40 protein-coding genes and 2 pseudogenes (1 of these 42 running past the window's edge) are annotated in these 57,671 nt (G+C 55.7%); 14 read left to right on the top strand and 28 right to left on the bottom strand.

The features are described 5' to 3' along the window. Positions 1-67: 67 nt before the first annotated feature. Positions 68-316 (top strand): annotated as a pseudogene (locus CYQ09_RS18585) (helix-turn-helix domain-containing protein); the annotation flags it as partial. 168 nt (positions 317-484) lie between these two features. Here CYQ09_RS18585 and CYQ09_RS00140 read toward each other — a convergent pair. After that, positions 485-2,566 (bottom strand): TonB-dependent receptor, encoded by a 2,082-nt coding sequence (locus CYQ09_RS00140; protein ID WP_106743392.1) that lies wholly within the window; start codon positions 2,564-2,566, stop codon positions 485-487. 439 nt (positions 2,567-3,005) lie between these two features. Here CYQ09_RS00140 and CYQ09_RS00145 point away from each other — a divergent pair, with 439 nt between their 5' ends. The 3 genes from CYQ09_RS00145 to CYQ09_RS00155 are packed head-to-tail and all read left to right on the top strand — an operon-like array spanning position 3,006 to position 5,646. Next, entirely contained in the window at positions 3,006-4,217 is a 1,212-nt protein-coding gene (locus CYQ09_RS00145) for an isochorismate synthase (protein ID WP_106743393.1), read from the top strand. Between the two features lie 8 nt (positions 4,218-4,225). Further along, positions 4,226-4,879, top strand: coding sequence for an isochorismatase family protein (locus tag CYQ09_RS00150; protein WP_106743394.1), 654 nt, complete (start codon positions 4,226-4,228; stop codon positions 4,877-4,879). Next, positions 4,870-5,646, top strand: coding sequence for an SDR family oxidoreductase (locus CYQ09_RS00155; RefSeq protein ID WP_106743395.1), 777 nt, complete (start codon positions 4,870-4,872; stop codon positions 5,644-5,646). Before CYQ09_RS00150 ends, CYQ09_RS00155 begins: the two co-directional genes overlap by 10 nt. On the opposite strand, the gene CYQ09_RS00160 is transcribed toward CYQ09_RS00155, so the two are convergent. The 3 genes and pseudogenes from CYQ09_RS00160 to CYQ09_RS00170 all read right to left on the bottom strand — a co-directional run bounded on the left by CYQ09_RS00160 (position 5,643) and on the right by CYQ09_RS00170 (position 8,171). Continuing rightward, positions 5,643-6,305, bottom strand: a complete 663-nt coding sequence (locus tag CYQ09_RS00160; protein WP_106743396.1) for a 4'-phosphopantetheinyl transferase family protein — start codon at positions 6,303-6,305, stop codon at positions 5,643-5,645. The genes CYQ09_RS00155 and CYQ09_RS00160 overlap by 4 nt on opposite strands. Next, positions 6,298-6,522 (bottom strand): annotated as a pseudogene (locus tag CYQ09_RS00165) (phosphopantetheine-binding protein); the annotation flags it as partial. The pseudogene CYQ09_RS00165 and the gene CYQ09_RS00160, both read right to left, overlap by 8 nt. 38 nt (positions 6,523-6,560) lie before the next feature. Next, positions 6,561-8,171 carry a (2,3-dihydroxybenzoyl)adenylate synthase gene (locus tag CYQ09_RS00170; RefSeq protein ID WP_204353887.1) on the bottom strand — a complete coding sequence of 537 codons (1,611 nt, stop codon included), beginning with the start codon at positions 8,169-8,171 and terminating at the stop codon, positions 6,561-6,563. Between the two features lie 200 nt (positions 8,172-8,371). Here CYQ09_RS00170 and CYQ09_RS00175 point away from each other — a divergent pair, with 200 nt between their 5' ends. The 7 genes from CYQ09_RS00175 to CYQ09_RS00205 all read left to right on the top strand — a co-directional run bounded on the left by CYQ09_RS00175 (position 8,372) and on the right by CYQ09_RS00205 (position 20,232). After that, complete coding sequence (locus CYQ09_RS00175; RefSeq protein WP_106743399.1) at positions 8,372-12,691, top strand: amino acid adenylation domain-containing protein; 4,320 nt, start codon at positions 8,372-8,374, stop codon at positions 12,689-12,691. Positions 12,692-12,706: 15 nt separating this feature from the next. Further along, positions 12,707-14,101, top strand: coding sequence for a condensation domain-containing protein (locus CYQ09_RS00180; RefSeq protein ID WP_106743400.1), 1,395 nt, complete (start codon positions 12,707-12,709; stop codon positions 14,099-14,101). Continuing rightward, a complete protein-coding gene (gene fepB, locus CYQ09_RS00185; protein WP_106743401.1) occupies positions 14,098-15,042 on the top strand; it encodes a Fe2+-enterobactin ABC transporter substrate-binding protein in 945 nt (314 codons plus the stop codon). The genes CYQ09_RS00180 and fepB overlap by 4 nt, the downstream gene beginning before the upstream one ends. 4 nt (positions 15,043-15,046) lie before the next feature. Further along, positions 15,047-16,057 carry a FecCD family ABC transporter permease gene (locus CYQ09_RS00190; protein WP_239495814.1) on the top strand — a complete coding sequence of 337 codons (1,011 nt, stop codon included), beginning with the start codon at positions 15,047-15,049 and terminating at the stop codon, positions 16,055-16,057. After that, on the top strand, positions 16,054-17,103 hold the full coding sequence (locus tag CYQ09_RS00195; protein ID WP_106743403.1) for a FecCD family ABC transporter permease: 1,050 nt from the start codon (positions 16,054-16,056) through the stop codon (positions 17,101-17,103). Before CYQ09_RS00190 ends, CYQ09_RS00195 begins: the two co-directional genes overlap by 4 nt. Positions 17,104-17,222: 119 nt before the next feature. Next, positions 17,223-19,370 carry a condensation domain-containing protein gene (locus CYQ09_RS00200; protein ID WP_106743404.1) on the top strand — a complete coding sequence of 716 codons (2,148 nt, stop codon included), beginning with the start codon at positions 17,223-17,225 and terminating at the stop codon, positions 19,368-19,370. Between the two features lie 34 nt (positions 19,371-19,404). Further along, positions 19,405-20,232, top strand: coding sequence for an ABC transporter ATP-binding protein (locus tag CYQ09_RS00205; protein ID WP_239495815.1), 828 nt, complete (start codon positions 19,405-19,407; stop codon positions 20,230-20,232). On the opposite strand, the gene CYQ09_RS00210 is transcribed toward CYQ09_RS00205, so the two are convergent. From CYQ09_RS00210 to CYQ09_RS00265, 12 genes are all read right to left on the bottom strand, one after another. Next, the gene (locus CYQ09_RS00210) at positions 20,233-22,026 is read right to left on the bottom strand and encodes an ABC transporter ATP-binding protein (RefSeq protein WP_106743551.1); all 1,794 of its coding nucleotides are present in this window, start codon (positions 22,024-22,026) and stop codon (positions 20,233-20,235) included. After that, on the bottom strand, positions 22,026-23,861 hold the full coding sequence (locus CYQ09_RS00215) for an ABC transporter ATP-binding protein (protein ID WP_106743406.1): 1,836 nt from the start codon (positions 23,859-23,861) through the stop codon (positions 22,026-22,028). The genes CYQ09_RS00210 and CYQ09_RS00215 overlap by 1 nt, the downstream gene beginning before the upstream one ends. A 167-nt stretch (positions 23,862-24,028) precedes the next feature. Beyond that, positions 24,029-24,883: an agmatinase gene (gene speB, locus CYQ09_RS00220; protein ID WP_106743407.1), complete on the bottom strand. Its 855-nt coding sequence runs from the start codon at positions 24,881-24,883 to the stop codon at positions 24,029-24,031. Further along, positions 24,880-26,052: a carboxynorspermidine decarboxylase gene (nspC, locus tag CYQ09_RS00225; RefSeq protein WP_106743408.1), complete on the bottom strand. Its 1,173-nt coding sequence runs from the start codon at positions 26,050-26,052 to the stop codon at positions 24,880-24,882. The genes speB and nspC overlap by 4 nt, the downstream gene beginning before the upstream one ends. A gap of 7 nt (positions 26,053-26,059) precedes the next feature. Beyond that, complete coding sequence (locus CYQ09_RS00230; protein ID WP_106743552.1) at positions 26,060-27,265, bottom strand: saccharopine dehydrogenase family protein; 1,206 nt, start codon at positions 27,263-27,265, stop codon at positions 26,060-26,062. A 21-nt stretch (positions 27,266-27,286) separates the two neighbouring features. Further along, positions 27,287-29,182, bottom strand: a complete 1,896-nt coding sequence (speA, locus tag CYQ09_RS00235; protein ID WP_106743409.1) for a biosynthetic arginine decarboxylase — start codon at positions 29,180-29,182, stop codon at positions 27,287-27,289. Between the two features lie 288 nt (positions 29,183-29,470). After that, complete coding sequence (locus CYQ09_RS00240) at positions 29,471-30,544, bottom strand: ABC transporter ATP-binding protein (protein ID WP_106743410.1); 1,074 nt, start codon at positions 30,542-30,544, stop codon at positions 29,471-29,473. Next, entirely contained in the window at positions 30,541-31,365 is an 825-nt protein-coding gene (locus CYQ09_RS00245; RefSeq protein WP_430383316.1) for a carbohydrate ABC transporter permease, read from the bottom strand. The genes CYQ09_RS00240 and CYQ09_RS00245 overlap by 4 nt, the downstream gene beginning before the upstream one ends. Then, positions 31,365-32,267, bottom strand: a complete 903-nt coding sequence (locus tag CYQ09_RS00250) for a carbohydrate ABC transporter permease (protein WP_106743412.1) — start codon at positions 32,265-32,267, stop codon at positions 31,365-31,367. The genes CYQ09_RS00245 and CYQ09_RS00250 overlap by 1 nt, the downstream gene beginning before the upstream one ends. 69 nt (positions 32,268-32,336) lie before the next feature. Further along, positions 32,337-33,557, bottom strand: coding sequence for an ABC transporter substrate-binding protein (locus CYQ09_RS00255; RefSeq protein ID WP_106743413.1), 1,221 nt, complete (start codon positions 33,555-33,557; stop codon positions 32,337-32,339). Positions 33,558-33,584: 27 nt separating this feature from the next. Then, complete coding sequence (locus CYQ09_RS00260; RefSeq protein ID WP_106743414.1) at positions 33,585-34,523, bottom strand: sugar phosphate isomerase/epimerase family protein; 939 nt, start codon at positions 34,521-34,523, stop codon at positions 33,585-33,587. A 5-nt stretch (positions 34,524-34,528) separates the two neighbouring features. After that, complete coding sequence (locus CYQ09_RS00265) at positions 34,529-35,563, bottom strand: Gfo/Idh/MocA family protein (protein WP_106743415.1); 1,035 nt, start codon at positions 35,561-35,563, stop codon at positions 34,529-34,531. 172 nt (positions 35,564-35,735) lie between these two features. Here CYQ09_RS00265 and CYQ09_RS00270 point away from each other — a divergent pair, with 172 nt between their 5' ends. After that, positions 35,736-36,764 (top strand): LacI family DNA-binding transcriptional regulator, encoded by a 1,029-nt coding sequence (locus CYQ09_RS00270; RefSeq protein ID WP_106743553.1) that lies wholly within the window; start codon positions 35,736-35,738, stop codon positions 36,762-36,764. 228 nt (positions 36,765-36,992) lie between these two features. On the opposite strand, the gene CYQ09_RS00275 is transcribed toward CYQ09_RS00270, so the two are convergent. From CYQ09_RS00275 to CYQ09_RS00290, 4 genes are all read right to left on the bottom strand, one after another. After that, complete coding sequence (locus tag CYQ09_RS00275) at positions 36,993-38,270, bottom strand: lanthionine synthetase LanC family protein (protein WP_106743416.1); 1,278 nt, start codon at positions 38,268-38,270, stop codon at positions 36,993-36,995. After that, positions 38,267-39,256 carry a T3SS effector HopA1 family protein gene (locus CYQ09_RS00280; RefSeq protein WP_106743417.1) on the bottom strand — a complete coding sequence of 330 codons (990 nt, stop codon included), beginning with the start codon at positions 39,254-39,256 and terminating at the stop codon, positions 38,267-38,269. Before CYQ09_RS00280 ends, CYQ09_RS00275 begins: the two co-directional genes overlap by 4 nt. Continuing rightward, positions 39,253-40,347 (bottom strand): phosphotransferase, encoded by a 1,095-nt coding sequence (locus CYQ09_RS00285; protein ID WP_106743418.1) that lies wholly within the window; start codon positions 40,345-40,347, stop codon positions 39,253-39,255. Before CYQ09_RS00285 ends, CYQ09_RS00280 begins: the two co-directional genes overlap by 4 nt. A 64-nt stretch (positions 40,348-40,411) precedes the next feature. Continuing rightward, on the bottom strand, positions 40,412-40,654 hold the full coding sequence (locus CYQ09_RS00290; protein WP_106358258.1) for a hypothetical protein: 243 nt from the start codon (positions 40,652-40,654) through the stop codon (positions 40,412-40,414). Positions 40,655-41,073: 419 nt separating this feature from the next. On the opposite strand from CYQ09_RS00290, the gene CYQ09_RS00295 reads away from it, so the two are divergent. Then, positions 41,074-42,090: a nucleotidyltransferase family protein gene (locus tag CYQ09_RS00295; protein ID WP_106743419.1), complete on the top strand. Its 1,017-nt coding sequence runs from the start codon at positions 41,074-41,076 to the stop codon at positions 42,088-42,090. A gap of 18 nt (positions 42,091-42,108) precedes the next feature. On the opposite strand, the gene CYQ09_RS00300 is transcribed toward CYQ09_RS00295, so the two are convergent. Continuing rightward, positions 42,109-43,182, bottom strand: a complete 1,074-nt coding sequence (locus tag CYQ09_RS00300; RefSeq protein WP_106743420.1) for a ParB/RepB/Spo0J family partition protein — start codon at positions 43,180-43,182, stop codon at positions 42,109-42,111. 3 nt (positions 43,183-43,185) lie between these two features. After that, positions 43,186-44,574: an AAA family ATPase gene (locus CYQ09_RS00305; RefSeq protein ID WP_106743421.1), complete on the bottom strand. Its 1,389-nt coding sequence runs from the start codon at positions 44,572-44,574 to the stop codon at positions 43,186-43,188. A gap of 516 nt (positions 44,575-45,090) precedes the next feature. On the opposite strand from CYQ09_RS00305, the gene CYQ09_RS00310 reads away from it, so the two are divergent. Beyond that, the gene (locus CYQ09_RS00310; RefSeq protein ID WP_106743422.1) at positions 45,091-46,260 is read left to right on the top strand and encodes a replication initiation protein; all 1,170 of its coding nucleotides are present in this window, start codon (positions 45,091-45,093) and stop codon (positions 46,258-46,260) included. Positions 46,261-46,264: 4 nt separating this feature from the next. On the opposite strand, the gene CYQ09_RS00315 is transcribed toward CYQ09_RS00310, so the two are convergent. The 6 genes from CYQ09_RS00315 to CYQ09_RS00340 form a co-directional block, all read right to left on the bottom strand. Continuing rightward, a complete protein-coding gene (locus tag CYQ09_RS00315; RefSeq protein WP_106743423.1) occupies positions 46,265-48,175 on the bottom strand; it encodes a hypothetical protein in 1,911 nt (636 codons plus the stop codon). After that, positions 48,172-49,284, bottom strand: a complete 1,113-nt coding sequence (locus tag CYQ09_RS00320; RefSeq protein ID WP_106743424.1) for a VWA domain-containing protein — start codon at positions 49,282-49,284, stop codon at positions 48,172-48,174. Before CYQ09_RS00320 ends, CYQ09_RS00315 begins: the two co-directional genes overlap by 4 nt. Further along, entirely contained in the window at positions 49,281-51,668 is a 2,388-nt protein-coding gene (locus tag CYQ09_RS00325) for a DUF5682 family protein (protein WP_106743425.1), read from the bottom strand. The genes CYQ09_RS00320 and CYQ09_RS00325 overlap by 4 nt, the downstream gene beginning before the upstream one ends. Then, positions 51,661-52,752, bottom strand: a complete 1,092-nt coding sequence (locus CYQ09_RS00330) for an ATP-binding protein (RefSeq protein WP_106743426.1) — start codon at positions 52,750-52,752, stop codon at positions 51,661-51,663. The genes CYQ09_RS00325 and CYQ09_RS00330 overlap by 8 nt, the downstream gene beginning before the upstream one ends. Continuing rightward, on the bottom strand, positions 52,746-56,465 hold the full coding sequence (locus tag CYQ09_RS00335) for a DUF4132 domain-containing protein (RefSeq protein WP_106743427.1): 3,720 nt from the start codon (positions 56,463-56,465) through the stop codon (positions 52,746-52,748). Before CYQ09_RS00335 ends, CYQ09_RS00330 begins: the two co-directional genes overlap by 7 nt. Before the next feature lie 80 nt (positions 56,466-56,545). Next, positions 56,546-57,671 carry the 3' portion of a DUF4132 domain-containing protein gene (locus CYQ09_RS00340; RefSeq protein ID WP_106743428.1) on the bottom strand. The gene runs 2,567 nt beyond the window's last position, so the window shows 1,126 of its 3,693 coding nt (coding positions 2,568-3,693); the start codon falls outside the window, past its right edge; the stop codon is at positions 56,546-56,548.

The raw sequence follows: 57,671 nt of genomic DNA on the forward strand, positions 1-57,671 counted from the left end.
GGTGCGCGCTACCTTCAACTGCGACTCTTGTTAGAAAACAGTACGTTATCTGACGAGAGGAATCGATATGGGAACGACTTATACGCAGTTGAGTATCACAGAACGTCGCAGAATAGAACGCTGGAGACACGCAAAGGTCCCTGTTGATGAAATGGCGCGTGTGTTGAGGCGTTGTCGGTCAACGATTTTCCGTGAGTTGAAGCGCAATCATTTCAGCGATGAAACTATGCCGAAGCATGACGGCTACTACGGCGCGGCCGCCCAGTTGATGACGGCCGATCGGCGCGCGCGGGATCGCAAACGTCTGCTTTCGCCACCTGTTATCGTCGGCGGGGAGAGTCACATTCCTGAATTACACATGGGTGACATTTTAGCTTTGCTGCTACACTCACTCACAGGGTCACGTTGTTTAACCTTGCGCATACCAGTGCAGCTTTTCCGCGCCCGCGGGACTGACCGGGGCGCGGAAGGGTGTTTATTTCGATTAGAACGTTACCTGAACGCCCAACCCGATTTCGCGGGGCTGTACCATCGTTGCTTCATAGGCAGCGAGCGCACGGCCGTAGCGCATGCTAGTAACCGCATCTTCGTCGAAGACGTTGTTCACGTAACCATAGAGTTCGACGTTGTCGCGCGGAGTGTAGACGATCCGCGTATCCGCGACTGTGTAGGCCTCAATCTCGCTCGCTTCGGTGTTTTCGTCATCGGAATAGTATGAACCGGTGTAACGCAGGTTGCCGCTCAGCGTGATGTCTTCATGGACCTGCCAATCGGCACTCAGAGCAAATGTGTGGCTCGGTGCGCTTCCGAAGTTGTTACCGCTATAATCGCCTTGTGCGCTGGTAAACTCGTCCGTTTCCGTTTCCAGAAGACCAAGGCTACCCTTGATCGCCAGAACATCGCTTGGTTCAAAGTCAAAGCCAAGTTCAAGCCCGTATGAATGGGCTTCTTCGGCGTTCACGGTCACCGCTTCAAAGAACCCGTCAACCGCCTCTGATGTAACATAACGCTGCATATCATCGAATTGCGTGTAGAACAGGTTCGCCGTCAGACCGAGCCGATTATCGAGAACTTTTGTGCGGGCGAAAATCTCGTAGTCGACAGAGGTCTCTGCGTCGAATTCGACCCATTCTTGCGAAGAAAAGCCTAGTGTGACGCCGCCTGGGTTATACCCTTTTGAAACCATCGCACCGATCGTTGTGCTGTCATTCACGTCATATGCGACCGTGAGCTTAGGCAACCACGCGTCGAATGTTTCGTCATAGTCTACATCGTTCGGTGTAAATGTGCTGGACCCTGTGCGCTGAACCCGGTCGTTTTGATAGCGAAGTGAACCGCCCAGATACAACCGATCAGTCAGACGATAGTTGGCCTCGGCAAAGACACCAACACTGTCTTTTTCGTCTTCAAACTCAGAAATACCGCGCAGGTTCAGCATTTCATCACTTGTGGTATGCGACCCAAATAGCCCGACGACCCCGCTTAGCGTTTGTGTCTCATCGCCAAAGACAAGACGTATTTCGTTTGAAACGTTGTCTTGATCAATTTCAGCGCTGCCCGCAGTTTCAGGTGCAGTCGTACGGGTCGTTTGCATGGCTGAATACTGCAATTGGTTTGTCAAAGTGACGCCATTGTCGAATTCATAGCTTAAGTCGTGAACCGCAGTATCGGTGATCTGACCCCAGCTTGGGTTGCCGGTGACGATGCTTTCATAGTCGGAATAATCTTCGGTCGCGGCTTCCCACGTCGGACGGTTGCTGTCGGAATGGGCATAGGTGAATTGCGTGCTAAACTGCTGCAATTGGGAAGGTTCCCACAAAAGCTTAACCCGCGCAGTTGTAGAGCTGTGATCCTGATCCGTATCGCCCATAACGAAAGCAGGATTGGTGTAGTCGATAAAGTTTTCGCGCTGCGTGTGGTCCAATGTGAACCGTGCTGCGACATCAGGCGCAATCTGGCCAGACGCCATAAGCGCGGCACTACGCCGTCCACCGCTACCGGCCTCAAGCTTTACCGCGCCTTCGGGCGTGAATGATGGATCAGCGGTTTCAATGACCAATGCACCCGCGATGCTGTTCGCACCTTGGCTGACGGTTTGTGGACCACGGAAAAGCTCCACGCGTTCCACATCCCAAAGCGAGGTCGTCGCATAAACCAGTTCGTTATAGCTCAGGTAATGGCCGTCAACGTTCACAGCCAGACGTGGTGCGGTGCCACCAAAGAATGCAGTCGCACCCGAGTTCGGGCCTTCGCCGTTTTGGCCGCGCACGGTAGGTGTCCCGCCCTGTCCACCTTCGGCAGGAAGCGTCACGTTAGCCAAATCCCTGACGACATCGCTAACCGAGTCGGCCCCCTTGAGAGCGTCGATTTCGTCTTCTTCAACCGCCGTGACCGAAGACGCTGTACGCTGCTGACTGCGCGTCATCGTATCGCCGGTGATGTAAATGGTCCCTAGTGAATAGGCTTCTTCTGCACTGTCTTGTGCCAGCGCTGATAAAGGTGAGATTGCGCAAATCGCTACAATACTTACACCGCCGAGCAATCGCGCGGTTCGCTTCTGTTCCATTCGTTATCCCTTGCAATGGTCTGGCTGGCTTTGAATGGCTGGCAATGTTTTGTGAAATACCTGCGTGCATGCACGCTAGTCGTTGTTTGGCTAGGGTATCTTTAGAGTTCAAGAGGCAACATAATAATTGATAAAAATAGTCGGAATGTGACCATTTTCACACCACACTCTCAAGTTGCGATTGGGAATTGTTAATTACCTGACTGTTATAGTAAATTATATCTTGAAGCCCCCTAACCAGTCTGGCATTGTTCAACTAGGCAGCGATGCCCCTAAGGGGGCCATTCTGATTGCGTCGCTATGGCGCGGATCGAATGAAGTAGCAAACCCACACATAAATTCGCAGCCGAGCACGCATCGCGCGATCGGCATTTCCGTGAACAGGGCGCGCAATGCATGCACTCACCTACGAACTTGCGCGCAATACTGAGGCAGTTACATGACTTTGCCATTCCAAAATGCGCGTTCAACCAAAGGGACGCCCGCCATTCCAGATCAGCCATTCGCGTTTCGCAATAGTGACGGTGTGATTTGTGCCGCCGGTCCTGCACAGCCGATCGCCCGCGGCGATGATCAAACCCTTAGCGACCGCGTCGGATCTTTCTTTAATGGGGCAGATGACGGTGCCTTGTTGGGTGGCGCGCTACCCTTTCATAAGTCCGAATTCGACTATCTATGGCAGGTGGATCACGCCGATAAACGTTGGCCAGGTGATCAACCGAAAGCAAATATTCAATCACTGCCCGCGACAGTATCCCGCCCCCGTTCCCAGCCCTCACCCCAGACCTATATGCAAAGCGTCTCGCAAGCGCTTGATATTATGCGCGCTGAAGAACAGCTACCGCAGGGATTGAACAAGGTCGTCTTAGCCCGCACGCTTATGCTTGAGCACGCGCAAGATATCGGGATCGCTGATGTCTTGGCCAAACTATCCGAAGATCCGTCTGTCACCGCGTTTCAAGTCGCCTTGCCGAACGCCGCAAATGATACAGCGCCGCGTCACCTTGTTGGGGCCACGCCAGAGCTGCTGATCCGTAAAAACGGCACCGCCATTCTTTCGCATCCCTTGGCTGGTTCGGCGCGTCGCCAAGATGATGCCGCCGCAGATGCCGCTGCTGCGGAAGGTCTGAAAAATTCGGTCAAAGACCAACATGAACATGCATTGGTCGTTGAATATATCCTTGATACGCTGGCGCCTTATTGTGTTGAATTGGGTGCGCCCGACGGAACGACGCTAACGACGACACGTTCGATGTGGCACCTTGGCACAATGATCAAAGGCGTCTTGAAAGACCCCGATACACCGGCGGTCGTCTTGACATCAAAGCTGCACCCGACACCTGCCGTTTGCGGGATGCCTTGCCAACGTGCGGCCAATCTTATTCGCGAACTTGAACCTGTGCCCCGTGATTTTTATGCGGGCGCTGTGGGCTGGTGTGATCGATATGGTGATGGCGCATGGTATCTGGCGATCCGTTGCGCTGAATTATGCGGTACACAAGCGCGGCTATACGCGGGCGCAGGAATTGTACTGGGTTCAGAACCGCAGCTAGAGGCGGCTGAAACAGGCGCCAAATTCGGTGCGCTTCTTGCTGCACTGGGATTACCACGCGACGCTGCACTACAAGAACTTAATCGACCCCAAGGATAAACGACCCAATGGCCATTCCCGGAATTCCTTCTTACCCGTTGCCCACGACAGACACGTTACCAACTGCACGCGCACCGTGGGTATTCGCACCCGACCGCGCGGCGTTGTTGATCCACGACATGCAACGGTATTTTTGTGCGCCCTTTGTACAGGATGCAGCACCGCTTCCGATCATAATCCGTAACATCTCTGCGCTGGCCCAAGCAGCCCGCGCTTGCAACATCCCCGTGTTTTACACCGCGCAAGAGGGCAACCAACTGCGCGCTGATCGCGGCTTGCAGGCGGACCTTTGGGGCCCGGGCATGTCGACACGCGACGAACATCAGCAGATCGTGCCGGAACTGACCCCGGGCGACGAAGACATCGTTCTTGTCAAACATCGCTACAGTGCGTTTCAGCGGTCGAACCTTGAAACCTTGATGCGTGCACGCGGTCGTGACCAACTGCTGATCACTGGGATTTACGCCCACATCGGCTGCCTCGCGACCGCAGCCGAGGCATTTCAACGCGATATCCAACCGATTGCGATTGCTGATGCGCAGGCAGATTTTGACGCCCCACGTCATGAAATGGCGATGAACTGGGTGGCGGGTTGCTGTGGCGGCGTGGTTTCAACCCAAGATGTGCTGGCCAACATGCCAAAGGTCGCCGCATGCGCCTAACCGGATTTGAAGGACGCAGCGCTTTGGTCACAGGCGCTGCGGGTGGCATTGGGCTTAAGGCGGTTGCGCTACTCCAAGCCGCAGGCGCAAAGGTCGTCGCCACCGATACCGAAGCCGCAATCAACGCAGTACCCACAGATCAACGCGCGCAAGCGGTCGATTGGCTGCCCTGCGATCTGCGCGACCCACAGGCCGTTGCCCAAATGGTCGCCCAAGCCGAAGCGGCCGTGGGTCCGATCAGCCTTGGCCTGCATACCGCAGGTGTCTTGGGTATGGGGCCTTTGCTGGAAACCAGCCGCGAGGAATGGCAACGCGTCCAAGACATCAACCTAAATGGCAGTTTTCATGTCATGCAGAATTTGGGCAAGCGTCTGATCACGCAATCCAATGCCGCCTTGGTGGTGGTTAGTTCCAACGCCGCAGGCATTCCCCGCATGAACATGGGGGCCTATTGCGCGTCAAAGGCGGCGCTGACCATGCTAACACGGTGCCTTGGGCTTGAACTGGCGGAACACGGCGTGCGCTGTAACGTAATTGCGCCCGGATCAACGCTGACCCCAATGCAAACGGGCATGTGGGAAGACGACGAAGGCCCCAAGCGGGTGTTGGCAGGTGATCTGGAGAACTATCGCACTGGCATTCCGCTGGGCAAACTCGCCACCCCTGACGATATCGCCAAGGCCGCGATGTTCCTGCTGTCCGAAGAAGCAGGCCATATCACAATGGCTGATCTGTATATCGACGGCGGGGCAACATTGCGTGCTTAGGCGGGCAATGCGACTGCCGTTAACACCCCTGCCCTGCATGGGATGAGCAATGGTTTGATCATGCGGCCCGCTGGCCAATCTGGCGTAAGGTCGCATGTCAACCGCAGGTGCGGCGCGCCTTTCGGATCCGCGCACATCTCTGCCGCGTCGAAATCAAAACGGCGGTTGATCAAGGGGCTAAGCGCCTTGAACAGGCTTTCCTTGGCCGAAAATATCAGCGTGACCCACAAAGGATCAGCGCCAAACGTGACGCGTTCGCGCTGGGTCAATGCGACCGGGGCGATCTCTTGGGCGATTTGGATGTTTAAATGTTGTTCGATATCAACGCCAAGACCACACCAATTGGCGGCATTCCCAACCATTGCGACCGAACGGTCCGCGCAATGGCTGATGGAACCGCGCAACCCTTGGGGCCAATCCGGCGCACCATCCGGCCCACGCCCAGCAAAGCACGGCAATCCTGTCAGACCTTTGCCCGCCGCCGCCGCTGCCAAACGCCCGGCATCATGTTGCGCGGCGCGGCGGTGGCGCCCACCCCCCGATTGTGGGGCGGACGTATAGTCGGCTGATCGCATCTCGATCCGGCACGCGGGCAAAGCCACACGCAACTGCTCAAGACCGACCTGCCAATCATTCTGCGCTGACTGCGCCTTAGCCATTCTTCCGCGCGTCGATCAACGCGGACCACGCATTCAGCGTTGGGTCTTTGGCAAGGTCTTCAAAGCTCACGGTAATTCCCCGCTCTTTCAGCTCTGCCGCCAATTTCATAACGCGCAAGGAATCCAGCCCATAGTAAATCAGGCTTTCCGCCGGATCGATGGGGCCTTCGTCTTCGATCAGCTTTGATACGCGCGTTTCCAACCAATCGAAATCGGTCGCCTCAGTCGTTGTTACAGTCACGTTCGTGTCCTTCGTCATTGAGTTTCTAGAATTGTGTCGCGCAAAACGCGTTTGTTGATCTTGCCAACAGCCGTCAAAGGCATGGTTTCAAAAAAGATAAAGCGGTCGGGCAGTTTGTATTCCGCAACGCCCAACCCCATCAGATGGCGGCGTAATTCAACCGGGCGCACAGGATTTCTGGTCACCAAAACGGCGCACCCTCGTTCGCCAAGCCGCGCGTCAGGCTGGGCAATCAATGCGGCCTCAAGCACCTCTGGATGGCGCAGCAGCAGACCTTCGACCTCTTCTGCGGCGATCTTTTCGCCACCACGATTGATCTGGTCCTTCACCCGGCCAACCACACGCAAATACCCGTCCGCATCACGCTGCACGAGGTCACCACTGAAATAGAAACCTTCGGCATCAAAAGCGGATTTGTTATGTTCGGGGCTGCGGAAATAACCACGGAACGTATATGGCCCGCGCACCCACAACTGGCCGGGTTCACCAACCGCGCAATCATAGCCGTCAGCGTTACGCACGCGCACTTCGTCATCTTCCGAAATCGGGCAGCCCTGCGTGGTAAAGATGCGTTCTTCGGGGTCATCAAAGCGGGTGTAGTTCACCAGCCCCTCGGCCATGCCAAAGACCTGCTGCAACTGACATCCCAACAATTCCGGCACCTGACGCGCCAGCGCTTCGGCAAAGCTCGCTCCGCCAACCTGAAGCAACTCTAGGCTTGCTGGGGCTGACTTGCCTTCGCGCACGGCCTCTAGCCACAGACCAACCGCAGATGGCACCAATGCCGCCACCGTGACGCCATGCTGTTCCATGATATCAAAACACAGGCTTGGGTCTGGATTGTCAGCCATCACAACCGTACCGCCCGCAAAAAACACACCAAGCGCACCCGGCGAGCTCATCACATAGTTATGCGGCGCGGGCAGCGCACATAGGAACCGGGTTTGCGGGGTCAGCGCGCATATTTCGGCACTGGCACGCACAGAATAATCATAGTCGTTATGCGTGCGCGGGATCAGCTTTGGCGTGCCGGTACTGCCCCCCGAAAGCTGGTAAAACGCAACGCTACCGGGATCGAGTTCGGGCAATTCGGCGGCTTCAGCGACGTCTGGCGCCATCCATTGCTGTAAATCAGCCCTCGGATCGGCATCATCAAGATAAAGACAAAGCGTCAGCCCCTTTGAAATCTCGCGCAGTTCCGCATCAAAGGCGTCATCCTTGAACAAGGCATGTCCCTGCGACCCGATGAACAATGTCGGCTGCAGTTGTTCCACATAGGACCGCAACTCAAGCGCCCGGTGATTAAACAGCGCGTTCACAGGCATGATGCCCGCCTTCAAAAGCGCAAAGAACGTGATGTAGAATTCCGCGCAGTTCGGCAATTGAACCACTGCGCGTTCACCGGGCTTCAGACCATGGGCCAATAGCCGAACGGCAAGCGCTGACGACATTTGATCAAGATCGGCATAGCTGATCGCCCGCGCACCGCACTGAATCGCGCAGCCATTCGGCTGCGTCTTTGACTGGGAAACCAGCCCATGTGTTATTGGCTTATCAATCCAATACCCTTTTTTCCGGTAAAGTTGCGCGAGGCTTTCTGGCCAAGGGGTGAAATCAGTCATCACATATCCGGTTTTTTCGAAGCGGCCCGTGCCCGCCCCAAGTTTTCTTTTCGCCCAAATTCAACGCCTTGACCCGCAAAAGTCAAAAAACAGCAACAATTTCATGGATATATGAAGTGATGTGTAAGGCGTGCGAATTCCACAGGTTGACGTACCCTAATACTTGAGTATTTATGTCTGGAATTGTCAACGGGTGATTGCAGATGTATGAACTAACAGCCATGCAGGCCGCCTGCTGGGTCAATGGACACGCCAAAGGCGAGCACACGGTTGGACCTTCGGCGCATCTTTATGTCGAACTGGACAGTGCTGATAATCAGCCCGCTTTGGACCACGAACGGCTGTGTACCGCTGTCTCTGCGCTGATTGCGCGGCATCCGCAATTACGGCTTGCAGTCGATGCACAGGGACATCCCAGCATCGCCGCACCATCTGCACTGCATCGCCTACATTACAACAGTCTACGTGGGCTTGATCCTTTGGGATGTGAAACGGTCCTAGCCCGCATTCGCGATGAAAAAACGCACCAGCGGCTTGCCTTGGCAAACGGCGAAGCCTGCGAATTCACGCTCACCCAACTGCCCGAAGGGCGTCATCGACTGCATATTGATATCGATATGGTCGCCGCCGATCCGTCGTGTTTTCCCTATCTCATGTCCGAACTTGCGCAACTGTACGAGGCCGGGCCAGACGCCCTGCCCGATGATGCTGGGGATTTCGCGGCGTACCTGCAGGCCCGGCGCAATGACCCTGCACGCGTTGAAAAAGACGCCGCCGCGCGTGATTATTGGACGGTCAAGATTCCGACGCTACCGCAAGAACCCAATCTCCCTACCCCCCGTATTTCGCCGCGTGATCGTGGCACCAACACAACCCGGCTGGCAGCCACGCTTAGCCCCGAACAATCCGCCGATTTCATGACTTTGGCCCGCGCGTTGCGGGTGACACCATCGGCGCTGGCGCTTGCTGTATTCAGCCAAGAACTTGCCAAAGCCTGCGCGCAACCTGCGCTGCGATTGACCGTTCCGATGTTCCACCGCGCCGACTGTGCCACGACAGTTGGTGATTTCGCCGATTTCACCTTGCTGGGGGTCAAAAACACAGGCGCAGATCTGGGGGTTCTGGCGCATAATGTGCAAACTGACCTGATCCAAGCCGTGACACACGCCGCCCGCCCCGGCCCGCAGCTGATGCGCGATCTCGCGCGTCACTTGGGCAATGTGCCGAATGCACCCGTTGTGTTTACCGCTGGCTTTGACCACGAACTTGGGTCGATCCTGCCCGAAAACGCGTCCAAGACGCTTGGCGACCTTGTCTGGAGCGTTTCACAAGGCCCCGGCGTGGCGCTGGACGCACAGATTGCAAAGCTGGGCGATCAGATCCTAATCAACTGGGATATCCGGCTGGATCTTGTTGACCAAGAATGGATCGAACAGCTGTTCAACGGCTTTGTTGCCCGGCTTCGCACGCTGCTGGCAGAAAACGAAACGGCAGCAAACAGTCAGCCACTGTCGCAATTGCAGCGCGCCTATATCATGGGCCGCGATATGGCGCTGCCGCTGGGTGGTGTCGCCATGCAAGAGGTCCGTTTGTTCCGCGGCACGCTTGATGTGCCACAGCTACGGACCCGGCTTGATGCGCTTTGCGCGGCCTATCCAGCACTACGCGCACGCGTGAACGCAACCGATCTGCGGCTAACCTATCTGACGCAAGTACAGTCACCCATTGAGGTGCGCGATCTTAGCGCCGATCAAACCGCAGCAGCACAGCTTGACGCGTTTTGGGATGAATTCGCACAAACCCCCTGCCCGCTTGATGGCGCGTTGTGGCAGGTTTGTACGATACAAATGCCCGAAGGCGAACAAGATGCCGTCGCCGTCAAGTTCGACGCCATCGCACTAGACGGCCCCGCAATCGCGCAAATCTGCACAGAGATGTTCGGGCACGAACCACTCGTACCACAGAACCCATCAAAGACATCTGCCGCGCCCGCGCCCCAACAACGCGCCGACGCCGCATATTGGGCCAAGGCGCTGCAATCCGTCGAAACCGCGCCGCGCCTGCCTTGGCGCACGCCGCTGCATCAGATTGAAACCTCGCGCTATCGCCGTAGCACCCGCCAAATCGACGCCACCCAAAAACGCCAACTGCGCCGCGCTGGGGCAAAGGATAAGCTGTTTTTGAATAGCTTGCTTAGCTTTGTGGTGCTGGACGTTTTGGCCCGTTTCACCCCAGACATGCGGCTTTGCGTCGGCTTGCCAACCGCGCCCGCGCTTGAACAAACGGGGCTAGGCAATCGGTCATCCTTTATTGCCGTGGACCATGACGCGCGTATTGGCACGCCACTGGAACGGGCCGCTGCGCTTCAAACCCAAACGATGGAAGGGCTGTCGCATATGGGGTTCGCTGGCGTCGATATCGCGCGCCACCTACTGTCGCAAACCCAAGAACCGCTTGCCTTGCCGGTTGTGTTAACCAACGGGCTGAACTGGACAATGCCAAGTGGCCAGATGCAAGAGGTCGCCGGCCAAACGCAAACGCCGCAAGTCGCACTAGATATCAGATTGATGAACGCGCCGGATGGTGGGATCGAAATCGCCGCCGACTATGCGCAAAGCGCGCTAAACGCCGATACGATCAACACCATGCTTGATGCGATCACAGCCACACTTGTCGAAATTTGTGACCAAGACACACTCTGCCTGCCTTTGGTACCAGCCAATCAGCCGGATCAACAGCCGGATATTCCCGACCCTGTCGCACACCTACCCAAAATCGCCGCGCATCTGCGTACCGGACAAGGCACTGCACTGATCCAAGGCGAAACACAGCTGAGCTATGCAGACCTGCATACGCGCGTCAAAGCAATCCTTGGCGGATTTGCCGAACGCGGGGTTCATGCGGGTTCTGTACTCGCCATCCATTTGCCACGCGGCATTGACCATATTGCGCTCCAACTCGCAGCATCGCTTGCCGGGGTGATCTGGGTGCCGCTTGATGCATCGGCCCCCACCGAACGCCGGGATTATCAGCTTGCCCGCTGTGCGCCGACGCTTGTTGTTTCAAACCACGATATCGCAGATTGGCCCTGCGTCCGGCCCGCCGATCTGGCGGCACCGGGCGGCGCTTTGCCATCAGACACTGTGCTTGCTGAACGCAGCTTGACCCGCGAACCCAGCTATTACCTGTTCACATCGGGCACCACCGGAGCACCGAAATGCGTCGTGCTAAACAACCGCGCGACGGCCAATGTGTTGGAACAGTCGCTGAATGAATGGAAAATCGGGGCAAGTGACGTTCTGATGTCGGCCACCCCGCTGCATCACGACATGTCACTATTTGATATCTTTGGCGCGCTTAGCGCGGGCGCCACACTTGCCATGCCAGACATCGGCCAAGACAAAGACGCGATGGAATGGGCGCAGATCGTGGCCCGTCATAAGGTAACGATCTGGGTGTCAGTCCCGGCCATCCTTGAGATGCTGTTGGATAGCGCACGCCCCAAACAGCTGCGTTCCTTGCGGCTGATCGCGCAGGGCGGTGATTATATTAAGCCCGCACAAATTGCCCGCCTGCGTGAACTGCGCCCGGATGCACGGCTGTTTTCGTTGGGTGGCCCGACAGAAACGACGATCTGGAGCATCTGGTACGAAATCGGGTCTGAAACCGGGGCCGTGCCATATGGCCGGGGCCTAAAGGGCGCTGAATACCTGATCTGCAACCCCGAGGGCGAGCTTTGTCCAACTGGCGTTGTCGGGCGCATCCACACAGCGGGTGATTGCCTGTCGCTTGGGTATCTTGATGACGGCAAGCTAGTATCGACAGATTTCGTGACCCTGCCCGACGAAAATGGCATCCAACGACGGGCCTTCCGTACAGGTGATTTGGGCCAATGGACGCCCGAAGGGACCATCCTGTTTGCTGGACGTGTCGGCGGCTATGTCAAAGTCCGCGGCGTCCGTGTGTCGCTTGGTGAAATCGAAACGGTGCTGGGCGATCACCCTGCCCTGCGCCAAGCGATGGTCGTTGATATCGCCTCCGCCGATGGCCGCGAAACAACGATCGCGGCACTTTGTGTCGGACACGATGACGCCCAGACGAACCCCGCCGAATTACGGACCTACATGCGTGACAGGCTTCCGCAATCGCATCTGCCTGATCGATTTATGTTGGTTCCAGCTTTGCCGCTTTCCGCGAATGGAAAAATTGATAGGGCGGCCGCGCGGCGTTTGGCGAACGAACGCCCGACAGCCCCGGCCGCACCAAAAGTGGCCGATCCGGATCAGGACCTCGTGAACCAAGTGCTCGGGATCTATCTTGAACACTTAGGGCCGCATGAAAACGCGACCGCAGACAGTACCTTGCTTAGCCTTGGCCTGCTGCCGTACCACCTCGCGGGTATCGCGACCGCAATGAATAAACGTTTTGGAAGCAAGCTTAGCCCAGCACAATTGCTTGGGGCACGCACAGCACGGCAAGCCGCCGCGCTGATCGTTCGTCAGCCAGCAATCTCTGCGACTTAAGGCGAAGGAAACCAAATGTCTGCCCACCCCCCCGCCGCGCCCTGGCTTGATTTGACGCTTGCCCAGTTTGATTTCTGGGAAGAATTCCGGCTGCACCCAGATCGCCCGCTTTCAACGGTGGCCCACTGCACCATCATCGAAGGCCCAGTAGACGAGGCCGCGTTGATCGGCGCATTGAAACAGCTTGCGCAGGAAACCGACGTTCTCGCGCTACGTTTTCGCGATGGACCAGACGGGCCGCGCCAACAAATTGATCCCGCACGCATACCAACGGTGCATTATCACGACCTGACATCTGAAACCGACCCCGAAGCAGCCGGGCGTGAAATGATGGAAGCCGACATCGCCAAACCGATTGATCTGGAACGTGATCAGATTTCCGCGCTTTGGTTGTTGAAACTTAGCGGCACACGCTGGCTTTGGTACCTTCGTGGTCATCACATCATGCTTGATGGCTACGGCGTTTCGCTGATCGAACGGCGCGCTGCTGCGCTTTATGCGCAGGCGCTTGGGCATCCGGCCGATTTAGGTGCCTTTCAGCCGTTCCCGCGTTACCTCGAAGAAGAAACCGCCTATCGCGCAAGCGCCCACCATACCCGCGACCAAGACCGCTGGACGCAGACGCTTGCCGATGGTCCTGACCTGACTGTATTGGAAAAGGACGAAGAAGACTACGGCTGCTCGCCACTTAGTGCGGCCCCCGAACTGCCGCCAACATTGCCCGCCCTGCTAAGGCAGACCGCCGAAAACAACGATATGGGTTGGCCTGATCTGCTTACGCTTCTTAGCGCGGCATGGGTGACACGCGACCTATCCGCCGAAGGTCCGGGCCTGCCCGTTTGGCTACCGTATATGAGCAGGTTCGGCAGCGTCAGCGCAGAAATCCCAGCCCTCGTTGTGAATATTTTGCCGCTGATCGTCACAAACGTCGCTGATGAAACGCTGGGTGACTACCTTGGCCGGATGGGCAAAGTGCTGCGCAAACTGCGCCGCCATGGGCGGTATCGGGTGGAACAGCTTGCCGCTGACCGTGGCCTGAAAGAAGGGCAGCGGTTCTTCTTTTCGCCGTTAATCAACGTCATTCCATTTGATCCGCCCCAATTCATCGGCTGCACGGCAGAACGCGAAGTGCTGGCCGCTGGTCCGGGTGACGGGTTTAACCTCACGTGGGGCGGTGCATCGAATGCGGATGGTCTGGGATTGTGGATTGATGCCGATCCCGCATCACAGGCGCAATTCACCGCCAGCACCATTGATCTTGTGCCGTTTATTATCCGGGCCTGTGCGGATGGCGCATTTGATATGCCGCTTGCAGAACTACTCCAACACGCGGCACCGGCCCTGCCCATCGCCGCGCAAAACAAATCAACACCAATCAGGCCCATCGCTGGCCGTTTAGAGGGCGCATGAAACGTCGTTCATTCATAATCAACAGCGCATGTGCCGCAGGCGCATTTATATTGCCGACCACTGTTCAGGCAAACTCCGGTTGGCCGCGCACAGTTACAAATGCCGACGGCAGCGAAACGACCCTTCAGGCGCAGCCGAAACGGATACTTTCAACCTCGGTCACGCTATCAGGCAGTTTACTGGCCATCGACGCGCCGCTTGTCGCCAGCGCCACAACGGTGCGCGGAGACTATTTTGGGCAATGGCAAGATATCGCAAAAGAACGCGGCGTTGAAAAACTGTGGCGTGCAGGTGCCGTCGACCTCGAAGCCGTCTGGGCCTTTGCACCTGACCTTATCGTTGTGTCCGCCAGCGGCGCGGATTCCGCCCTAGCACAACGTGCAGCGCTTGAAGAAGTCGCACCCGTTCTGGTGCTAGATTACGGCGCAATCGGCTGGGAAGATTTGGCAGGGCAGCTTGGCCAAGCCATCGGTCACGAGGCAGAGGCCGACGCGCTTCTCAGTCTATTCGCCACCGAACTGCAAACCACCCGCGCGCAGCTTCAGCTCCCCCAAGGGCTGACAAATATCATCAGCTATAACGGCCCCGGTGCACCCAACCCGATTGCCACAGCAGGCGGCGTACACGGGCGGTTGCTGAACGCGCTTGGGTTCCAGCTCGAAGATCCGCCGCGCAGCTGGCAAAGCGCCAATACTCCGCCCGCCGCCGATTTCATCCGCGCAGCCTATGAACATCTGACAGAACTGACCGCGCAGACCACATTTGTTTTGGCAGGCACGGATGAGGACGCGCAGCGGTTGCTGGATGATCCAATCCTAAACAACCTGCCGTCGGTGCAGCTGGGCCAAGTTTACGGGCTTGGTCGCCATTCCTTCAGGGTCGACTATTACAGCGCCACGGAAATCGTCGCCGGTATCGCACAACGCTTTGGCCGGGCCTAAACGCATGATACCGCCCCTTTCGTCCATGCCGCGCCTGCTGCTTTGGGGTGCAATTCTATTCGTTGTGTTGACGGCAATCGCCAGCCTTTTTGTCGGGCCACGGGCGATCACACCCGCGACAACATTGACCGCGCTACTGGACTTTGATGCCGGGAACGGCGCGCATCTGTTGGTGCGCGACCAGCGTCTGCCGCGTGTGTTTCTTGCGCTTTGCGTCGGCGCAGCGCTTGGGGCCGCAGGCGGAGTGATGCAAACGCTGACGCGCAATCCGCTGGCTGATCCGGGGCTCTTGGGCATTTCAGCGGGTGCGACGCTCGCCATTGTTTGCCTGATCGCTGCGACTGGCCAAATCAATATCGCTGCTTCGCTTTGGGCGGGCATATTTGGGGCCGGGGTTGGTGGCGCAGCCGTATTTTTGCTGGGTGGGATGACCAAAACACATGACCCGGTGCGGCTGGTACTGGCAGGTGCGGCCTTGTCTATCGTGCTGATGACGCTGACACGCGTGATCACCGTAAACGCCGAAGCCCATGTTTTCGATCAGTTCCGCCATTGGGCTGTCGGGTCATTGCAAGGGCGCGGTTGGGATGTTCTGTGGCCCAGCATCTGGCTGACGCTCATTGGGGGCCTTGCTGCGGTCGCTTTGGCGCGGCCCCTTGATGCACTGGCACTAGGTCAGGATTTCGGCCAAAGCCTTGGTGCTGATCCGCGCCGTGTCTGGTTTGCGGCAGCCGCCGTGATCGTCGTGCTTTGCGGGACAGCGACAGCGGCAGCCGGGCCAATCAGTTTTGTCGGGCTAGCCGCGCCACATCTGGCACGCCATATCACTGGCCCTTCGCATCGCGCGCTGCTGCTTCTTTCCATGCTAATCGGCGCGGCGCTTGTCAGTGTCGCTGATCTGGCTGGGCGGCTGATCGACCCGGCCGCACAAATCGACGTTGGTATCATGTCCGCACTTATCGGCGGGCCGATCTTTGTTGCTTTGGCACGGCGCCTAAAGATGAGCGGGCTATGACGACTGCACCAAACATAATCCTACGTTGGCGGGGTTGGTCGTTGCTTTTGGCACGCCGCGCACTTTGGCTGAATATCATCCTGTTTGGGCTGCTCGTGATTGGCTCCACGACAGCGCTCATGCTCGGGCGGCTTCCAATTGGTCCGCAAGAGATTTGGCAGGTCATCACGGGCAACGCCCCATCCCGTGCCGTCGAACATGTGCTAACTGACATCCGCCTACCACGGCTTTTGGTTACAATCGGCGCAGGTGCGGCACTTGGCGCATCGGGTGCGGTGTTTCAAACCATATCGCGCAATCCGCTTGGGTCGCCTGATGTCATCGGTTTTACCGCAGGCGCTGCCACCGGTGCGCTGATTTGGATCATCGGCTTTGGCGGTACAGGCGCAAATGTCGTGCTTGCGGCAATGGCTGGCGCGCTTCTGACTGGCGTCGGCGTTTACCTGCTGGCACGCAAAGACGGCAGGGTCAGCGCCTATCGGCTTGTCCTGACAGGGATCGGGGTTGGTGCAGTGCTGCACGCGGTCAACGCACTGCTGCTGGTAAAAGGCGATCTAGACGTCGCGATTTCGGCGAACCTTTGGCTGGCGGGATCCGTCGACGGGCGCGATTGGGGGCATGTTTGGCCCTTATGGCTCGGGTTGATCGCGCTGATGGGGCCGATGCTTTTGGGAATGCGGCCGCTAGGAATGATGGAGATGGGCGACGATTTGGCAGGACCACTTGGCGTGCCCGTCGAACGGGTACGGCGCTGGATGCTACTGGGCGCGCTGATACTCGCCGCCCTCGCGACAAGCGCCACCGGACCGATCGCCTTTGTCGCGCTAGCAGCCCCGCAGCTTGCACGTCGGCTGGGGCGTGCACCCACACAACCGCTTATTGGGGCGACGTTGTTTGGCGCTTGCCTCATGCTTGGCGCGGACCTTTTGACACGGATTGCGCCCTTCGATCTGACCATGCCAATCGGCCAAGTCACCGGGATCATTGGCGGGGTCTACCTGATCTGGTTACTGGCCGGAAATCGGCTGCGGAATGGCCCCACATAATCCCGACAAAAAAACTTGACATTACGCTAGCCCTGCCCTTGTTTACACACGCCAGATCCGGCCCCGCGTGCAAGGGTCCCCAGCCCAAAACGACGCCCCCGGAACCAGCAGGACACATCATGACCAAGCATAACCCGCATACCGACAACCAATTCGGTTCTCGCCCTGCGACACCTGATGAAGCACGGATATGGCTTGAACACATGCAGGCCGAAGATGGTCTTGTGCCTTCTGTTCAGCTTGTCCAACTGCCTGCGGAAACCGAGCCGGGCACAATCGCAGCAGCTTTTGTTCAACTGGTGATCGATACGCCGGAATTGGGGCGGAGCTATCATTTCGATGATACGGGCGAATTACTGGTACATCCGTCACAAACCACCGTTGGCCTGCAAATCCGCTGGGCGCAAAACGCATCGCAGGTGACGCAAGTTGTAACGGATTTAGCTGCCGAACATTGGGACCTTGCGACGCGCGGACCATTGGGGCTCGTGCTGATTATGGCGCAAAACACGACACATCTTGCGTTGATCCGGCACCCGATTGCAGCTGACCTGCCAGATAGCGACACGCTGTTGGCGACCCTCGCGCCGCAAGCGGAAAATCAGGCGACTGACCTTGCCATTCAGGGTACGGCTACAGATCAAACCACACAAACCATCCTTGATGAATTCCGGCTTGCGCTTGATGCACCCGAGATGACAGCCGACAGCGACTTTTTCGATTTCGGTGGGCATTCGCTGGTCGCCACCCGTGTCATCGGACGGCTGGCGTCGCAATACGGGATCGAACTGCGGTTCAACGACCTGTTTTCACATGCCACCGCTGCGTCACTTGCCAAAGTCGCCAAGATCGAAACGCCTGCCGCCGACCAGCAAGCCGACGATTGGGCTGCGGTGAAACCGGGGCCGCTTCCGACGCTTTATGAAACCACAGAACGCACCCCCCTGTCCCATGCGCAGGCGTCATTGTGGAAAATCTACGCAGCCCTTGGGTTTGGCCCGATGTTCAACATCCCCTTTGTGCTGCGCTTTCTTGATCCGGTTGATGAAACCATATTCGCCGCCGCCTTCCGCGATATTCTTGAACGTCATCCTGCCCTGCGCAGCCGGTTTATCGCCGAAGGCGACACCGTCGAACAAGAATGCATTCCAATGTCAGAGGTAGACCAACAGCAATGGTTCTGGCCGTCCGAAGGTGTGCAAGACCCCGCGCCGATCCTTGGCGCAGAGGCCGGTTACGACTTTGACCTCGCGCGTGAACTACCGATCCGGCTGCGTTTTGTGCGCGACGCCGAAGGGCAAACACTGTCATTCCTGTTCCACCACATTGTCGTGGACGAATGGTCCGTCAACCTGATGATGGATGACCTTGCCAAAGCCTATGCCGCAAGGGTCGCTGGCAATGCACCCGACTGGGGACAACCCATCGCGCCATTCCACGCCTTTGCCCACAAACAAGCGGCGTCTGGATTTGACCAAGACGCGTTGGACTACTGGGTTGATGCGCTTAAGGACGCGTCACCGCCCCAGCCAATCCGCACCGCGACAGCCGCAACTTGGCAGCCACCGACAGATGGTCATGCCGCCGACGGTGGCTGGACCGAGATCATGCTTGATCGGCCCGTTTCAGACGCGCTTTACGCGCTGTCCAAAGACTGCTCTGCCTCGCTGTTTAACACCGTTTACGCGGCGATTTCATGTGCGCTGCAACGGCTTGCGGGGCTCGATGACCTGACAATCGGCACATCGGCGTCAGGGCGCACCGACCCCGAATATTTCGACACCATCGGGTATTTCACCACTGTGACCGCCCATTCGCTGCGCGCGCCCGGTCACCTGACGCCACGGGCGCTGATCGGCAACGTACGCGACATGATCAATGGATCGCTGCCTTACTGCGAAATCCCAATCGACCTTGTCGAAGATGCGCTGACGGGTGGCAAAGCCCCCTTGGGCGAACACATGTTCGAAGTCTTCATTCAAATCCACGCGCAAAACAAACTGAACGGCACGCTAGAAGGCCCCCAAGGCCCGATCCGGTTCCGTCAAGTCGACCCCGAGAAAAGCGACTCTGTGCTTGGCCTACAATTCGAGGTCGTCGAAGACGTGATCGAGGGCGCAAAACGCCTGCGCGTAATGATGAGCTATCGCACCGCGCATTACGGTCCCGATGATGTCAAAGCACTGATTTCAGCAGTCGAAAATAGCTGTGCAGCCTTCGCCAGCGACAATGCCGCTGATCGTCCGCTCGCCGAACTATTACCCTAATCCCTTGCCCGTAATTCGCCAGTCAGAGGCCACCTTGAACGCAATTTCACGCTCTCATAACGCCCCAAACCAGCAGCCCATCACAAAAACCCCGCGCCTTCAGGCGCAGGGGCTTTCGCTTAGCTATGCTGGCAAAACTGTCAGCGCAGATATTTCGATGGGCGTCGAAGAGGGCAAGTTTTCCGTCATTATCGGCCCGAATGGCTGTGGGAAGTCCACGCTATTGCGGGGGCTTTGTAATTTGCTGCCGCCAAGTGCGGGTCAGGTGCTTCTTGATGGCCATGACATCGAGCGGCTCCCCCCGCGCAAGCTCGCCCAAGAAATCGGGTTGTTACCGCAAAGCGCACAGGCCCCTCCAGGGATCACTGTCGTCGATCTTGTCGCGCGCGGGCGCTACCCGCATCAGGGCCCGTTCCGGCAGCAAAGCGCGGAAGATGAACGTATCGTCTCCATGGCAATGGACGCCGCCGGTGTCGCCGATTTGGCGCATCACGACGTCGAAGCGCTCTCTGGTGGCCAACGCCAACGCGTCTGGATCGCGCTTGTGCTTGCCCAAGAAACACCGATCTTGTTACTGGATGAGCCGACGACATATCTTGATATCGCGCATCAGCTTGAACTGCTTTCGCTGCTGCGCCAGTTGAACCGTGAACGGGGGCGCACGATTGTGGCTGTGTTGCACGACCTTAATCAGGCCTGCCGCTACGCCGATCATCTGGTGGTGATGATCGCTGGCAAAATCGTGGCCGAAGGCACGCCAAAGGCGCTTATGACACCAGATTTGTTGCAGCAGGTATTTGGGCTGGATGGGATCATCATCGACGATCCCATCAGCCATACACCGATGATCGTGCCGCGCTGATTAGCTCGCGACTGACCACTTTTTGACCGCACCTTGCGCCGCCCACATCCGGGCATAGCGGCCGCCTTTGGCCAGCAAATCGGCATGCTTTCCTGCTTGCATAAGGGTGCCGTCTTCGATCACCAAAATTTGGTCTGCACCAACAATGGTGGACAGGCGGTGCGCAATCACAATCACCGTCTTCTGCGATACCAACGCATCCAGCGCACGCTGCACGGCCAGTTCGCTTTCGGTATCTAACGCCGCAGTCGGTTCATCCAAAACAATAATCGGGGCATCTTTCAACAGCGCACGCGCGATTGAAATCCGCTGACGTTCACCACCAGACAAACGGCCACCAATTTCGCCCAATGGGGTCTGCCACCCCTGCGGCAAGCGTTCGATGAAATCCAAACATTGCGCGGCTTTGGCAGCGGCGCGGACGTCTTCGTCGGTTGCCTCGGGGCGACCCATGCGGATGTTGGCAAGGACTGTATCATTGAACAGGTACACATCCTGAAACACGACAGAAATCAGACCATTGATACGATCCGCAGGGATTTGCCGCAGATCAACGCCGCCAATTGTCACCGCCCCCTGCTGCGGATCGAAATGCCGTAGCAACAGTCGGGTCAGGGTCGTCTTGCCACAGCCTGATGGACCAACAAGCGCGGTCAACGACCGTTCGGGCAGATCGGCGTTAAAGCTACTGATCGCCTGACCATCGCCCTGCGCATATGTAAAATCGACATCCTTAAACTGGATCCCGAATTCCGTGGGCACCTGTGCTGGTTCGGTTTGCGGCAAAGGCTTTGTCGCCATCAACGCGCCAATCCGTTCAAGCGCGGCTTCCATCACCTCTAGCATCGCGGTGTATAGGATAAACGTGGACAGTGGTTCGGACAGACGCACCACAATCACAAAGACAGCGCCCAACGTCGCAGGATGAAGGCTTCCGGCAACGACCAACCAAACGCCAAGCCCCAAAACCGCGACCAAGCCCAATTCAACAACGCTCGCCACGATGATGTTTGGCTTTGCGCCCTTGCGATGCCCAAACGCCTGAATCGATTCCAGTTTGTGGAATGTCTGAGAAAGCTTCTCGGCCTTTTCGCCAGCGCGACCAGCGGCCCGCAAAATCGGAAGCCCCTGCGTATATTCCAACACATCGGCGCTCGCTTCTTGGTGGGCTTGGCCCAAAATCCGTTTACCGCGCCCCAGCGCGGGCCGACGCCAACGATACAGCGGCACAATGGCCGGGAAAATCAGCAACAGCAACAGCCCCAACCGCCAGTCAAACATCACGATACCAAGCGCGGCACACAGTGGCGTAACAATCGCAGTGAACACCAAATTAAGCACGGTCAGCGCATAAAGCAGGTTCTCATCGACGTTGCCTAAAACCATCGAGTTCAACTCTCCGGCGCGTTTGTTCTGTAATTGCTCTAACGGGATTTCACGCAGTTTTGCGCCCAACTGGCCACGCAATCGCCATGTCGCACGAACCATGCGGCCGTCGAAATCAAACCCTTGGGCAAACCAACGCAAACCCGAAGCCGTACCCATCAGGGCGATCATCACGCCAAACCAGACCAACGCCCGGCTTAGGTCCGGATCAGTCGCGGCGGCAGTGAACAGCGGCGCAATCGCGGACAGGCCGAAGCCCTGAAAAGCCGCAGCAGCGATCAATCCAGCCAATGACAAACGCAGGCCCGGCGCGGCCTCTGGTCCGACGCTATCGGCTAGCTGACGGAAGGTCGTGAAAAAGGAACTCGCGCTTGTTTTACGCGGCGGTACATTTGCGGCTTTTTGCATCATTTCACCATCTCGATCACGGGTGCTTCGGGGGTGCGTGCACCGCCCAGCGACCAGTTTTGCGCCTGTTCATAATTGTTCCACAGGCGGGCATAGACCCCGCCCTGCGCGACCAAATCATCATGCGCCCCACGTTCAGCAATCTGCCCGCGATCAAAGACCAAGATTTGATCGGCATCGCGGATCGTCGCCAAACGATGCGCCACCATGATAACCGTCCGCCCGCGCATCAGCTCGGACAGGGCCGCAATCAATTCTGCCTCATTTTCTGGATCGGCAAAGGCTGTCGCCTCGTCCAGCACCAAAATTGGACGGCTTTGCAAAAGCGCCCGCGCAATCGCGATCCGCTGCCGCTGACCGCCAGATAAGAACACTCCGCGTTCACCGACGGGCGTGTCATATCCTTGGGGCAGATCGCTGATGAAACCATGCGCCTGCGCCGCAGTCGCAGCGGCAATTACGTCTTCATCACTGGCATCCGGTTTACCGATGCGAATGTTTGCAGCGATCGATTCCGCAAACAAAAAGCTTTCCTGAAACACGAACGCGACTTGTTCCATCAACTGATCAGGGCCCATGTCGCGGATATCGTGACCGCCCAATGAAATCGCACCCGATGTCACATCCCAAAATCGTGGGATCAAACGCGCGACCGTTGTTTTACCTGCACCCGATGGCCCGACCAAAGCGGTCACGCTACCTTCGGCAACTGAAAAGCTGATGTTGCGCAGCGCCGGGTCCAAATCAGCGCCATAGGAAAAGGTCACGTTTTCAAACTGCAACGCTGGCGCGTTTGGGTCCAAGGTTAGCGGGGTGTCAGATGGCGCCTTGGCCCCCTGCCCCAGCTCGGGCGCGTTCATCACCTCTTCGATGCGCGCAACGCTCAGCGATACTTTCTCGATCATGTGGCGCAGCATCATCATCGGCATCATCGCCTCGGCCATACCCGTGCAAATCAACAGCACGCCAAGCCACCGCGATACAGATAAATCGCCCGCCGATGTCAGCCAAAGCCCAGTGCCCAACACCAAGGTCAGCGTCGGCATCGGGCTAAGCACAAGCCAAGAGAACCGCGCCGGAAATCCGGCCGCACGGTACCAATCCAACATCACGGTCAGATAACCGTCCAACGCATTCTGATATCGGCCAAAGCTCATCTTGCCGCTGTCAAAGTTGCGTACAACAGGCATGGCCTGCACGTATTCAACGACCGCCGCACTGACCTGTTCACGTGCGGCGTTATATTTGCGCACCATGTCACGGCGACGTTTTTGTGCACCGTTCAAGATACCATAGCCAAACCCGAGGACAATCAAGGTCACAAGCGCCAGCCGCCAATCCAACGCGATCAATAACGCCAGCGTCACCACCGGCGTCACATAAGCACGCGCATAAAGCGGCGTCGAATCCGCCACGAACACATGCAGCGCCTTCACATCGTCATGGATCACCTTTGCCAGCGCACCGGCACCTTGGGTTTCCACATAGCCAAGCGACACCCGCGCCAAACGTTCCGCCAAACCAGTGCGCAACACGCGTTCCAACCGAAACGCTGCATAATGCGCCTGATTGAATGCACCAAGGCGGGCGACATAGGCACCCACTGTGCAGATTGCAGCACCCGCAAACCAAAGCCACGGAACCGTTGTTGGGTCTTCGATCAGGCGTTGCACAACCATCATCAACTGCAGCATCACTGCCAAACCAAACAGCGCCGAACTAGCCGAAATCGCCATCGCCAGATTAATCTGTGTCTTGACCGGGGTAAGAATGCGCCAGGGCGAAACGCGTTTTGGTTTCGGGGTTTGCTCTGCGCGCGGCTCTTTGATCGCCATTGCCTGCCTCTTCATGCTTTATGCGGGACTGTTGGCTAGGCTTTCGGCAGTGCCGCAGCAGCTTGGCTGATCGAGGCGGACGATAACAACCGCGCAGATCAACTACAAGCGCCCTCGCTCTACTGTGGCGGTATTTATTTTACGACGCCACACCCAGATAATGTTGGTTAATCAGCCATTTCCATGATGGCATAGGTGATCTGCGCCGTCGTGAAATCGGACACAGTGCTATCGTCATGGGGGGCCAGTTCCACCACATCAAACCCAACCAAACGACGCCCCTTTAGGGCATGACGGACAAGGTTAAGGGCCTGATAATACCCCAGCCCACCGGGCACGGGCGTACCCGTCGCTGGCAAGATCGACGGATCCAATCCATCGACGTCAAAGCTGACATAAATATCTTGGGGGAAATCATCGGGCAGATCGACGGCGCTGATATTTTCGGTCACCAATTCTTCGGCATCGCGATAAAAGACGCCGCAATCGGTACGACGCGCAGCTTCTTCGGTGCACAGGGCGCGCACGCCAAACTGCGCGATACGAATGCCATCTTCTTGGGCCAACAATTGCATGACCGATGCATGCGAATGGCGTTCATCTTGATAGGCAAGACGCAAATCAGCGTGGGCGTCGATTTGCACAATTCCAACATCCCGGCCCAAGCCACGCACCACACCGCGCACCGCACCATAAGAAAGCGCATGTTCGCCGCCCAAGGTGACAGGAACGGCGCCTGCTTTAACGGCGCCTTCGGTGCGGGCGGCAATCCGTTCCATGACTTCGGGCAATGGGCCGGAACAATCAACCGCATCTTCGGTCGCGATCCCTTGGGCACAGGGTTCGGAATTTCGAAACAAACGCTCTAGCTCAACGCTGGCATTAAGGATTGCATCAGGGCCGCCCGCAGTCCCTGCCCCGTAAGACACAGTGCGCTCGAGCGGCACGGGGATCACCCGAAACTTAGCCGACTGCGGATCGCGTTCGCGACCTGATAATTCGCCTTCAAGAAAATAAGTCATGACAAGCGCTCCAAGAAATCTTCATAGGTAAATTCGCGGATCATCCGCAGCTCATCCGTGTCAGAATTCCAAAGCGCAATCGCAGGCAAAGGTACCCCGTTAAACGTATTGGTTTTCACCATCGAATAATGCGCCTGATCCAAAAACGCGATGCGGTCGCCGGGTGCCAATTCCTGTGCTGGCGTATAATCACCAATCACATCGCCCGCCAAACACGACGGCCCGCCAAGACGATAGGTCGTGCCCTCTGCAACCTCGCCCAATAGATCAGGGCGATAGGGCGCTTCGATCACGTCCGGCATATGGCATGTGGCCGATATATCGGTAATCGCCAAAGGCATATCATTGTTGGCAACATCCAACACTTCGCCGACCAAGATGCCCGCATGCAGCGCGCAGGCCTCGCCCGGTTCCAGATATACGGCGACACCGTAGGTTTCCTTGATGTGCTGGATCAGCGCGATCAGCCCCGCGCGATCATAATCAGACTTGGTGATGTGATGCCCGCCGCCAAGGTTCAGCCATTTCATGTTTTTCAGCCACGGCCCAAGACGGTCTTCAACCGCATCCCAAGTCCGCTTGAGCGGTTCAAAACCCTGCTCGCACAGCGTGTGCATGTGCAGCCCGTCGATACCAATCAGATCAGCCGCGCTGACCTTTGATATCGGCGTACCAAGCCGCGAACATTGCGCTGCGGGATCGTATTTTGGGTTCCACCCTTCGGAATGTTCCGGGTTGATACGCAGACCAAGGCTAATGGTTTCACCCGCGTCCCTGGCCGCTTGTACCTGGCTGGCGAAACGCTGATGCTGGCTTGGTGTGTTAAAGATCAGGTGATCAGACAGATGGATGATTTCATCCAAATCATCCGCCTTGAACCCGGCGCAATAGGTGGTGACCTCGCCCGCATATTTTTCGCGGCCTAGCCGGGCCTCATAAAGACCCGACGCGCAAACACCCGACAGGTATTTGTTGACCAAAGGCGCTGTCGCAAACATCGAAAACGCCTTGAGCGCCAATAGAACATGCGCACCTGATTGCTTGGCCACGTCGGCCAGGATGCTCAGGTTACGTTCGATCGCGACTTCGTCCACGACAAAGCATGGCGAAGGCACACGGTTCAGGTCAAACCGCGCAAAACTAGTGCGGGAGAGTTCTTCGATATCCATCGTCCGCTTAGAACTCTGGATGCCCGTCAAGCTCGACCACCTGCCAAGGCAGACCATCGGTGTTCAGCATGTCCATGAATGCGTCTGGGTCCAGCTGTTCGGTGTTCCAAACACCCGGTTCCAGCCAAATACCTTTCATCATCATCGCCGCACCAATCATCGCAGGGACACCAGTGGTGTATGCAACGGCTTGGCTACCGACCTCGGCGTAACACTCTTCATGATCGCAGATGTTGTAGATGTAATAGGTCTTTTCGCTGTCGCCCGCAGGACCCGTGATGATGTCACCAATACAGGTTTTCCCTTTGGTCAGCGCACCCAGATCGCTTGGGTCTGGCAGCACGGCTTTCAGGAACTGCAGTGGAATGATTTCTTGGCCATTATGGGTCACAGGATCAATTCTGGTCATGCCGATGTTTTGCAAAACAGTCACGTGGTTGATGTAGGCATCGCCAAAGGTCATCCAAAAACGCGCCCGCTCGATCTCGGGGAAATGCGTTTTCATGCTTTCCAGTTCTTCGTGATACATCAGATACATGTTCTTTTCGCCCACAGCAGGGAAATCGAACGCAACCTTATGCGACATTGGCGGTGTTTCGACCCAATCACCGTTTTCCCAGTGACGCGCCGTGGCTGTCACTTCGCGGATGTTGATCTCTGGGTTAAAATTGGTCGCAAATGGCTTGCCATTATCGCCGCCGTTACAATCCAAAACGTCGATCAGGCGAATGCCGTCCAGCTTGTGTTTACGAATCCATGTCGCAAAAATAGATGTCACACCCGGATCAAAACCAGAGCCCAGAACAGCCGTCAAACCCGCCTTTTCAAAGCGTTCCTGATAGGCCCACTGCCAGTGATATTCGAACTTGGCCTCGTCTTCGGGCTCATAGTTGGCGGTATCCAGATAATGCACGCCCGCCTCTAGGCAGGCATCCATCAACGCCAAATCCTGATACGGCAACGCAAGGTTCACCACCAGTTCAGCACCTGTTTCCTTGATCAGCGCAACAGTGGCTGCAACGTCCATCGCATCCAGCGCGGCAGTCTTGATCGTCACGCCAGTGCGGGTCTTCACATTTGCCGCAATATCATCGCACTTTGAAACCGTGCGGCTGGCCAATGTGATCTCTTTGAATATCTCGGGGTGCATCGCCATCTTAACGACTGCCACGGCACCAACGCCACCGGCCCCTACAACCAGAACTTTTTCCATGTTTTGATCCTTCATTTTCATTCAGCCGTCCGTGCCAAAGTAGGTCGAACCTGCAAGACTATCTTTATAAGCTGCCATCATCGTACGCCGTTCTGCGGCATTCACCTTGCCCGCCTTTACGGCCTTTTCCACCGTCTTGCGAAACGTACCGAGGCAATCTTGGGGGTCGTATTCGACGTAGGATAAAACCTGCGCGATGGTGTCGCCTTCGACCTCATGTTCGATGTCAAAACCACCTTCGCCATCAAGCGAAATGGTCACCACATTCGGGTCACCAAACAGATTGTGCAAATCGCCCAAGGTTTCCTGATAGGCACCCACGAAAAACACGCCGATATAGTAATCCTCGTCCTTGCGCAGCTCGTGCACAGGCAGCGCGCCGGAAACACCATCAGCCAGCACAAACTGATCAATTTTACCGTCACTATCACAGGTAATATCGGTCAAAACAGCGCTACGCGTTGGTTCTTCGTTCAGGCGCTGTAGCGGCATGATCGGATGCAATTGGTCAATCGCCCAAACGTCAGGCAGCGATTGGAACAACGAGAAATTGCCGTGGTAGTAGTCAACAAACCCAGTCAGCTGTTCATCAATCTGGCCTGCACTATCTTCCAGCTTTGCCGCAGTCTTGAAACGCGACAGCAGATATAGGAAAGCCTGCTCGGCACGGGCCAAAAGCTGTAGGTCAATCTGACCACGTCGGAACAACGCACGAATTTCATCACGATAATAAATCGCGTCGTTCAACGCCTCTTGCAGGCGCGCACCCGCGATATAGCCTTCAACCGCCAACAGATCGCTTAGCAGATGATGATCACCCTCGTGGACCTCGGGTTTTTCCGAATTGTCGTACAGTGTCGCGCCCAAGATATTGAACACAAAGATCGCCGACTGCGCGACGACAAAACGCCCGCTTTCTGTCACGATCGTTGGGTGATCAATGCCCGCTTCGTCCATCGCATAAGCGACGGTTTCCACCAAATTCGTGCAGTATTCGTTCACCGTGTAATTGACCGAATTCTCATCCGGGCGGCGTTCGCCCGTATAATCAACACCCAAACCGCCACCCAAATCCATATAAGAAAGCGGCGCACCCAAACGGGTCAGTTCAACGTAAAAACGGCAGGCCTCGGTCGCGGCACGGCGGACATCCATGATGTTGGGCACCTGCGACCCCAAATGGGTGTGCTGCAACACCAGACAATCCATCAATCCGGTTTCTTCCAAACGCGCGGTCAGCTTGACCACATCCAGCGCGCTTAGGCCAAACACAGAACGGTCACCCGAAGACGCCTGCCATTTGCCCGTCACGGTCTCAGTCAGCTTGATCCGCACGCCCAGCGTCGGGCGTACACCCAATTCAGTAGCAATCCGGTACACGGTTTCAAACTCGTGCAGGCTTTCCAGCACGATGATCGTGTTAAAGCCCAACTTCTGCGACAAGATCGCAAGATGCATAAAAGCCGCATCCTTTGCCCCGTTACAGATCAACAATGCGTCCGGCGACATGGTTTGCGACAAGGCGATCAACAGCTCGGGCTTTGAACCGACTTCGAGGCCAAAGTGATACTGACGCCCCACTTCTGTCAGACGCTCAACAACATCCGACTGCTGGTTCACCTTGATCGGGAAAACGCCGCGATACTTGCCTTTGTAATTCACCTCGCCGAACGCCGTTTCAAACGCATCGTGAAGACGTGCAAGCGCACGGTCCAAATAGGGCTGAACGCGCAACAAAATCGGTGCCGATATCCCGCGCTGCGTTAGTGCGTTCATCACCTCAGGCAAAGACACCGGCGGGCTGTCGTCATGCGGATTACGCAGCGCCAAATCGCCACTATCGGCAACATCAACCAAGCCATCCGACCATGAAGAAACGCCATAAATGTCGGGAATTTCGTGGGCTGTGTCTCTCATAAGAAATCCGTGTTTCTAAGGCGAAACGGGATCACGTCGATTGGTTTTTGATGTAAAATCATAACTCCGCCCGCTATTATTGAATAGCTAGGTAGGCGAAACTTCGGCACAAAAACGAAGCGACCAACCGGGCGGGTACGACTTCTATAGGACCATGCAAAAAGAGATGCAAGCTCATCTTAGGGTGGTTTGCGATACGCAGGGGCGAACCTGTTTCGCCCCGTTATTTATGGGTGAAATTCCAAATTGAATGCGGTCTTTGGCGGTCCCACCCAATTGAAATTCACATTAAATGACCATCTGGGTTTGCGGATCAAACAGATGAATGTCTTTGGTGTTGATGCCTAAGCTGATTGTGTCGCCAACCGAAATATCGCGCCGTTCAGACAGAACGATTGTAATTTTTCCGGCGTCGCCCGCGCCAACATAGGTGGTGGAACCTGTGGATTCGATCACGCTGATTTTGGTGGTGATCGCACCCTGCCCCGCCTCTGATATCGACAAATGCTCGGGCCGCAGACCAACGGTAACCTTTTCGTTACACGCCACCTGACGCGGCAATTGCAATTCGGGTGCGCCGGTTATGTCCAGTGTTACAGCCGTACCGTCAGCGTTCGTGACGCCATCGACGAAATTCATCGCGGGCGACCCAATAAACCCCGCGACAAACTGCGAAGCAGGCCGATCATATAACTCAAGCGGCGCGCCCTGCTGTTCAATCACCCCAGCACGCATCACCACGACATGATCAGCCATTGTCATTGCTTCGATTTGATCATGGGTCACATAAACCGATGTCGCCCCCAACCTGTCATGCAACGCCCGTATTTCTTTGCGCATATGAACACGCAGTGACGCATCAAGATTGGATAGCGGTTCGTCGAACAAAAACACCTTGGGGCGCCGTACAATGGCACGGCCCATAGCCACACGTTGACGTTGCCCACCTGACAGTTCGCGCGGGAACCTGTCCAACAGGTTTTCCAAACCTATTGTTGCGGCGACCTCCTTAGCAATCTTGCGGGCCTCGGCTTTTGGGGTCTTCTTAAGACGTAACGAATAGGTCAGATTGTCGATGACTGTCATATGCGGGTACAGCGCATATGACTGGAACACCATCGCCACATCGCGGTGCCGGGGCGGCACGTTATTCATGACCTCATCGGTGATTTTCATCTCTCCGCCAGATATCGTTTCCAACCCGGCAATTGATCGCAACAACGTGGATTTACCACAGCCTGACGGACCAACCAGCGCAACAAAAGCCCCCTTTGGGATCGCAAGCTGAATACCCTTAAGCGCGTGAAAAGCCCCATAGTGTTTGTCGACACCGTTCAGTTCGATTTGCAGTTCTTCTGTCATTTGAGCGCTCCTGAAGTAAGTCCAGCGACGATGCGCTGTTGCAGCAATACAAAGGCCGCAAGGATGGGCGTAACGTAGATCGTCGCGTAGGCCATGATGTTGTTCCATTCTACGGTGTTGGGGCCCATAAAGGCGTTCAAACCAACCGAAGCGGGTTGTAGGTTCACATCTTGAATGATCGATTTTGAATAGACGAATTCACCAAACGCCTGCATGAAAATAAGAATGGCGGACACCAAAACCCCGTTACGGGCCAGTGGTAAAACCACCGAAACAAAGGCCCCAACGCGCGAATTCCCGTCAACTAATGCCGCTTCCTCTAATTCCGCAGGCACAGCCATAAAGGTGGCGCGCACAAGGATCACAAAGAAAGGCATCGCCTTTGCCGTGACCGCCAAGATGACCGCAAACCGTGGGTAATCAAGCAACCCAACAGCCGAAAACCCCACAAACAGCGGCGTAATCATCAATGACGCAGGCAACACTTGCAGCATCAACACAAGGAACAAAGCCACATCAATCCAGATGTTGCGATACCGTGCCAGAACATAAGAACATCCCGTGCCAAGCCCCGCGACAAGGATCATGGTGCCCGTCGCAATGACAAGCGAATTCCAGATAAACCGCCCCATGCCGCGAACGTCCCAAACGTGGCTGAACACGCCCCACTGTGGGTCTTTGGGAATAAAGGTCGGCGGATATGCGAATATCTCGGACCCTGATTTCAGCGCGGTGACATACATCCAATACAGCGGGAACAGATAGATGATCGCAAAGACGATCGCTGCCCCAAGGTAGATGCGATTTAAATGAGGTGTCATCATCCGCGGACCTCGTGTCTTGTTGAACGGACATAAAAGACAGAAGCCACCATGACGACCGCGATCATGATTGTTGAAATCGTCGCACCGCGCGCAAAATCATATTGGCGGAACGACAGTTCCCATGCCCAATACTGCGCAACGTTCGATGAATTGGCTGGGCCCCCGCCAGTGATCGCGGCAAACAGGTCAAACTGCTGCAACGTGAAGATCAACCCAAGCGAAATAACCGCCCCCGTGGTTGACCGCATCATTGGCACCGTGATCGTCCAAAATTTCTGAAACGCGGTCGCACCGTCAAGCGACGCCGCCTCGTACAGGTCCTTGGGAATTCCTGCCAACCCGACGGACAGCAAGATCATGTTAAACGCCGTCCCCAACCAGATGTTGGTGATGATCACAGCCCAAAGCGAATAATTGATATCAGAGCGCCAAAAGATGTTTTCCGAAATCACGCCAATACTGCTTAGCAGGTAATTCAAGACGCCAAAGTCACCGGCAAGTATCCAATTCCACGTGGCACCCACAACCAGCCCTGGCATCACCCAAGACACCAAGAACAGCCCGCGAATAAACGTCGATCCGCGAAACCCTGTATTAAAGAACACCGCCAGACCAAACCCGACAATGAACTGACCACCGATGGAACAGAACACGAAAATAACCGTATTCCACATGATAGGCCAAAACTCGGGTTGGGCGAACAGCGCGCGATAGTTTTTCAAGCCAACGAAGGGGCGAAACACTTCGCCAAGGCTGAACAGGTCAACCTCTTGAAAGCTCATCAACACGTTATAAACGAGCGGAAGCCCCGAAAAGAGAATAAGAAAAACAAGCGGGATGCCGACCAACACAAGGTCAAATCCAACGCCGTCAATGATGCTTGATCGTATCCGTTTCACCGGCCTGCTTCCCCCCTTAGAACATCACAGGGCGCGCACGCACGAATGCAGCGCCCCATGCCGTTTTGATTACTCGGCTAAAATAGCGTCAATAGATGCCTGCGCCTGATTAAGCGCATCAACAGACGTCATCTGCCCAGTTAACGCCAACTGAATTGCATCTTGGATCGCCTTTGAAATTTTCGGCCACTCAGGATGCGGACCACGGGCCTGCGCATACTGTAGCTGCTCAAGAAAGACTTGCAGCGCCGCATCTTTTGGGGCCACGCCAGTGGGTGGCAATTCGATGTCAGACCGCGCTGGCAATTGGCCAAATTCAGGGAACAACCGGTCGTCTTGGCTTGCAAAGTATTCAAGCGCTTGGAACGCCTCTTGCGGGTGGTCAGTATTGGCAAAAATAGCCCAGTTAAAGTCGCCCATCGCTGACGCGCGCGCGGCACCTTCTTCGGGGACAGGCAATAGCGCGACGCGCCATTCAAATTGGGCTTCGTCTACCATCCGGTTCAATTCCCAAGGGCCGGAAATAACCATCGCCGCATTGCCTGAATTGAATGTTCCGGTGGAATCCCACTGACCACGTGTCAACGTGTCCGGCGATGCCAAACCATCATCCAACAGCGTTTTCCACGTCTCTAACGCGTGAACAGCGCCTTCGGTGTTGATGTGGTCATAACCGCCACCCGACATCTGCGCCCAAGGCAGGAATTGAAACGTGCCTTCTTCGCTGGCCTTGGCAGAAAAAGCGATCCCATAGACAGAGTTGTCAGGGTCGTTCAACGCCCGTGCAGCAGCGACCAAATCATCCCATGTCGCTGGCGGAGTATCAGGATCAAGACCCGCTGCCTTGAACAAATCAACGTTATAATAAAGCGCGATCGTATTCGTGGCCTTTGGCACACCATACAGCCGTTCATCCCATGTGACCGAATTCAGCGGACCGGGGAAATAGTTTTCGGCGACGACTTCATCAGACGCGGCAACCATATCAGTGACATCCAAAAACGCGCCACGTGCCGCAAACAATGCATGTTCAGGGTTATCAACAGCAATGATATCTGGTGCCTGCCCCGTGGCAAAGGCCCGCATCGATTCTGTCACCACATCATCAAACTGGATCATGCGGTAATCAACAGTGATCCCGTTATCCATGTCGCTAAATTCCTGCGCAAGGTTCATCGCAGGTTGGTTTTCATCATCAAGCGACCAAATCGTGATGGTCACGTCTTCGGCATGCGCAATACTGCCCATAGACAGCAAAGCGGCGACGCTCGCTCCGATCATATATTTCATGATTAAATTCTCCTCCACTGGTGTTCGTCAGTTCTTTTCTAACGATGGATCGCCACCGCCATAGTCCGCCAGATCGTCGACGAACGATCCCCCCCGGCAAGTTTTCAAATGATTCAACGCATGGACCTGTCCGGTCATTTCAAGCGCATCGCGGTAAACCGGATCGTGCCACCCTTCGATGTCGATGGACCCTTTGTAGCCCGCCAACCGCAACTCCGAGATAATGTCGGTCCAATTGCTGTCGCCAAAACCCGGTGTGCGCATGAACACAAACGGATGTTTGCCAAAAACTCCATGCTCGCGGATGACATCGTGCCGGATTGTCGCGTCTTTTCCGTGTACGTGGAAAATCTTATCCGCCCATTTGCGAATTTGCGGCATCGGATCAATCAGATAGACCATCTGATGGCAAGGTTCCCATTCCAGACCAACATTGTCATCCGGCACCTCGTTGAACATCATTTCCCATGCGTCTGGGTTATGCGCAATGTTCCAATCACCGGTTTGCCAATTGCCATCCATCGCGCAGTTTTCAAACGCAATCCGCACACCCTTGTCAGCGGCACGTTTCGCCAAATCGCCCCAAATCTCTTTGAAACGCGGCAGGCTTTCGGGCAGCGGTCGATTACGCAGACGGCCCGTAAATCCAGCCACACAAGTCGCCCCAAAATGATGCGCGTTATCGATGCAGGCTTTCCAGCCGTCCAGCGTTTCAATGTCCAGCGCATCCGTTTCTAACGGGTTCCCGAACATGCCAATCGTCGACATGGTAATATCACGATCCCCGATCGCATCGCGGCAACGTTTGCCAAGCTCGGCAACGTCCTGCCCGGCAGTCGTTTGCCAGAAAAATGGTTCAAAACTTTCGAACCCGTGATCCGCAATATTTGCAATGCTCGCGGCGGCATCACCATTGTTGGCAGACACCATTGTGCCAATCCGAATATCTTTTGCTGGGTTGCTCATCGGTCCTAGAAATCCTGTGTGATGTTGATTTGTTTGCCGGTCTTCGCGCTTTGAATCGCGCCGAAAACCATGGCCATGGAATGCAAATTATCTACGCTGTCGGTCTCGGCGCGGTCACCTGATGCGATTGCATCCAAAAATGCCGCCAGAACGGACGCGTGGTCTTGGGTTTGGTAATCAGAAGAAAGCTCAGGAACATCAACGCGTTTGAAATCGCGCAAAAACGTCTCATCTCCGTCGGCAATATAGGCGTCCAGCTTATCTTCGCCGTTCCATATTAGATTGCCCTTTGTGCCAGTAATTCGCCACGCGGCATCCCACGATGTGCGCGCACCTTCGGCGCACCAGCTACCGCGATAGGTAAAAAAGCTACCGCCCGACATTTCAAACGTCGCAAAGGCCGATGCACCATGCGCATACCAAGACCCCTGCGGGTTTGTTTCCGCGCAGAAAACACGGGTCCCATCTTGCCCAGACATAAACCGCGCCGCATCAAAATGATGGATCGCCATATCCAAAAGCAGGACATGATCCATCTGGTCACGAAACCCACCAAACCGGGCACCGATAAAGAAATCAGCGTGTATACCAGTGATGTCACCCAACGCGCCGCTGTCCAAAAACGCGCCGATCCGGCGCACACCCGGCTTATATCTTCGGTTCTGGGTGACGGTGAATAAACGGCGGCTTTCTTGGGCTAAGATCGCCAGCTCACGTGCTTCATCCATGTTTGCGGCCATAGGTTTTTCAGAAAGAACGTGCCGCCCCGCCTTGAGCGATTTACGCACGATGTTCGCCCGCACCTCTGGCGGCGTCACGTCAAACACCATGTCCGTTTCGACATTTTCAAGGGCGTCATCAATATCTGTGAATACTTGCGCGTTCGTCAGCCCGTGTGCTGTGGCAAACGCCTGCGCCGCCGCCAGATTTGCATCCACAAGCGCGACAATTTCAACCCGCCCAACAAGCAGATCATTCTTACGAACAGCCTCGGCCCAAGCCGCTGCCATGGCCCCACAGCCAACAAGCAATGCACGCATCTTCTCTCCCCCCGGATCGCATCAGGGCAGAACCCCGAACCGATACACCGTAAACGTTTACGGCAACATTGCGGATGCTTTTGCTTCTGTCAACAAGAATCGTAAACGTTTACGATTTGCTTTTAATTGTATGCTAGGTATGACAAACTACCCCAATAATGGAGGACACACTTTGACAGGCATCCGCGATCTTGCCCGCCATCTTGATATTTCAATAGGCACCGTTTCACGCGCGCTTAATGACAAGCCGGACGTGAATCAGGACACTAAATCAAAAGTCCTCAAAGCCGCGGCAGAGCTTGGTTATGTTCCCAATCAGGCCGGGCGTGCGCTCAGCAAGGGGCGCACGAACGTGATCGGGTTCGTTCTTCAGACCGATAGCGAAGGCATGATGCAAGGCGATCTATTTTTCATCCGGGTCTTTGACGGGATGCAATCGGTTTTGACTCAGCACGGTCTAAATTTGGTGGCGCTTTTATCGCCATCAACCGTCGATCCTGAAACCTATCTGAAACAAATTGTCGCGCGCCGATTTACTGACGCTTTGGTGTTATCATCCATTCACCGTAACGACGCGCGGATCAGCTACCTGTCTGATCAAAATCTGCCATTCGCCACATTGGGCCGATCCCTCACGGACGTAGGCCAGCCCTGGCTTGATCTTGATTTTGACGGCGTCGTCGAAGATGCAATTAGACGGCTCATTGCCAAAGGGCATAGCAAAATCGCGCTCGCCCTGCCCCGAAGCGATCTGAACCTGCGCCACATTATGGTCGAAAGCTATCGACGTAACTTGGCCAAATCCGGAATAGAAGTTAACGAAGACTTCATTGTCGAAACCGACGCTGGCGACAACGGCGGTGTGACGTTGGTGCATGACCTCATAGAACTACAACCGCGCCCCACTGCGGTCATCTATTCAGATCATATCCTTCCCTTCGGGATTTATCGTGGCCTTGCAGAAAACGGGCTAACCCCCGGCCAAGATCTGTCAATCATTGGGGTTGGTACGCGACTGGCCTCGCTGCTTACCCCAAACCTAAGCCATTACAGGTTCAACTTATTTGACCTAGGGGTCCAGATCGCCGAGGCATTGCTCCCAACGATGCAAGACCGGCCGTTTTCTGACCCAAACAAAATAATCCGCGAAAGCGTGCCTTACACATTCATCGACGGCGACAGCATACAGGATATGACGTGACCGATGTCCATTGGTTGTTTTTGTGGATCAGGCCAAGATAAGAAGGTGACCGTACCTTTCCCTAGGTCAAAAGACCCAAGGTGCGATGCGTCTTTGGCCGATCATCTCGGTGCAGCTGTTCAGGGTTTACGCATCGATCGACAAGCAAAGCAATCTGTTGCGACGTAAATCAACTGGCGCGGATCAGATTGCTTGGTTCCAAAGGGCCTATGTCTACGATAGCCGTTTTCAATGGCCACCGACGCATAGCAACGAAGGGGGCCGTGCCCCGCTTACCGTGCGTAACAAAGCATATCCTGTTCCAGCCAAACCAAGCATGAACCCCGGCGGTTGATGCCTGTCACCGCCGCCATAGGGGAATGGCCGATCGTGATCAACAAAGGTATCAGCAATGAAATTCTGGACCGCACCAACAACCTGCGGCCCGTCCGCTAACAGAGCGTCATGATCTTTGAGAAACAGTTCCACATCACCACAAACCCCATGGCATAAGCACATGTTCGTCTGCGGTTTAAGGCGTGTCATCAGCGTTTGCTGCGTAAGCTGTAATGCCGTCTTTGCCTCGGCTTGAAAAACAGGGTCGCCTGTCAATTCAAAGGCACGCAACCGCGCAAGACCAATACCAGTTGATCCGTGACACCATGCGACCTCGGTTCGGCCAGTTGCCGTCGTATCGCCGTGATACCGCAAATCTGGCCAGCTTTGCTGCGCTTCATCAAACCAATGGCTTTCATAGTCAAACGCGCGTTTCCCAGCATTAACCATCGCCGGCACATCAAACGCAACGCCAAGTTCAAGCAACGCAAGCCCGATACCGCAGGCACCATGGCCGTATCCCAACAGGTTGGGCTTGGCCGTCGATGATGGTTCCATCCAGTCTGCGCCGCTTGCGTTCACTTGCATCTCGGATGTTGTGTTCCACGATAGGCCAGCGTCATCTTCGGTCGCGAGGCTCAGGATTTTATCGCCCCAAGCTAACAATGGGGCCTTAATCACGTCCCGGCCAAGGGTGTCTTGCAAAGAAATGATCGCCGGAATGGATGCTGATACGCCCAACATGACATCCAGCACGCATTTTCCATCTAAGTCGGCGTTAAGCGCATCAATAATGATCTGTGTGCCTGTATCGACCAACGCTGGTTGATCCATAAGCTGACCAATCGTGATGGCAGCATAACCTACCCCAACTTGGCCAGTGTAAAACGACAATGAAACCGTGTCCGGGCAGTCGGTATACCGCGACGTTGCGTGGTGTATCGCCCCCAATGCCGTGCGGATCACAATGGGATCGCCCGTTATCTTGCCTAGCTGCGCCAAGAACAACGCAATCCCAGCGGTGCCGTCGTAAATACTGGGGCCAAGCGACCCATACCCCGACAGCATCGACCCAAGGAACGTATCATTCACAGGCCCAAGCCAGTTACAACGATCTTGATCCCAAATCGCATCCCGCACGAGTGTCTTACCAATGCCAAATGCCGCACTAAGCGTCTGTTCGTCGTTCATTTTACTATCTCGGGTTGGAAACTGGGCAGGTCGTAAGTGTCTGTCGAACCCGGATTTAGATACAGTCGCCCGATATCCAAATTTTCTAGCGCGCAGATGTCGGTAAATGCGTTCCAAAACTGGGTCGGACAAATGACATCACCATTTTGGGCACGCAGCATCGCCTGCGCCACCAAACTGCTGCGCGATGCGCCAAAACTGACCGCATCTGATGGGTCCTCGGCAAGACCGATGCCATGCGCAATTGGCTTGGTAAACGTGGGCGACGATTGATCCAACAGTGGTTTCAACGCGTCCAATTTTTGCGAAATCGCCATGGCGCTGACTTCGAATACGCGTTTCGGAAGATAAAGTACCGCGGTGTCAGAACGTGAATAATCGCAAACGCGCACAGCCGTTTTATAGGTAAAGGGAATGCCATATTCATTCAGCGTTTCAGACAACAGCTTTGCAACCGGGGCTGCCGATTGTGGGGATGCGAGGTTGAAATAAAGCCGAACGACCTTGGCTAATTCTGCAATGTCCAACTGCTCTTGCCCGAAAATGTGGAAAAATCCCGGCTGTAGCGTTTTGGAACCAGCAAGATGGGTTACGGTTACAGGGGATCCCTGCCGAATTGGGGTTGCATCTGGGTCGGCCAAATACTGCCCTGCTACAAACTTGCGCACCGCCCCATACCGTTCAGCAATAACCGCGCCATCGGCTTGCGGGGTGCGCACGATCCAGCCGTCCTGAACCGTCCGTTTGGTTGCGTTAGCTTCTGAAATCTTAGCAATAAGGCCGTCATCCGAAGGCGTTGCCCGAAAAGCATCGGCAATCTGCCCGCTTGGATGTGTGTATAGATATTTATACACCATTTCCGTCAGTCGCAGCGTCGGATCTGCATCAGACGTCGCGGACTGTTGCGCCGGATGACCGCGAAAAAAAATCTGCCCATCGTCTTGCAGGCGGACGTTGGCCACGAATGTTTGCAACTGGTTCTTCATGCCGCGCACCGATCAGGTCGCAGTAACATTTTTCCGAAAACATCATAGGCTTGCGCCCCAGAAAGCAGCTTTGCCAACTGCACCAATGTAATCGCAAGTGGCGGCGCGTGATCCACGCCATAGCAATGTTCATATGCCGCAACCAACAATCGTGCGGCCATCATATCAATGGATTTGACGCAAAAGGTTTCTAAGTCTTGCCCTGTCATATTGCGCGCATTGATGTACCCAGCCCAAAATGCGCGCATTTCAGTAAAGGATTGGTGCATATCGAATGTTTCGGCATCGACAATAGGTGCTTTCATCGCCCGATGAATAACAAATGCAGCCAACCCGCACCCCACATCCCACGCCGGGTCGCCAATATCGGCACGTTCCCAATCTAGAATTTTAAGGGTTTCATCCTTGCTATCTTTCGCCGGAGATACGCAAAGAAAGTTTTCCCATTTGAAATCAGCATGGATCAGGCATCGCGGATTCCAATCCTTTTTGGATCGCTCAAGGCATTTACCAAGGTCAGGTTGACCCATGATCATATCGATGATTTCCGCGCTCGCTTTGCTGCGACCTTTTAGCGAAGGCAATGGGCTGGGTTCTTCGTTTAGGCGGAATATCCAATGCGGATTTTCTTCGAATGCAATGCCAAGGTCGGCAATCTCAGGGTGCGGAATATCATGATATCCCGCCGCGATAACGCCCATCTGCGCGGCTTGTACCGGCGTAATCTGCCCAACGCGGCGTGATTTCGTTCCTAAATCTTCCGCGTCAGTAATAAGTTCAAGCGTCATCGAAGCGGTAGTTGGATCAAAATGGAGCAAACGCGGCATCGCAGCGCAAAGATGCGCGAATGCGGGTTTCGTTGCTACAGCTTGGTAAATTTTCGCTTCGGTTGTGACGGATTCAAATGTGCCCGCCTCGCCCTCATGCGCCTGTTTGATGAAAAATGATGGGCCATGAAGTTGTTTGAAAACAAAAAACCGGTTCCGCTGCCGCCCCATTAGGAAAACTGTTGAACCGTTCACAATATCCGTGCGTGATATCAGGTTTTGGCTTTCGAGGGTCTGGATAATATTGCGGGCGATGGGTTCCACGGACTGTCCTTAGGCGCTGGCTTGGCAGTAAAGAGGCAGCAGCAAACGCTACTGCCCCATTGGTTTAAACAGTGCAAACAGCTGTCCATGCTGTTGAAACACAGCCAAGCTTAGACGCGCCAAGCGCATCCATATGCTTTTGTGCTGCGGCTTGTGCTTCGGCGACATCGCCAAAAGAACAGCCAGCTGTGAACAGAACGCTAACGCATCCTTCGGTTACTTGAACTGGGTTCGCAGCAGCGGCTTTTGTCGCCTCTTCTACGTCACCGAATGTACAACCTGCAGTAAAAGCTACACTAACACACATAATATTTCTCCCTAAGTGTTGGTTAGCGCGAAACGAAATGTCACCGCGCGCTTAATTGAATATCTGCTAGGCGGTGGTTGGGCTGTGCGCTCGGGCACGATAAATCGAATGTCTTTTTTTCTCAAATTTGGTTCCGCTGGTCATTCGGCCAACACATGGGTCGGAAATACATCACTCCGACGCGTCGCATCATTATTTTCAAAACATTACGCCCAAGGGCTTGTGCGATGGATGAATAGTGAAAGTTAAAACCTTCGCCGTTCACTGACTGATTTTATCTAGCAATGTCGTTTCGCAGCGAAACCATTGAGCAGGCTTAAATTTAACGTCCTTGGTGGGAATTGTTATCATCTGCTCAACAGATTTACTTTTTGTTGAATACATCATATGTTCAACAAAAATAACTTCCGTTGAGCATCATGATCAAACGTCATTCGTCCATCGCCCATGCGGCCTATCACGACTTACTTCGTTCACTCAGGGACGAGGCGATGATGGATATTCGCGGCACGCCGACCAAGATCACGCGCGGGGATAAGGCCTATTGGTATGACACGTTTCGCGTCGGGACCGATGTCCGCAAGACCTATATCGGAGAGGATTCCCCTGCCCTTTCCAGCCGCCTATCAAAGCTGACCGAACTGCGTGCCGCGGCCAAAGACCGCCAAGCCAACCGCACCCGCCTGATCCGCATCCTGCGCGCCGAAGGCTTCATGAGCACCGACGCCGCCACGGGTAGCCTGCTGTCAGCGATGGCCAAGGCGGGCGTGTTCCGGCTGGGCGGCACGGTTGTCGGCACCCACGCGTTTCGTCTGTACGAGGGCGAATTGGGTCTGCGCTATGGCTTTGACGATACGGCCCAGACTGGCGACATCGACATTGCCAGTTTTGAACGGCTGTCGCTCGCGCTTGAGGATGCCGTATCGCCGCCGTTGCATGACGTGTTCCGTGATTTTTCATTTGATCCGGTGCCCAGCCTGCGCCCCGAAAACGTCTGGCGCTGGAAGCAAACGCGCAACGATCTGATGGTCGAATTTCTGACCCCGTCATTCGAGGCCGACGAAGGTATCAGGCCGCTGGCTGCGCTTGGCGTTGATGCGCAATCGCTGCACCACCTAAATTACCTGATCCAAGACCCGATCCCCGCAGCCATCCTGTACCGCAGCGGAACGCTGGTGCAGATCCCGCAACCGGAACGCTTTGCCATACATAAACTGATTGTCGCGGATCGGCGGCGTGACGGGCCGGACCAGATCAAGGCGATCAAAGACCGGGCGCAGGCCGCGTTTTTGATTAACGCACTGACCGAGGACCGCCCCGACGAATTGCGCGACGCATATGAAGTGGCGCGCAACATGGGGCCGCGTTGGGAACAAAGATTGGATGGGACGTTGGCCAGAATGCCCGACACCGCGCGCATTCTGGCAGAGTTGTAAGAGTTTCGCTGCGAAACCCTAGCCGCGTTCGAACAGGTTTCGCAGTTCTTCCATTGCGGCGTCGATCATTTCGGCATCGACGGGTTTGCCGGATAGGCGGATCACGAAACCTTGGCTGTCGCGTTCTTTGCGTAGGGTGACACCCGTTGAAAGTTTGAGCGTATCGTTACCAACCCAGCCTGCTGGTGTCGCGGCCTTGGGGCGACCACGTTTGACGGTGTCCCGTGGTCCCTCTTCGATTTCGACAATCACGGGTTCTAAGGCGATCCATTCATCTTCGACCGAACCACCCTGCCCGGCGTCCAGCGCGGCACGTAGACGGCTTTCGCCACCTTGGCGCAATGCGCCTGCCAAACGCAACCCACGGCGCTCTGTGAGCCCCTCTGCATGCGCGAGCATGTCACCGAGCATCTCGAACACCTCGGCAAAGGAACGCACCTTGGACCGTTTCGATTTCGACGCGGAGCCGAACAAGACATTCACCGCCTCTTCGGTACTGCCAAATGCGCCCTGCTGTGCGGCGATCACGGCGATGCGACCGCGTTCATAATGGCTAAGGTTTGCGCGGACTTCGTTTTCTTCGACCATCGCAGCAAAGGCGGATGCTGTGTCCGTGCTGGGGCGAATGAAAGCCTTGATCGTGGTGTGTTTACCATCGCCGTTCAGTTCGGCCAAACCGCGCATCGCCATCAGGCGGCGGTAGCCGGACAGCAGGCTGTAACCCTGCCCGTTTGCGTAAACCTCGATCGGTAGACGCAGCCCGTTGGCCGCGATTGAAAGCCGCAGTTCCAGCATCTCTTCTTCGCTTAGAACCGTCCGGTCGCGGACCATTGTGTCGGTCGTGATTTTGTCGGTCGGTATTTCCGTGACGATCAGCCCGTTCTTTTCGGCCTCGCGCAGACGTTCTGCGTCAAGCTTATCAAGCCGGGATTGCACATTTTCGGCATGACCGAATTGCGCACTATCCGCCGCGACCTGCGCAATTGGCGCAGAGGTCCGGTTCGTACGCGCCGGAGTTTCGCTGCGAAACTCTGCGTCGATGGCTTGTAGGTCTTCGACGGATGGCGCGGTTAGTTTGCGACGTTTTGCCATTGGTTAATCCTCCTGCTCGGATTGTTGCATCTGGGCGTCGCGCCACCAGGTCCCGATCAGGACTTCTTTGACTTCGGCCCAAGTGCGGTCAAATGTTTCGCGTCCGCGAATGTAGGTATCACGGTTAAAGTCGCGGTAGTCGGCCTCGTAGATGCCGTTCACATGTTCGCCGGCTTGGCCAACCATCGCGGTGACCTCTTGCCGGTAGGTTGTCATAAAGTCACCGAAATAGGCTTGGATTACGTTGGCCAAATCGGTTTGTTGGTTCGCATCGAAACGGGTCACGATGGCGCGCACGGCATCCCATTCGAATTTCATTTCCGGCAATCCGTCGCGACGGCGCACCGTGTTTTCCCCATCTTCAATCGACGCGAAGGTGCTGTAGAGCATATCAAAGAACCGGCCCGTGCTGTCGAATTCAAGGAACGACGCCCCAAGGGGTACCAGCAGAATATCAGCGGCAGCCAACGCGTTGATTGTCAGATAGCCAAGCGCGGGCGGCGTATCGAGAAGGATGATATCATATTCGTCTAAAATACCTTCACCCGACAGTGCGTTGCTTAGCGCGTCCCACAGCGCCCAACTGCGCAATTGCATCCGCCAGACGGGCACCTGGAATTCGGCCCAGTAGAGGTTGAGCTGCGAACCGATCAGATCGATGTTTGGCCAATGTGTTGATTGGATCAGATCTCGGGCGTTGACATTGCGTGCTTCTGACAGCGTTTCATCTAGGGGCAGGGGGGCCTGACCGTTGCGTTCGCGGAGCTTATTTTCCGCCTCAACGTTCATGGCGTAATCTTTCGCCATCAGCGGGAAAGCGGTTTGCCATTCGTCTTCGACCTTGCCGCCCATGATGGACGTCAGCGACCCTTGGCTATCAAGGTCAATCACTAGCACTTTGTAGCCGTCTAGCGCGGCGGACATAGCGAGATGGGTTGTCGTCGATGTCTTGCCAACACCACCCTTAAAGTTTGCCACGGCGATGATTTTCGCAGGCTGATCTTTGGGGCGGTAGGGCAGGTATTCACGGTCGGCCGCGCCTTCTGCGGCAAAGAATTTCCGAAGCGTCAGGATTTCCTCAAGCGTGAACCATTTGGATCCGCCCTCACCGTGGCCTTGGGGTAGGTCAGGGTTGGCTTTCAGAACGCGTCGCAGATGGGATGTTGCGACTGGGATCAGATAGCGGCAAACCTCCCAAGTGGAGAACCGGCGCAGGCGTTTTTCGCCATCTGGGGCGTGTCCGCGTTTGGCGAGGTCATCGCGGCCTTTCGCTGCGAAAGTCGCGGCTTTTGCGAATCGCGTGGTGTCGATAGGGTCAGATAACTTGGCTGCTGCCTTGGCCGGATCGATGTTCATATACGGGGGCAGGGGTGGCTTGCTTGAAGATGACATGTTTGAAACTCAATGTAAGCTGTTTAAGGTGATTTGCGTGGGAGTATCGCACATGAAATCGGATTTGCGAATCGTTAAGCGCTTATTTGCCCGAAAATTCTGTAATTCGTAGAAAACGACGACATATAGCTGTTTAGATTCTTTAAGTACTTTAAGATATTTGCTTAGAAAAAATTGTTTTTTGCCAATGGGTTACAGGTATTTTGGACCCGTATACAGGATGAAAGGTATCCGTATACAGGTTCAATGGGCACCAAATACAGGATGGTGGGGTCCGATTCGCGGGGTTTGAGGTGCCCAGAGTCGGTATTGCCTGTGTTAGGGTCTAATTAGCGGGTTTTTGCTACCTCGTCGCCCTGTAAATGGATACCTTAATAATTCTGAATTCCTCCGTTCGGTCGTTGAGGAACCCGTTTACGGGACTGGTGTTAAGCTGCTTAAGGTTCCCACGGTTTGCTTGCTCTTAGGTGCCTTTTAGGGCAGACTGGGGGAAACCTCGATAGAAGGTGAGCAGGAATGGCATCTGATCAAGTGGCGTTAAGTGGTGCCTTGCGCCGCGGCGAAGTCAAAAAGAACGTGGCCGCGATCCACGTGAGTGGCAAGCTGACGCTGTTGCAGCGCAAGCTGTCGAATGTGTTGTTGCTGAATGCCTATGACACGCTGATCCACAAACAGTCCCATGCGATCGACGCCCGCACGCTGTGCACGATGATCGGCTATAATTCGAATGACATGGAAACGCTGAAGCAATCGTTGCGCGGCTTGGTCGAGACATCAGCCGAATGGGATATGCTTGATGAAAACGGGCAGCAGGAATGGGGCGTGTCCAGTCTGCTCGCCTATGCCAAGCTAAAGGGCGGCGTGTGCGAATATGCGTATTCCGCCGCGCTGGCCGAAAAGCTGCATGACCCCAAGGTGTTTGCGCTGATCAATCTGAACATTCAACGCCGGTTCACCAGTGGTCACGCGCTTGCGCTTTATGAAAACTGCTATCGCTTTGTGCGGACGGGAAGCACGGGGTGGTGGCCGCTTGAACTGTTCCGTCGTTTGATGGGCGTGAATGACAGCGCATATTACGAAGTGTTCAAACATCTGAATGCTAAGGTGATCAAACCCGCCGTCGCCGAGGTGAACAAGACCTCTAACATTATCCTGACGCCAGAGACCCGCAAAATGGGGCGTGCGGTGACCGAGATCAGGTTCAAGATTGCCAAGAATCCGCAACTTTCCATTCTTGAGCTGGATGATGGTGAAGGCGTGCGCAATGAACCGGTCTATGCAAAGCTGCTAGATCAGGGCGTGAGCGACCGTTTGGCCCGCCAATGGATCAAAGAACACGGACCCGCGCATATTTCTGAAAAGATCAACTATGTCAGCGCGCGCAAAGGTGTGCAGAACCCGGTGAGCTATCTGACGGCGGCATTACGCGAAGATTACGCGGAAGAGAAAGCAGGGCAGGGGCCCCTGACATCGGACCGGGCCAAACGGTTGGCCCGGGTGCGCGAGTTGATCAACGCCCGCAGTCCGACGCAGCGCGATGCGGATAAACGGCTGTTTATGTCGCGGTTGGACGATTCTGGCGCGCGGCTTGATTTTGAAAACCATGCTTGGATGTCTGCACTGAACGCTGGCGCGATCTTTGATTTTTGGGAAGACCTGATGCCGGGCGCGTTTGACGATCTTTAGATTGTTAACTGCGCATGATTTCGGACGCGAGGTAGCTGACGCGCATCGCCTGATTGGCATCGGGTGTTTGCGATAGATCCCGTAACGCCTGCGCCAAAAGCGCGAGCTGAAGCGTTTCGGCTTGGTCTGCCAGTGCCAGAAGCGTGTTGGACTGACCAAAGCGCATGACCTCGGCTGTGGCGTCAAAGACTGCGTTCCCGAGCTGTTCGATTGCGCTGAGCGGTGCTTGCGCGGGTGTCGAACCCGAACTGATCTTGCTTTTCAGAAATGATCGCGCGCGGTCGCCAAATGTTGATTTGGCTTCGGGAAGCGGATCCAGAGACAGGTTTATCATCTGTTGGCCGATCATGACGGATACAGGGCTTAGCCGTAGCCGCAGGTCGACGACGGTTGCTTCGCAAAATAACACGCGAATGTTGGCTTTGTTGTCTTGAAGCCATGCTACGGTTTCGTGCTGCTTTGCAGATAGGGTCAGGTTCCACGATGCGCGTGTTTGATCGATGATCGGCAATTGATATTGCTGGTTAATATCTTCGAAATTTGCGTTGCCTATATCACTTGGCGCAAACAGTATCGGTACTGCACTGCCCATCCGCCGTAACCCGGCGGGTGATCGTATGGCGATATCGTCTTGCGCGTCATCCCAATTCGCAAAAACCGCCCCAGCGTTATTGAGCTGTGCAATGACATCGGGTGCGTGGGTGGGTGCTGCAGATGCTTGGTCCCATGAGATTTGTTGATCAGATGAAACGCGTGCCTGTCGCAAGGTGACTTGGGTTCCTGTGATGTCTTTGGCGGTGCCTGCGCCCCACAGTGGCCCGAAATAGGCGTTTTCGGGTGCAAAACCGGGGTCCATTCCTGCGCCGCGTGCTTGGGATGTGGTGTACCACGCGTTTTGATCGGGCGCGAAACCGTACAGACGCAGCCCCCGTGCCCCGCTGGCGGCGTGCCATCGCACAGCACCCAACATGATTAAGTCAAAGCTATCGCTATCGCGGTAGGTGCGCCGCAATGTCCCGGTGAGCTGGGTATCCTCGGGGTGTTTTTCCAAGGCCTTTGCGAGCGCATAGGTCAACGCAGCATCGGCCAAGAATCTATCGTCCCGAAAATCAAAGTGATGCGCACGTGCAAGTCGGGCTTGATGGACAAGAGCCCGTAAAAGCGATGTTAGCCGTGGTGCGGATTGCGCCCGTGCGGATATCGACAGGTCGAAAAGCATGTCTTCAGCGATCACAGAACCGCCGCCAAACACGCCTGTGACTGCGCCGGTAATCGCGCTTTGGACTTGGGCAAGGAATTCAGCGGATAAAAAGGCGCTTTGCGCATCGTCTTGGGTGATTTGATCAAGCGCTTGTGCGCCGCCGTGTTGCCGCGCCACAAGTGCGGCGGCGGCGGTGACCCGTCGTTTCGCGGATTTTGCGCCTTTGAATACAGCGCCAGAAAGCCCCTGACCGGCCAAAAACACCACCGGGAATTCAAGATCGGGCAGGTGCACCGATAGGTTAACCCCGTCGGCGTCGATTTTTGCGGCCGTACTGATGCGGGCAAGGTTGATTGCCTTATCCCAATCGGCGCCAGCGAATTTGCGCAGGTCTTCCTCGGTTAGGGTGTGCAGATCGTCGGGTGCGGATTTTACTGCGGGGGCAGGGGTGTCTGCGCGCAGGGCGAAGGCGGCCAAGATGATATGTCTGCAAACACCGGTGGATGGGCAGTCGCAGGTGGCGGCGTCTAATCCGGTTGCGGGGACCGTCACGGATTTACCGTCTGAGGTCACGGTTGCTTGGGTGTCGTCGCGGGTTTCGACGGTTGCTTTGCCTGCTTCAAAGTCGCGTTTGGCCCGGCGTACAATGCCGACATTGGCCAATGCGGCCAATGCGTTTTCATCGTGAACTGCGATCATTTCGGACAGGGTCATGTCATGATCTCGGCCAGCCAATCGGCGAATTTATTGGGGGTCATTGCGCCGACGTGCATTCCTAAGTCAGCAGCCCGCCCCGCGATTGTTCCATCAAAGTAAGGTGCGGATTGATCATCTAGTGCGACCAGCCCGACCATGCGCACGCGGGCTTCGGCCATGCGGGCAAGGGCGGCGTATAATGTCCGTGGTGATGCGCCTTCGGCGAAATCACTGATCAGCGCAAAGACAGTGCGTTCGGGGTCTTGGATGAAGTCTTCGCAATAGGTGACGGCGCGGCCGATATTAGTGCCACCGCCCAGTTGCACAGATAGCAACGTATCCAAAGGGTCGGTCAGTTTGTCAGACACGTCGATGATTGATGTATCAAACAGCACCATTTTTACAGTGATGCCGGGCAGGCCGCATAGGATTGCGGCCATGACCGCCGAATGGATCACACTGTCGGTCATCGACCCTGATTGATCGACGCATAGCACCACAGTCCACGGCAGTTTCCGTTTCTCGCGGCTGTTAAACCGCAGTGTTTGTGCGATAATACGGCCCGTTTCAGGGTCAAAGGTTTTCAGGTTTTCGCGTAGTGTGTTACGCCAGTCGAAATTCGCGGCAGATGGGATATTTGACCGCCGAAATCTGTTGCGTCGTCCAGAAAACGCCCGCATCACGTCGTGCCGCAGCCGTTCCATGATGTCGCGTATGATTTTATCGGCAACTTCGCGTAGTTTGGCCCGGATCGCAGGGTCGGCGCGGTCATGATAACCTAACAACACCTTAAGCAGGTCTTGGTTTGGTTCCAGACTTTCCAGCGTTTTAGGATCTTTGAGCAGGTCAGTCAGCCCGTACCGGTCAAGCGCGTGCCCTTGCAGGGTTTCAAACACGGTGTTCGGAAACAGGCCCTTGGCCTTGCCCAGCCACGTCAGTGCTTGCATTTGTGTCGGATCAAGCGACCCTGCGCCGCGATCGCGTTCAAGCCCGCGTTGATCATATTCGCGTGCATAAAGGTAATCGAGCGCCTGATCCATTTTCTGGTCTTGGCCGCCAAGCCCGCCCAAATTGTCTTTGGCGTAGCGACCTAAGGCAAGCCGCCAGCGGCGTGTTCCTTCGGTCATGGTGTAATCCAATCGGTCAATCCGTCTGCCAACAGTGACGCGCGCAGCGCTTTTTCGATCGCTAATCCTTCGCTAAGGTCGGTTTCTGTGGCTTTTGTATTTACGGTGACCAAGCTGCCTGCCTGAACCCCGTGTATCGCCGCCAATTCCCCGGCAAGCCGGTCGGTTTCGCGTGGATTAAGCCCGGTAAAGGCCAGCCGTAGGTGCGGTAGTAGGTCAAGAAAACGATCTTCGTCGATATTGCACATGAACTGGTCGACCACGGCCAGCAGCCCGTCAGCGTGCCATAATAGGGCCGGGCTGGTGTATAAGATGCCCCGCAGTACCCCGATTTGATCGGCGGTATCAAGGCTAACCCCGGTCAGCCGCCCTTGCATGATTTGCACCAATGTCGCGGCAGGTCGTGTGCCTGCTTGCACACAGACCGCAAGAACCGCCCCAAGGATCACAGGATTTTCAGTGTAGATCGCAACCCGGTCTAATGCTTCGTCCAAAAGTGACCGATCTAGCCCGATGCTGTCACAATCGCGCAGGATTTCATTCACCATGCGCAGCGCGTCTAGCCGTTCTTGGGTGTCGTCGTCAGATGTATTCGGCAGGTCATCGCAAAGATAGACCAATCGCCCATAAGCCGCGTTGACCAATTGCCGTAGATCAAGCGTATCGGGCGCACCAAGCGGCCCGGCAGATTGCAGCACGAACATCAAACGCCTTAGCGCGGCGGTTACTGTGGCGAATGTGCCGTGGTTTTGGATGTCGTGGCCAAGCTGTTCGACAAACGGCCCAAGCTGCGCACCAAGCCCGGCCAGTAACCCACGCGATAGCAGGTCAATCAGCGCCGGCAGGTCGCGTGCGCGCCCATCTTCGATCAACGCGGCCCGTTGCCTGTACAACAGCGCGAGGCAGGCATTGGGGAGTTCATCGCCCAAGACAGCTTGTTGGATCAGGTGGCCTTCGGTTTGGGGGGACCACGCGTATTGCCATTCTTCGAACAACAATTCTGTGCGGCTACCGGTCAAGTAGTCTGGCCCTACCATCCGGGTTGCGAAACTGGGGCACAGCAGTTGCATCGCGTGAAAGAACCGTGATGCGGCAAGATGTGTATCGTTGCGCCGAATATCCAGTTTGCGCGTGCGTTGTGCGCTATCGCTGAGGTCCAATCGGTAGGTGCGTGCGCGGCGCCGTATGTCTTCGACCAATGGCGGCGATCCCGCAGAAACGGGAACATCGCCCAGCTTATCGCCACAAAGAAACGTCAGAAATCGGGTTGTCCAGATGTCGTGGGCGGTGGTTTCGCCTTTGATCAACGCAGTGCGGATGCCGTCGATCAGATCATGACGCAATGCACCGGGCCGCCCACGCAAAATTGCGAGCGATTCAGCCGCGCGGACGGCTTCGACCTGAGAGGGGAGGGGAACTTGGTGGCCTTCGGCACGCATTTGGGTGGCGAATTCTGTTAGAATATCGACGCCAAGTGTCCGCCACGTGTTCGGCCCGGTCTGCATGTCGGCCCGTTCCCACATTTGCTGGTAATACCCCGGCTGCGGCAAACCCGCAGCATAGCCGTTCAGAGCGTCCATCGCCCGAAATCCATAGCGAATGAGGTAGCTATCGGTTTTGCCTTTGGGTTTTTCTGGGGCGGGCAGGTCGTCAAGCGCACCAACAAGCGCAGGCGCGTGAAATCCGCCAACCACAACCACAACCGGCCCACCACGCGCCAGCGCCTTTTTTACGGCGCCCCCCATGTGGGATTCACGATTGGTATCGCCGGCTTCCGTGATTTGGCTGTCGGGCGTCGCGGCACGGATACCTGCGCAATAGACGCCGACATCACCGAAAAAGCTGCGCCAATCTGGATTGCCAAGCCGGGTTTCAAACAGGTGGTCCCAAAGTTCAAACCCATCCCGGCACCCCGTCGCACGCGCCAATGCAGTGGTGTAGTCATTGCTATTGAACCGTTGTTCGTCTATTAATGATGTGGGTTCGATCCCGTCAAGCTGACCGCGCATTGCTTTGTCAGCGGCAGGCGCGTCGATGAAGTGCAGGTCTGCCCCAACCTCTTGACCGGTTTTGAGCGCGACATATTCAGGGGAATGGTCGCAAAACGGGTAATAGCCCGCAACGCGCCCCCGTTCGCCAGCGTCATCGACCAATGCGACAAGCGCGATAGGTGGTTTCGTCGCAGGGTCCAGCAAAAGCGGGATTTTATCGGCGAAATCTGATGGGGCCTCGATCAGGATTTGGCTGGGTTTTATGTCGCGGATCAGCGCGCGCAGCGCCCATGCGCATGCGGGCGAATGGTGCCGGATTGGCACGACATAAAGCCCCCGATCCGGTTGAAATAGATCAGAGCGCAGCTGTGCGAATGTATCCCGATCAGTCACGCAGGCTTTCTTTGGCTGATTTATAGAATGCGGCCCATGTGCGCGATGTTCGTGACCGTGGTTTGGCGATTTGATCAACGTAGGCGCGCAGTTTGCGGGCGTCTTCGGGGTCGTCTTTGAACACCGTCCCGCCCAATTGCCGCGCGATATGACCTGCGGTTAGGGTGCCATTGTCCAGATATGCGGCCTCTAATGCGGCGGCATGGGTCACGTTGACAGCCTCGGCTGTGGACATGACGCTGTTGGGGACTGCGACGCTTGCCCCGTCGGCGGTGGTGCCTGTACGCAAATCGCGGAACACGGCGACAACCAGATCCAGCACATCGGGCGAAAGCGCTGGCGATACTGGGTTTTCGGCCATCCGTTCGGCGACCTGACGGTTAATCAGTTCTTTTTCAAACTGCGCATCGGCGATGGGTTTGACAGTTTCAAAGTTAAACCGACGTTTCAAAGCCGACGACATGTCGTGCACGCCGCGGTCGCGCAGGTTGGCGGTGCCGATCAGGTTGAACCCTGGAATGGCGCGGCTTTCGATTTGGGGGCCAAGTTCGGGGATCGCGACCGTTTTTTCCGACATCAGCGAAATGATCGCGTCTTGGACTTCGGGGGCGCAACGGGTCAATTCTTCGATCCGGGCGATTTGGCCGCCGCGCATCGCGCTTAGGATCGGGGATGGGATAAGCGCGCGCTCAGACGGGCCTTCGGCGAGTAATAAGGCATAGTTCCAGCCATAGCGCAGGTGGTCTTCGATAATGCCAGCCGACCCTTGCACCACGAGTTTGGATGTGCCGCCAATTGCGGCGGCAAGCAGTTCCGACAGTAGCGATTTCGCGGTGCCAGGTTCACCGACAAGCATCAGCCCCTGATGCCCCATCAACGACACGATGCAACGATCAACCAAAGGATCATCGCCAAAGAATTTTTGCCGCACGTCCAAAGCTTTGTCGCCTAGGATAAAGCGACGGACCGCGCGCGGTGAAAGATGCCAGCCGTTTGGCTTTGGGTCTGTGTCCGCAGCCAAAAGCCGAGCGATTTCATCGCCATAGCGAATTTCAGCGGGCGCGCGTTGTGTTTGTTCTACCATTGCGTGTTCTTTTCCCAGTCGGGGTCATGGGCGCCTTTGGCAGCCATTGCGTGCAGGTCGTTCCAGCATTCTGATAGCAGAACGGGGGGCACTTCTGATAGTTTGACCTTTTTCCCGTACCGCCCGCCTTCTTTTTCGAACCCAAGCGAAATAATCGCGACGTTGCGGTTTTCTTCGGGCAGGAAGTTCCCAGTGAATTCAATAACAGCGATCAGACCGACGCCTTTGAATGATTTTTGGTAGCCGTAGAACCAGCCACCGTCTTGGGTTCCGCAACGTTCGTAGCCCAGTTTCGATGCCGCGCCGCGAATAGCAAAGCTTTCTGTGACCCATCCCTTGCGATCGTTGATCTCGGTTTTGTCTTTTTGGTCGTCAGGAAGACGGAGCAAGCTGCGCCCGAATTGGGCGAACAACGGTTTGATTTCATAATCTTTCAGGTGGGCCGCCCATTGATCGGCCTCTGTGTCGGATAGTGTCGCGCCATGTGCCAGACGGATGCCCGCAAATGCGCTGATATCGACTTCGTTATCTTCGGCATCTGTAAATTCGCCCTCTGACGTGGGGCGGAAATTTTGCAAAACGGCATTGTCGGCGTCCAATCCTTGCCAAACGACCCTTTCAATCAGCCGTCGCATGACGGGATGATCGTGGAAATCGCGGGTCCAATCGGCCAGCGGCCACACCCGTTCACCGCATAGCGCCTCGTAGAGGCGGGCGGTTTGCATGGTGATGACTTGCTTGAGTTCCTTTTTCGACGCGGTGAGCTGCTTTTTCGAGGCTTTGGTTGCTTCGTCTTTGCCGGTGGACAGGGCTTTGACGATTTTACCGTCCGGGTTTTTCAGGACAAAGGTCAAATCATCGCCGAGCGTCGCCCGGTATAGTTTTTCATCCTCTCCGCAGGGTAGATCAAGATTGCCATCATCATCTAACCCAGCGGTTGGGATTGTTCTGTCACCCAGTTCATTAAGCGACCAGTTCATTTTGTCTGCGACCGCCTGAACGAGGTCGCCCGCAAATTTTTGGACGCCTTTTTGTTTCAGCCGGGTCGCAGCGGCGATGACGACTTGAAGCGATACAGGATCACCTTTGTGGGCAAGGACCTCTAGCAGGGATGAGGCTTGGGATGTACGCGAACCGTGGTTGCGTAGATATGTGCGGACTTGGTCCGCTGCGACCTGTGAAGGCACCCGTGACGTTAGCCCAAGGATACCTTTGGTTGCGGTTCCTGTATTTTGGTATTGTGATTTTATCGCATTGCGTAGCTGCGCGAATGCCTGTGCACGGGTAAAGTTGGGGTTCCAGCGTTGGTACATTTTAACTTGCACGTCTGCGTTTTTTTCGGCGTATGCGTTTGCTTCTTCGTCAGATGGCACAAGGGTATCGTAGGCGATCCAGCTATCGAAGACCCATTTTGAAAACGCCGCAGCGCTGTCTGGCTTAAGCTGATCGAGGTAAATTTCAAACAAGGCGTTGCCACCCGGTTGCTTGAGCTTGAACGCCAAGAAGATCCACCAACGTAGCACATCGTCGGGAACGGGTTTGCCGTTTTTGAACTTGGCGGCGGGCATGTGATCAAGGTTAAGCCAATCGAGCTTATCAAATTTGGCTTTCTTCAACCCCGCTTCTGCCTCTTGGATGAGGACAGTTGGGCCGACGTACGAATCCAGTGGTTCGCCCAATTGTTTCAGTGCGGTCAGGATCGCGGCCTTGGCGATTTCGCTTTTCTCTTTCTTTAGCTGGGCCTTTAGCGCGGGAATTGCAGCGGTGTCTTCACGCGCGGCAAGCCATTCGGCGGAACCTTTGCGAATTGCCTGTCTGCTGTCTTTGAGCAATGTGATCAGGCGATCGGTCACTTGCGGAACGTCGTTTAGCAAAGCGCGCGCTTCGGCCTTGCCGGCTTTGCGGTCGCCGGTTGCAATTTCAAGCAAGGGCGCGAAATAGCGCATCGGTGTTTTCGGCATACGCGCCAAATAGGCAATGGCAATCACATGGCCTAGGCCGCCAAATTCAGACGCACGCACGCCCAGGGCTTCGTCCAAAATGTCAAAGTTATCAGCAAGGTACGGCCATACCGCATCGACTGGTAAATCATGCGGGTTGGGAGCGGCATACATTTCTACTGGGATCATCATCCGCAGCAGATCGCCTTTGATTGCTTTGCGCGTGACCGATTTGTTCCAGTCACCGATTTTCAGTTCTACCTGTAGTTCCTGCCACAGATCATCCAATGCGCGCAGGTCTGCCGTATCAGTGGCCAGATAACTGTTGGTGGCTGATGTTATGGCGTTGTTCTGGTGCTGGCTCAGCATGAATCGCGCATTGTAAAGCGACCTGATTGCCAAAGTCAGCGCAGGTTTTTGTGCTAGGCCTGCCATCTTTCCCTTTAGCCATTCTTCGGCATTTCGGTCCAGAAAATTTAACAGGTCATGAGAACGATTGTCCGGCAGCTTGGCTGTGGTCAAGAACGTTTCGGCTTGGCCAATCAAGTCTGACTTCAGCAGCTGTTGCTGGTATCTGAAATTCTTTGCTTTGTTATCGGCGTTGCGCGCTTTGATCTTTTCGTTTGCCGCGATCAACGCTGTTTTTAGCAGTTTGCGGTCGTCGCTGGTAATCGTGATGCCGGGTCCATCGGTCAGCGGGCGGGGCGCAGGAATATCGATGCGGGTTCCGTCAATTGCGGTGTATCCGGTGGCGTCATCGGCGGCTTGCCCGGATTCACTGGTCATTTCAGCCGCAGAGAATGCGTTTTCGATCGCGGCGACGATGCGCGCTGTTTTTTCTGTTTTCGCATGGGCGCGTAGTGCTTGTGTAGCGGTATCTGTGCCCAACCCAAGCAAGACTTCGACCATGCCCGTTCGTACGCCGACGGCCCCTTTGCTTAGCTGTTCGATTGCCATCGGTTCAATGATATTCGCGGGGACATCACGCAACGCATTAACGGCGGCTTCGCGGACAGCGCGGGAACTGTCGCCAGCACGCGATAGGACGCACCCAAGAAACGGTTCTTGCTGTGTGAGTTTCCATTTGTGCAGTGAATTGACGAAAATCGTGCGGCCCTTCGCGGGTGATTTTGCGATGCCTTTGATCGCATCCTCTGGATGGGATTTGACCAATGTGCTGGGGTCGAGCAGTTCTCGAAAGGCGCGTGCCTGTACCGAGACGTAATCGTCGTTTTCCCAGTATAGCAATTCAAACAACTGGGCCGTTGTGCCACCACAGGCCTGCGCCATCGGGATGAGCTGATCGCGCGTAAGCCCCTTTGGCTGTGCCTCGGGTGGTTCATTGTCCCAGCGTCTTGTTGGGGAAACTGCGCCGAGCGCTGTTTCGGTGAACAACACACGCATGACATCGGGGATCGTTTTAGATCCGAGCGCATGATCCGGCGCACCGCCATGTGCCGCTGTCAGTACTTTTGCGTAACGCACCAGCAGATCACCGTCGAACGGGTCCATATCGATGAAATGATAGGGGCGTTGATCTTGAAGAACGCTGTTTCCACGGCTGTATCGATGCGCCCCACATACGTTTAGTTGATCGCCGCCACCGACGGTAGAAAGTGTCGACAGGACAGCTTCGTTTTCGCCCGTCAGGACATAGCTGACCGCGCTATCCCCCAATCCCGCCTGCGCCTGGTTCAGACGTTCGAGGTCTTGTTTGATGAATTTTGCATGGGAATTGCTGGATGGCAGGAGATTTTTGAGAAAGGACTTCATACGGATACTCAGCTTACACGTTAATTTACCGGCACTTTAGCTAACGCTGCCCTAAAAGAAAGCGTTAGCGAAGGGCGCTATCAGTATAGGCCTTTTTTCTCCCACTCTGGGTCAAAGGCCCCTGATTTTGCCATCTCGTGCATGTCATTCCAGACCTCTGACAGCAGCAGTGCCGGGACTTTTTCCAAAGTTAACGCACGCCCGCGTCCGCCTTCGCCCATCTGCGTGAATTGCATGTGTCTGATCGCGGCGGGAATGTCATCTTCGCTCACGTAGCTGCCGGTGAAATACAGGTCTGCCCAGATTTGTGCGCCTCTGAATTCTTTGCGGTATGCGTCGAAACCACCGCCATCGCCGATAGGCGCCCGATCATAACCTGCCTTTTTGGCGGCTGACCGCAGTTTGAAGGTGGTCATCAACCAACCTTCGCGGTCGGACAGTTTGGTATCTTTGCTTTGCGCGTCTGTCAGGGTGCGCACGGGGCGGGATACTTGGGGGAATAGCGGTTTAACCTCAAAGTCCTTGAGGTGTTGCAGCCATTCGTTTCTGTCATCTTCGGACAGGTTGGCCGTATGCGCGATGTCGATTTTACTGATTGTAGACAGATCAACGTCATCGCCAGCCGCGTTCAGTACTTCGCCTTCGGGGGTAAGCCGTAGACCGGTGATGAATGCGCCGTTATCGTCCAGACCGCGCCAAATGACCCGTTCGATCAGGCGCTGCATAATCGGATGTTTGGTTAGATCATCCTGCCAAGCCTGCCGTTCCCAAGAGCGACTGCTAATCATCGCGTCGTAAAGCCGGGCCTGCTGTTGGGCCTGTGCGGTTTTGATGGTTTTCTTGGCCGTGCTTAGCAGTGATTTGGATTCCTTGGTGTTTGCATCCTTGCCAGCGGGGATCGATTTCACCTCTTTGCCTTGTGGGTTATACAGTTTGACGGTCAGATCACTGCTTAGCCGCGCGGTATAAGGTTTGGCATCTTCGCCGACCTCTAGCAGCATTGTGCCGTCGTCTTCGAACCCACCTGTGGGGACAGACCGATCGGCCAATTCGTCTTGGGTCCAGCCGCGTGCCTCTGCCAATTCTGACACAAGCGTTTCGGCCAGTTCGCGCACGGTGCGTTGTTTGAACCGGGTTGCGGTCGCGACAAGCACTTGCACCGCGTCTTGGGTTCCCATGCCGTAAAGAGTTTCGACCAATGCTTTG

The sequence above is a fragment of the Yoonia maritima genome, assembly GCF_002933395.1.
Lineage (GTDB): Bacteria > Pseudomonadota > Alphaproteobacteria > Rhodobacterales > Rhodobacteraceae > Yoonia > Yoonia maritima_A.

Bases quoted from the DNA above. Each gene is read 5' to 3' on its own strand.
- CYQ09_RS00300 (WP_106743420.1), bottom strand. From the start codon at position 43,182: ATGGCAAAACGTCGCAAACTAACCGCGCCATCCGTCGAAGACCTACAA.
- CYQ09_RS00305 (WP_106743421.1), bottom strand. From the start codon at position 44,574: ATGTCATCTTCAAGCAAGCCACCCCTGCCCCCGTATATGAACATCGAT.
- CYQ09_RS00310 (WP_106743422.1), top strand. From the start codon at position 45,091: ATGGCATCTGATCAAGTGGCGTTAAGTGGTGCCTTGCGCCGCGGCGAA.
- CYQ09_RS00150 (WP_106743394.1), top strand. From the start codon at position 4,226: ATGGCCATTCCCGGAATTCCTTCTTACCCGTTGCCCACGACAGACACG.
- CYQ09_RS00335 (WP_106743427.1), bottom strand. From the start codon at position 56,465: ATGAAGTCCTTTCTCAAAAATCTCCTGCCATCCAGCAATTCCCATGCA.
- CYQ09_RS00160 (WP_106743396.1), bottom strand. From the start codon at position 6,305: ATGGCTAAGGCGCAGTCAGCGCAGAATGATTGGCAGGTCGGTCTTGAG.
- CYQ09_RS00245 (WP_430383316.1), bottom strand. From the start codon at position 31,365: ATGACACCTCATTTAAATCGCATCTACCTTGGGGCAGCGATCGTCTTT.
- CYQ09_RS00265 (WP_106743415.1), bottom strand. From the start codon at position 35,563: ATGCGTGCATTGCTTGTTGGCTGTGGGGCCATGGCAGCGGCTTGGGCC.
- CYQ09_RS00155 (WP_106743395.1), top strand. From the start codon at position 4,870: ATGCGCCTAACCGGATTTGAAGGACGCAGCGCTTTGGTCACAGGCGCT.
- CYQ09_RS00290 (WP_106358258.1), bottom strand. From the start codon at position 40,654: ATGTGTGTTAGTGTAGCTTTTACTGCAGGTTGTACATTCGGTGACGTA.
- CYQ09_RS00175 (WP_106743399.1), top strand. From the start codon at position 8,372: ATGTATGAACTAACAGCCATGCAGGCCGCCTGCTGGGTCAATGGACAC.
- CYQ09_RS00190 (WP_239495814.1), top strand. From the start codon at position 15,047: ATGATACCGCCCCTTTCGTCCATGCCGCGCCTGCTGCTTTGGGGTGCA.
- CYQ09_RS00210 (WP_106743551.1), bottom strand. From the start codon at position 22,026: ATGCAAAAAGCCGCAAATGTACCGCCGCGTAAAACAAGCGCGAGTTCC.
- CYQ09_RS00275 (WP_106743416.1), bottom strand. From the start codon at position 38,270: ATGAACGACGAACAGACGCTTAGTGCGGCATTTGGCATTGGTAAGACA.
- CYQ09_RS00215 (WP_106743406.1), bottom strand. From the start codon at position 23,861: ATGGCGATCAAAGAGCCGCGCGCAGAGCAAACCCCGAAACCAAAACGC.
- CYQ09_RS00295 (WP_106743419.1), top strand. From the start codon at position 41,074: ATGATCAAACGTCATTCGTCCATCGCCCATGCGGCCTATCACGACTTA.
- CYQ09_RS00180 (WP_106743400.1), top strand. From the start codon at position 12,707: ATGTCTGCCCACCCCCCCGCCGCGCCCTGGCTTGATTTGACGCTTGCC.
- CYQ09_RS00280 (WP_106743417.1), bottom strand. From the start codon at position 39,256: ATGAAGAACCAGTTGCAAACATTCGTGGCCAACGTCCGCCTGCAAGAC.
- CYQ09_RS00200 (WP_106743404.1), top strand. From the start codon at position 17,223: ATGACCAAGCATAACCCGCATACCGACAACCAATTCGGTTCTCGCCCT.
- CYQ09_RS00320 (WP_106743424.1), bottom strand. From the start codon at position 49,284: ATGACCGAAGGAACACGCCGCTGGCGGCTTGCCTTAGGTCGCTACGCC.
- speB (WP_106743407.1), bottom strand. From the start codon at position 24,883: ATGACTTATTTTCTTGAAGGCGAATTATCAGGTCGCGAACGCGATCCG.
- CYQ09_RS00255 (WP_106743413.1), bottom strand. From the start codon at position 33,557: ATGAAATATATGATCGGAGCGAGCGTCGCCGCTTTGCTGTCTATGGGC.
- CYQ09_RS00240 (WP_106743410.1), bottom strand. From the start codon at position 30,544: ATGACAGAAGAACTGCAAATCGAACTGAACGGTGTCGACAAACACTAT.
- CYQ09_RS00330 (WP_106743426.1), bottom strand. From the start codon at position 52,752: ATGGTAGAACAAACACAACGCGCGCCCGCTGAAATTCGCTATGGCGAT.
- CYQ09_RS00260 (WP_106743414.1), bottom strand. From the start codon at position 34,523: ATGAGCAACCCAGCAAAAGATATTCGGATTGGCACAATGGTGTCTGCC.
- CYQ09_RS00315 (WP_106743423.1), bottom strand. From the start codon at position 48,175: ATGACCCTGTCCGAAATGATCGCAGTTCACGATGAAAACGCATTGGCC.
- fepB (WP_106743401.1), top strand. From the start codon at position 14,098: ATGAAACGTCGTTCATTCATAATCAACAGCGCATGTGCCGCAGGCGCA.
- CYQ09_RS00145 (WP_106743393.1), top strand. From the start codon at position 3,006: ATGACTTTGCCATTCCAAAATGCGCGTTCAACCAAAGGGACGCCCGCC.
- nspC (WP_106743408.1), bottom strand. From the start codon at position 26,052: ATGGATATCGAAGAACTCTCCCGCACTAGTTTTGCGCGGTTTGACCTG.
- CYQ09_RS00195 (WP_106743403.1), top strand. From the start codon at position 16,054: ATGACGACTGCACCAAACATAATCCTACGTTGGCGGGGTTGGTCGTTG.
- CYQ09_RS00230 (WP_106743552.1), bottom strand. From the start codon at position 27,265: ATGGAAAAAGTTCTGGTTGTAGGGGCCGGTGGCGTTGGTGCCGTGGCA.
- speA (WP_106743409.1), bottom strand. From the start codon at position 29,182: ATGAGAGACACAGCCCACGAAATTCCCGACATTTATGGCGTTTCTTCA.
- CYQ09_RS00140 (WP_106743392.1), bottom strand. From the start codon at position 2,566: ATGGAACAGAAGCGAACCGCGCGATTGCTCGGCGGTGTAAGTATTGTA.